Raw genomic sequence first — 57671 nt, forward strand, 5'->3', positions numbered from 1 at the left:
AACAAGTAAGCAAAAACATAACTATTTCGACCTTATCAAATCAATCCTACACGATTCCGATGAATTATGAATAACATCCATTAGGATAATATCCTGTTAAACTACATCTCTCTGGCGATTAGTATCTACCCAATAAGCCCATACTATCAAAATCCATTGTAGTTGTGCTCCCCAAGCAATATCTTCAGCATGTTGTGGGGGTGGTCCAAACACATTACCTATCTGAATTAAGATTAATAATCCAATCAACCCCCATAGCCCCACAATCCCCATCCAATTTTGAGCTGTGGAAGTCTTGATATATTGAAATAACCCTAGTGCCAATAACAGAAACTCTAATGCCATAGTAAGCCAAACGTGATTCCATAAACCTAATCCTACTTTAGGAGAGTTTTTGCTCCAATAAATAGGTAAATCAGGAATATGAACAGTCAAGTCTAATACCCAATGACTCAGCACACATAGCCCCAGAGTCGTAGCAATGATGAGATTTTGATAAAAGACCATTGCAATGCCTCCTAACAAAGCAGACCACACAAGTGCCATTATTAAGCTGTGAGAAATAGGATAATATATAAAGTCCAACGGATTAAAAGCTGTGATTCCAGCTCGAATTTCTACCTTTTCAAGACCCAGCTGTAGTAGCGTTGGCCAAAGCAAATCCAAAAACTGAACCGATAAAAATAAAGCTCCTAGCGATATACGTGGCTGAATGGCCTTTGTACCAAAGCCTACAGCAAAATGACCTATAAACATGTTTGTTGTTATGAGAGGGTGTTGTAATTAACAATTGTGAGCAATTATTTGGAATATAATTCTCTAAAAACGATAGCCTATATGTATCGTTGGAAAAAATAGCCATTTACTATTGTCATATTGGAGATTGGTAAACTTTACTGCTTTCGTATGCACAACATAGCCGTAGCTAAACCAAGGAACAAGGTATAGACCCTTTTGAATGCCTTCTTGCGGTTTATGAAAGAAAAAGCGATATCCCATTTGAGCGCCAATTGTAATATTATTGCCATCCGCAACTGCCAAACTAGTATTATGAGTAGCATCTACAGTAGCATAACCAATATTCAGACCTGTATACAATCCACGAGTAGTGCCTTCCCCAAAATGGTAATTGGCCTTTATACCAAATCCATTCTGTCGAATTTTAAACCCATCATTGCCTGAAAATCCTTCAGGTTCCTCAATACCAAAAATGCCTAAATCAAAACTTATATGAGAAGATGGCTGAATAATGCCATGAAAAGAATACCCCTTAAGTACATACGCAATGGGATCCAACTCAATGCTATAATTTGTATTGAAGGTAGTCTCTTGAGCTAAAAGCTGATAAGACCATAATAAAATAATAAAGCAAAACTTCTTCATGATACTTTTCGTTTGTGTGTGAGATAATGACTCAAAATTATCACCATCATTACACCACAATCGTCCGATTTTCAGTATAAAACGTTCTGATTTAGAAAGTCGAACCTACTTTTTCTTGTATTCTGAAGGAGTCACACCCGTAAATTTCTTAAAAGCTGTATTAAATGAAGATTTAGAATTAAATCCACAATCCATAGCTATACCTAGAATAGACATATGCTTGTATTGATCGTCATTAAGGCGACGTTTGATTTCCTCAATCCGATAACGATTAATTAAATCAAAAAAGGTTTCTTGGTACTGTCGATTAATTACCTCTGACACTTGATAGGCAGGAACACCCAGTTCTAAACTTAACTGACTCAAAGAAAGCTCACTTTGCAGATATATCTGTTGGGATTCAAATAAACTCTTCATGCGTACTGCTAAGTTTTCATTTATCTCAGCTTGAAGATTATATGTGCTGCGTGGCCGTTTCTCAACATTATTGATTCCATTTTCAAAGGCTTCTCTAACGACAAGCTCTTCTGCAATAATTGGGCGATTCCAAGCAGTATAGGCCAATACATAAATCAAGATAGCAAATGCTAGTCCAATTAAATTATTGATAATGACAAAATTAAGTGGCCAGAAATACATTGACACAAATACAATAATAGCCAACATCAACACCAAAATAAAAAGCTTAAGTACAAAATTAGCTTTGTTGAGATTGAGTCGACTTAAGTCTGAATAGTTATCCAGAAGTGTTTGCTGAAATTTTCGCGTCAAGTTTAGACTTGCTACAATGTAAAAAAATATATGAACTGTACGAAGTGATAATATAAATATCACTAACCCTGAAGGTGTATTATTCAGAAATACTTTTTCTCCAAAAGCAATTTTTGCTTCAGCACTTTGCAAGTAAAAAGGAATTAGGGATCCTAGATATAGCCAAAAAGGTATATAATGCCACCATATAGGATTGCCTTTATGTGTAAGAAGGCTAATATAACGATATAAAAACGGTCCATACAATAGCACTAGAGGGTCTCCTATTCGAATCAAATGAGGGAGTTCGCGATAATATCCAGTCATGCCTAACACAGGACCTAATAGGCTCAAAGAAATTACAGTAACTAATAAGGCCAAAGCCTTGTTTTCGGGGGTAGCTCTATTACGCCCTAATAAGACTATACACAAGAAGACTCCCTGAAAAGCTGCTGTAAAATTAACAATGGAAAGAAATTTCATAAAACCTACCTATGAGATTTAGAAAAGTATTATTTATTATCTAAAATAAGCGTTTTTAGATAAAAGAGGCAAGTGTTTTAAAGAGAAGAGCCAAAGTGTTTTAGTTCTAGAATAGGAAATGAGGTAATGTAAATAAAGAACTCATTTATTTACTTACCTCATTTACTACTCTAGAACCTATTTACAAATATTAAGATTGTTTATTTCTAATAATACTATTCTTGCGCCCGTAGGTATAATAAATCACCATACCAATAGCCATCCACACAATCAGTCGAATCCACGTATCTAATGGCAAGAATGCCATCATTCCTACACAAGTCAATATCCCCATAATTGGCACAAACGGCACCCAAGGTGTTTTGAATGAGCGTGGAATATCTGGATTCGTTTTTCTTAAAACCAAAATACCGCCACAAACCACTACAAAGGCCAATAAAGTACCAATACTAGTCATTTCACCAACAACATCGATTGGAACAAAAGCTGCAAACAAACCTACAAATACACAGAATAAAATATTGGACTTCCAAGGCGTACGGAATTTGGGATGTACTTCAGAGAAGATTTTAGGCAGAAGTCCGTCTTTAGACATACTAAAAAATACCCGTGACTGTCCCATCAAATCTACCAGAATTACAGAGGTATAACCCACTAAAATGGCTAAAATTACCAATTGGGATAACCAAGCGTATGGCGTTTGTTGAATAGCCACCGCTACAGGTGCAGCATTGTTTTTGAAAGTAGTATAATGTGAAAGACCTGTCATGACATGTGCAAATAACACAAACAAAACGGTACAAACTAACAAAGAACCAATAATACCAATAGGCATATTACGCTGTGGATTTTTAGTTTCTTGTGCCGCTGTCGAAATAATATCAAATCCTAGGAATACAAAAAATACTACACCTGCTCCACGTAATATTCCTGACCAACCATATTCTCCAAACACACCTGTATTAGCAGGAATATAAGGTTGATAGTTTTGTGGTTGCACATAATTCCATCCCAAAGCAATAAATACCAGTACCACCGCCACTTTGAGCGACACCACAATAGCATTCCATATAGCAGAACCTTTGGTACCACGCATCAAAATAAAGGACATTAACACCACCACTAAGGTCGCAGGCAAGTTAAACAAACCATGAATCTGCTGTCCATCGGCCAGCGTAACCGTTTCAAATGGCGAGTGAACCAATTGAGGAGGAATATAAAGTTGATAGTAAGCTAAAAACTTCACCAAATAATTAGACCAACTAATCGCCACTGTAGCAGCACCCACAGAGAATTCCAGCACCAAATCCCAACCGATAATCCATGCTACTAACTCGCCGAGTGTCGCATACGAATACGTGTAAGCACTACCTGCCACAGGAATCATTGCCGCAAACTCTGCATAACATAAGCCTGCAAAAGCACAGCCAACCGCCGCAACCACAAAAGAAAGCGTCACTGCTGGCCCAGCATTATTGGCTGCCGCCAAACCTGTAAGTGAAAATAAGCCTGCTCCAATAATTACCCCTAAACCGAGCATAATTAATTGAAATGCATTAAGAGAGCGTTTGAGTGTTTTCTCGCCTGACTCCTCCGATTCTTGGATGAGCTGTTCGATGGGTTTGATGTATTTCACTGTTTTTTAGTTTGTTGAATAATATTTTACAAAGTTAGGTCAGGATACGCTTATTTACTAGAGTAATATTATAGATTTTGTATAATTAAGTAAAAGAAGTTAAATAGTTGGGATTTTATCCGCAATAGGCTTTATGCCTAATGCGAAAAATATAAAAGTATCTTTTATAGAATTCGAAATACATTTTTGCCTAATAACTAACACCTATAACCTAAAGCATAACAATGTAAACTGATTCTACTAATAGATATCAAATCATGTCGCGATACACTACCCACCTCATTCCCACACAACTCCGTAAGCGTATCCCTCAAAAAATTCTTATCTTGCATATTCAATCAACCTTTGAAACGCTTAATGAAAATAACGCATTACTTCATCAAAACCTTAGCTATCCTAGGTTTGGCAAGTTCGGGGGCTTTGGCTCAATTAGAGCTTTTTCCCAATGCCAATCAAAAATGGGTAGACTCTGTATTTAAAACGCTGACAGTTGACCAAAAGATTGGGCAATTGATGATGCCTCGTGCTAATTACAACGCAACCTACGATACCACACGCCTCAACCAAATCGTAAGAGATTATCATGTAGGTGGATTGGTATTTTTTGCTGGAAATCCTAGTAAGCAAGCGGTATTAGTCAATAAGCTACAAGCCATGGCCAAAGTGCCCATGTTGATAGGAATGGACTTGGAATGGGGCTTAAGTATGCGTCTCGATAGTACAACGCGTTTCCCTTATCAAATGGCGCTTGGTGCAATGCAAGGCAATACCCCGCTACTCGAAGAAATGGGTTATCAAATAGCCCTTCAGTGTAAGCGTATAGGCGTGCATGTGAATTATGCGCCTGTGGTAGATATCAACAACAATCCCAACAACCCTGTTATCAACTTCCGCTCATTTGGAGAAAATAAGTATCAAGTAACGCAAAAGGCCATTGCTTACATGAAAGGCTTGCAACGTGGTGGCGTTATTACTTCTGCGAAGCACTTTCCTGGGCATGGCGATACAGGTACCGATTCTCATTACGATTTACCTTTGATTAGTCATAATCGTACTCGATTAGATTCTTTGGAGTTGTATCCTTATCGCGAACTTATCAAAAATGGTTTGCAAGGCGTGATGGTAGCTCACTTGAATATCCCATCGTTGGATACTACCAAAAACTTAGCTTCTACGCTTTCTAGAAAAGTAGTTACAGACCTTTTACGTAAAGAATTAAACTTCAAAGGTTTGGTATTTACAGATGCCATGGATATGCAAGGTGCAGTGAAGTTTTTCCCTGAAGGAACTGCCAACGTAAAAGCCATTCTTGCAGGAAATGATATTCTTGAAACATTTGTAGATGTTCCTGCGGCATTTAATGCCATCAAAAAAGCACTTTTGAGTGGAGAAATTTCTCAATCTGATATAGACGAACGTGTAAAAAGAATTCTTTTGGCTAAATCATGGGCTGGGCTAGATAAGTACAAACCGATTGATACCAAAAACTTGATTGATGATTTGAATCCTCGTTTTTCAGATTTACTCAATCGTCAGTTGGCAGTCAATACAGTTACTTTACTTCGTAACAAAAAAGATATTATTCCTTTACAAAACCTAGATACGTTAAAAATTGCCTCTTTGGTTATTGGAACACCAGCTTTTGGCTCGAAACCTGTAACAGATTTTCAGAAAATGTTGGGCAATTACACGGCTGTAGAACATTTTAACTTAGACGAAAACTCGGCTGATAGTACAATTGCTAAAGTTGAGGAGGCTCTCAAATCGTACAATTTGGTAATTATGGGTGTGAACGGGCAAAATATTCGCCCTGCTAAAAATTATAATATCCTCCCTAAAACTCAGGAGTTGGTTAAGAGATTTAGCAATGCCAAAACCATCATTACGCTTTTCTCAAACCCTTACACACTAGGTAAATTCGAAAACTTAGAAAGTGCAGCTGCCTTGGTTCAAACTTTCCAAGAAACTCCGCACACACAAGAAGCGGCAGCACAAGCTATATTTGGCGCTACTCCTATTACAGGCAAGCTCCCTGTGACGGTAAATACTGCTTTCAAATACAATGATGGTATTTCGACAAAAGCCCTTCAACGTTTTGAATATACAGTTCCAGAAGCAGTAGGGATAGATTCAAAATATTTAGGCGCTCGCATCGACTCAATTGTAACCACAGCTATCGACCGTAAAGCAACGCCTGGTGCGGTGGTTTTAGTCGCTAAAAATGGTAAAGTAATTTTCCATAAAGCTTATGGAAAACATACGTATGAAGGTAATCAAAAGGTAGCTTTAACTGATTTGTATGACTTGGCTTCGGTTACCAAAATTAGTACTTCGGTAGCAGCGATGATGCGTATGAGCGATGAAGGAAAGTTCTCATTGAGCAGTACCATGGGCGATATGATTCCTGACTGGAAAAACTCCAATAAAGCTGGATTGATTTATAAAGACATTTTGACGCACCAAGCACGCCTAAGAGCATGGATTCCATTCTGGCAAGATTGTATTGACTCTACCAAAATGCTACTGGCAAGCAAAGTGTATCAAGATAAAATTGCTGCGCACGGGTATCCAGAAGGATATAAAATTACGTTTTGGGAAAAACTTTTCAGTCGTAAAAAAGCTTATGCTCGTATTGAAAAAGCAATACAGTCTGACAAAAAACTTTGGGCGGAATGCGTGAATATCTCCACACAACCAACCATTTGGAAGCACCATACTTTTGCGGCTGAAAAATCTAATGATTATTCTATCCAAGTAGCAGAAAACCTTTGGATTCATAAAGATTACCACAATGTGCTTTACAAAGCAATTGAGGATTCGCCTTTGCGTGAGAAAAAAGAATATGTCTATTCAGATTTGTCGTACTATATGTATCCACAAATCATTCCTCGTCTGACTGGTAAAGATTGGGAATCTTTCTTGAAAGATACTTTCTACCAACCATTGGGTGCTACTACGTTGACTTACAATGCTCGTTTGCATTATGATTTAAACAGAATTGTACCAACAGAATATGACTCTCTTTTCCGTAAAACACTCATCCACGGACGAGTACATGATGAAGGTGCTGCTATGCTCAATGGTATTTCAGGACACGCAGGCTTGTTTGGTAATGCCAACGATTTAGCAAAATTGATGCAGATGTATTTGCAAAAAGGATATTATGGAGGTAAGCGTTTTATCAAAGAAAGTACTTTGAACGAATGGACGAGCTATCCGTTTAGTGTTGCAGAAAATAGTCGTCGTGGCATTGGCTTCGATAAGCCCGACCGCAAAAAGCCAGGCATCAGTGCTGCTCCAAGCGCCCCAGCGTCGAGCTTTGGACACTCTGGTTTTACAGGAACTTATACTTGGGTTGACCCCGACAATCAACTGGTGTATGTATTCTTAGCCAACCGAGTATATCCTACACGCAACAATTCCAAACTGTCAGACCTCAATGTTAGAACCAATATCAATGAGGTAATCTACGATGCTATCAAAAGAGGTATTAAGAAATAAGGTTTGAAATGGAGAGGATTTGAAAATTTGAGAATTTGAAGATTTGAAAATGTCATAAACCTCCATTTTGGTATAGCTGTAAAAGCGACCTAGATACGACAGATAAAATTTGTCATATCTAGGTCGCTTTTTTTATCACTGGTTCAAGTCTGTGACTTTGACCTATTCTTTCAAGAGTTTATAACTTTACAGTGAACTAGACATTAAGAAGAATTCCTTTACTCCAACGTGATTAATTCAATCTCAAAATCTGATTTATTTAGTGCTTGCAAAATCGCATCTACCCCATCAAGTGCTGAACCCATATCAAGTGTGAAGAGATAGACATTTTTCTTTTTCTTTTCATAGCTGAAATTATGGATTAAGCCTAAGTTAGTCATGTCACTTTCATCAGAATCATCTTTTAACAAGCTTTTTTGATTATACGATTCAATAGCATTTCCGATAAATTCAGCTAAAATTTCGATGTTGACAGGGGTCTTTATCTTAATGCCAATATCTGGAAATGAAGAACCAAACCAGCCCATTTCTCGAATCTTAAACCGATAAAGTTTTTTGTCTATCGTAGCTTCTTTAGTAGGACGTTTCCACATATATTCGTTACGCTCAACGACCTGCTGTAATCGTTCTTGTGATGGCATATTTTCAATCCAAAAGCTGATTTCTTTGTCTGTTACATCATCAGAAGCTAATACAATACTTCCATCTGATGAACGCCAGTGAAGTTCTGCTTCGGTAACCTCGGTACTCCAGATACTCAAGGATGCTTTTGCAACCATCACGTCAATAATACCAAAGTACATAAAACCATTTTTATCGATTTTAGGTATAGAAACCCGTACAAATAGAAGTGATTCTTTCACATAGGGCACAACTTCTGATCTGATAATAGGAGCTAAAAATGATTCGACTTTTTCTAAGAAGGATTCCGAATATTTACCTTCATAAATAACTATTTTCATGACTTTAACTTTGGGGTCTTTGCTTTAATTCTCTGTAGACTACATTAACTGGAACAGGTGTCGCCACACTATATTGTTTTCGTATAAAATAATTGGAAAAGATCCTATTCCAACGTGATTAATTCAATCTCAAAATCTGAATTATTTAGTGCTTGCAAAATCGCATCTACCCCATCAAGTGCTGAACCCATGTCAAGTGTGAAGAGATAGACGTTTTTCTTTTTCTTTTCATAGCTGAAATTATGGATTAAGCCTAAGTTAGTCATGTCACTTTCATCAGAATCATCTTTTAACAAACTTTTTTGATTATACGATTCAATGGCATTTCCGATAAATTCAGCTAAAATTTCGATGTTGACAGGGGTCTTTATCCTAATGCCAATATCTGGAAATGAAGAACCAAACCAGCCCATTTCTCGAATCTTAAATCTATAAAGTTTTTTGTCTATCGTAGCTTCTTTAGTAGGACGTTTCCACATATATTCGTTACGTTCAACGACCTGCTGTAATCGTTCTTGTGATGGCATATTTTCAATCCAAAAGCTGATTTCTTTATCTGTTACATCATCAGAAGCTAATACGATACTGCCATCTGATGAACGCCAGTGAAGCTCTACATCCCAGATTCTCAATGCGGCTTTTGCAACTAACACCTTAATCATGCAAAAGTGGTATATTGAATTATTATTATCGCTCTTACGAATAGACAATCCTATCCACAAAAGTGATTCTTTCACATGGGGAACAACTTCTGATTTAATAATAGGAACAATAAATGATTCGACTTTTTCTAAGAAGGATTCTGAACACCTACCTTCTGAAATATTTATTTTCATGACTTTAACTTTGGGGTCTTTGCTTTAATTCTCTGTAGACTGTATTACAACTGGTTCAAGTCTGTGACTTGGACCTATTCTTTCAAAAGTTTATAACTTTATCATTCTATTTGTCACCGGCATAATTATGAAGATAGGGACAAGTAAACAAACTTTAGTTCTTAATAAACTAGCTAACATAAATTTAATTTCTACAACAACATGAAAAAAGTACTTTTAGGCATTGGGCTTCTTATCTCATTTTTTGTCATCAGGCATTTTACCTTACAAAGAGTCTGGGATTTTGATATTTATGAAATGGATGGAGGCATCACATGCTCTAGTGTAAATACGCCATTTCGCGCGAGTTTACATAAAATAACAATTGAAGGATATTTGGAAAATGATGCCTTATTGTCAGTCATTTATTATAATGAACATTCATCGTGGTACGAAAGAAAAGAGAATTGGGGTAAATCATACATCCAACATCCATTTATAGTCCTAAAAAAAGGCAAAATCAGAAAGGAAATTATCACTGATATTCTTTCTGCACCAGTTGACCTTTACAATATTATACTAATCCCGCAAGAAGCTCTTAAAGCTCCTTATAAGAATTCTCAAATAGGGAAATTACATATCCGAGTGGAACTCTATCAATATCGAAGTCCATTATTCTTGTAACTCTTGTTTATTGGAATTCAGGGGTTGAACCATTGTGATTTTTTTCTAAAAGGCGTTCGAAAAACTAATGTTGAACGCCTTTTGATATTATTTACAAAGCATTGCGTCTCTATCCCTAAAACTCATTTTTAAAATAATCACTCATCCACTCAATCACGAATCACTAAATTTAGCAAGTTAGTCTAGTAAAAACACTTAAACTCTTCTTTGCCAGTGCTTAATCTTTTTACTTTTCCTAGAAATTAAAACTTTCTACTAATAACCTGAAAAATAAAGGGTTGCGAGACTAAGGCTAATTGAATAATTGCCTGATAAGCGTAAAAAAATGTTTTCACAATCCATTTTTTAAGAGTATTTTTACTGTGTTAATACAAGAAACGCTTGGTTTTTATCATTATTTAATGATTTGTTAATACAAAACCAACCTCACAATTATTCAATCACAATTTGCGAAATGGCAACAGCAACTTTCACGCTCGAAAGAGATACTGAAATTTTTAACTTGATTAACCAAGAAGCACACCGCCAAGAATTTGGTATCGAATTGATTGCTTCTGAAAACTTCACATCTAAGCAAGTAATGGAAGCACAAGGCTCTGTGCTTACCAACAAATATGCAGAAGGTCTTCCAGGCAAACGTTACTATGGTGGTTGCGAAGTAGTTGACCAAATCGAAAATATCGCTATCGAACGTGCCAAAGCTCTTTTTGGTGCTACTTGGGCTAACGTGCAACCTCACTCTGGTGCACAAGCTAATGCAGCAGTATTTTTGTCTTTCTTGAACCCTGGCGACAAAATCCTAGGTTTCAACCTTGCACACGGAGGTCACCTTTCTCATGGTTCTCCAGTAAACTTTTCAGGTAAATACTTCCAACCATTCTTTTATGGTGTAGAAGAAGAAACAGGTTTGATCGACTGGGACAAAGTAGAAGCTACAGCCTTGAAAGAGCGTCCAAGATTGATTATCTGTGGTGCATCTGCGTATTCTCGTGACTGGGATTATGCTCGTTTGCGTAACATCGCTGACCAAGTAGGTGCTTTGTTGTTGGCAGATATTTCTCACCCTTCTGCTTTGATTGCAAAAGGTTTGTTGAATAACCCAATGCAACATTGCCATATCGTTTCTACGACAACACACAAAACGTTGCGTGGTCCTCGTGGTGGTTTGATTATGATGGGTCAGGATTTTGAAAACCCATTCGGTTTCAAAACATTGAAAGGTGATTTGAAAACAATGTCTGCTTGTTTAGACGGCGCTGTATTCCCAGGAACTCAAGGTGGTCCTTTGGAGCACGTAATCGCTGCTAAAGCTGTTGCTTTTGGCGAGGCTTTGTCAGACGACTTCCAAGTATATGCTGAACAAGTTCAGAAAAATGCTAAAGTTATGGCTCAGGCATTCTTAGACAAAGGTTACAAAATCATTTCGGGTGGTACAGACAACCACTTGATGTTGATTGACCTTCGTCCAAAAGGATTGACTGGTAAATTGGCTGAAAACACTTTGGTAAAAGCTGATATTACTATCAACAAAAACATGGTGCCATTCGATGACAAATCTCCATTTGTAACATCGGGTATGCGTGTAGGTACTGCTGCCATGACAACAAGAGGTATGAAAGAAGCTGAAATGTTGCACATTGTTGACCTTATCGATAGCGTATTGATGAACCATGACAACGAAACTTACATTGCTTCAGTAAAATCAGAAGTAAACAAATGGGTTGAGAACTTCCCACTTTACAGATAATTCTCTGATTTTGTCGATATGAAAAAACCCTGACACCTACAAAGGTTGTCAGGGTTTTTTGCTTTTTTCGTGTAACTTTGCGAATAAGCACTTGATATATTTCGTTGTCAAAAACGAACTTATCTGGCAAGGAGCTTTCAAGATTTAGTTTTGTATAAAAAATACTTTACTCAATTTTTGACTCCATCTTGTTTGTTTTCCTGTAAGTAAAAGACTTTCAGGTATTTGCTCGATACAACATCTCATTTTAATTTTTAAACTGACTAATGGCACTAGACCAAGAATTTGACGAAGAACTAGAAGAAGGTATCGAAGGAAAGGAAATGACCTTCGTAGAGCATTTAGAAGAACTTCGCTGGCATTTATTACGCTCGATTGCGTCTATTTTGATATTTACAATTGTTGCTTGGATTTACAGAGAAGAAATTTTTGGAGGAATCATCATGGGACCTGCCAAATCTGACTTCTGGACCAACCGAATGTTGTGTAAAGTAGCCGATGCTACAGGTATGGAAGGGCTTTGCTTTAAGCAAGCTAGCTTTATTTTGCAAAGTCGTGAGGTGTCAGGTCAATTTATGATGGCACTTACCCAGTCGATTATTGTAGGTTTGATGTTTGCATTCCCTTATTTCTTCTGGGAAATATGGAAATTTATTCGTCCAGGCTTGAAAGACACCGAAAAATCTGCTGCTCGTGGTGCGGTATTTTGGGTATCGCTTTTGTTTTTCATGGGTGTGAGTTTTGGATACTTTGTGGTTTCGCCAATGGCGATTAACTTCTTGGCGAACTTCAAACTTGATGATAGTATTCAAAACCAGTTTGACATCAACGATTATATTTCGTTGTTGTCGATGATGACATTGGCTTGTGGTCTTACGTTCCAACTCCCAATGATTGCTTATGTGCTTTCACGAGTGGGTATTTTGACGCCAACTTTTATGAGAGAGTACCGCCGTCATGCGTTGATTGTAATTTTGATTGTGGCAGCCATTATCACACCATCGCCAGATGTTATTTCTCAGTTGTTGGTAGCAACCCCATTGTTTGGTTTATATGAAATCAGTATTTGGGTTTCGGCAAGTGTCAATAAGAAAAGAGAAGCTGAAATACTCTAATCAAAATCTTCTTTTTAGTAACAGGAAAGATTAAATTAATAACATTGATAGTATTATTCTGATTGTGAATATCTTCAAATAACAGATATACAGTTAACGGATAACATCTTGTTACTTATTAACAAATAAGCCTTAGTACGAGTTGTACTAAGGCTTATTTGTTTTAGTTGGAAAGTGAACGCAACGCTTCCATCAAAAAAACTGTCATGTTTGTATCGTAAGTATTCAGTAAAATACGTAGTTTTCCCTTTCATTTGTAACCAACCGATTGTATGAAAAAAATACTTTTATTGTATTTACTCTTTCTCACGCATCTCACCTTTAGTCAAGAGAAGAGTCTTTACTCTACTTCACAACAAAGCAAACAACAAACTGTATCTCTAGAAATTAGTAAGCAGGAGGAAAATGAATACCAAAAAGCGTTAGAAACTGCAAAGTCTAAAAGCTGGCCCATTAATGGTGTTTATAAAGATGGAAGAGTTTACTCTCTGAAAGGATTGGACGCTACAGGGCAACCTCTTTACTTAATCACACATAGTAATGCCAAAGCCGCTGCTGCGACAAGAACTACCTCTATGTATACAGGTGGGAGTCTTGGGCTGAGCCTCAGTGGTAGTAGTAGTTATATGAGTGGTAAGCTAGGTATCTGGGATGGAGGACGTGTATATTCGAGTCACGTTGAACTTACAGGTCGTGTTACCCAACAAGATAATGCTACGACTTTAGACCAACATGCTACCCATACTTCGGGAACGATGATTGCTACAGGTATTTCGGCACAAGCGAAGGGGATGTCGTTTGGCGCGAACCTTCGTGCATGGGATTACAATAGCGATAATACAGAAATAAGTGCAGCGGCTAGTGGCTTGCTTATCTCTAATCACTCTTATGGTTACTTGGCAGGATGGAATTACGATTCAGACGTAAGCAAATGGCGTTGGATGGGTAACGTTAATATCAACGCTTTTGAAGACTATAAATTTGGATTCTACGATAGCAATACACAAACTTTAGATAAAATTGCCTACAATGCTCCTTATTACCTTATTGTAAAATCAGCAGGAAATAACCGTGGCGAAACAGGACCAGACCCGGGTACGGTTTATTACTTGGGTAGCGGAACAGATACTAGTTCGGTCGCAAGAAGTAAAAATGATAGCTATGATATTTTGCCAACGACGAGTACTGCCAAAAATATTTTGACTGTTGGCGCTGTAAACGCACTTGATGCAGCACCTACAAAATCTTCCGACATTAAAATCTCAGATTTTAGTAGCTGGGGACCTACAGATGATGGTCGTATCAAACCAGATATTGTTGGTGTGGGTGTAAACTTGTTCTCTACTTCTACAGGCTCAACTACAAGTTATGCTACCTTGAGTGGGACATCCATGTCGAGTCCGCAGGTGGCGGGTAGTTTATTTTTGCTCCAAGAATTATATGCCAAGCAGAATGATGGGCAATTCATGCGCTCTGCAACCCTGAGGGGGCTCGCCATTCATACCGCCGAAGATGCTGGAAATGTGGGTCCTGACTATATTTATGGTTGGGGTTTACTCAATATGGAAAAAGCAGGCAAAGTAATTTTGAATACTTCAAAATCAAATTTACTTCAAGAAAAAAGCTTAGCTCAAGGTGCGACTTCAACTCAGACAGTTGTTGCTTCTGGTCAAGAACCTTTAAGAGTAAGTATTGTTTGGACTGACCCTGAAGGTACCATTACTTCGACATCAGCATCAAACTTAAATAATCGCGCGCCTAAATTGGTAAACGATTTAGATGTAAGAGTTTCGGACGGTACTTCTAACTACTTACCTTTTACCCTAAATCCTGAAAAACCTTCAGATTTGGCTACAACTGGTGACAATATTAGAGATAACATTGAACAAATTTTAATCAGTAATCCACTGCCTGGGGCTACTTATACCATTACAGTAAGCCATAAAGGAACTTTGACTAATAGTAAACAAGATTTTTCATTGATTGTAAGTGGTGTCGGAACCGTAGCCTATTGTAATAATGCGGTAAGTTCAGGAAGCGATGTTATTGAGTCTGCAAGTTTAGCTGGTGGAAACAATGTTTCTACCAACCAAGCCGTAACGTTAAATGTTTCTGTAAAAAATACGAGCAATCATATCTTAAAAGCATTCATTGACTGGAATAGCAATGGAAGTTTTGATGATGATGGTGAGTTAGTTGGCACTACCACCGTAAATGGCACAGGAGCTTATGCTCTTAACTTTACAGCACCTCAAACTATCAATTATGGCACAACTTTGCGTATGCGTGTGATTTGCTCGCAAGCGGCTAGTGCAAATGCTGTTACAGCTTGTGGTTCGGTTTCTAATGCTGAGGTAATCGATATTCCTTTGACTGTTACAAGGGCTTTGAGTGATATTGCAGTAACTAGCTTGATAACACCAGAAACAGGGCTATTTTGTAGTAATACAGCTTTGACTCAGCTTAAAGTAAGCCTTACCAATAATGGATTAAACAGCCTTTCTAATATTCCAGTAAGTGTAACAGTAAGTAATACTTCTGGTGCTAGTGGAACATTCACAGGAACTTATACGGGAACTTTGGCTTCTCTAGCAACGGGTGAAGTAACTTTGACAGGAACGATGAATGTTGTCGCTGGACAGAGTTATAGTTTCGCCACACAAGCAACCTTAGCAAGCGACCAAGATTTAAGAAATAACCAAGTTACCTTTACTCGTTCAGTAAGTACCACAGCTGCTCCAACAGCCGAAGCCATTGTATGTGATGGTGCTAGTACTGCCATTATCAAATCGGCAAGCTCTACTTCTGTACAATGGTTTGACCAATCTGCAGGTGGAACACTTATCTACACTGGAGGTACAGGCTCATTTGCCTTACCAACAGGAACAAGCAAGTTGTATGTTTCAACAGGCGAAATTTCGGGAAGTATTGGGGCAAAAACCAAATATGACTATAGTGATGGTTCTTATTATGAATATTTTGGTCCAGCTATCGTAATGACAACCCAAGCTCCTGTTGTACTTAAAACCGCTAGAATTTACGTAGGAACACCGGGTAATATTACTTTTAGTGTAGTAAATGCCGCAGATGGCGCCCCTGTTTCTTCTGTAACAATTCCAGTACAAGCAACTAGAACAACTGCAAATTCGACAAGAAGTAACTCTCAGTTGGTTGACGACAAAACTGACCAAGGGGTCGTAGTTAATCTTAACCTCAAATTACCTGCCGCTGGTACATATTACATCACGCAAGAATGTACAGATGGAGCCTCGATTTACAGAAGTAATAAAAACCTTACTTCAACTGCAACAGATTTAGTAGGATATCCTTTCTCATTAAATAATACCGTGAGTATTACAGGAGCTTATTACAATAGTAGTATTATCAAAACTGGATATTACTATTTGTATGACATTAATATTGGAGCATTAGAATGTCCAAGTACACGTGCTGCTGTAACTATTCAAAGTGTAACTGCTCCTACTGTAAGTGTTACCCCAGCAAGCACTATTAGCTTCTGCCCTGATGGCGCTGGTACATTAACCGCTACTTTGGGCAATGGTTATACTTATCAATGGTATCGTAATGGCGCTACTTTAACTGGTGCTACCAGCAATACGTTGAATGTAAGTATCGCGGGAAGTTACACTGTTAAAGTATCAAATGGTGGAGCTTGTTCTACTACCACTTCGGGTGTGACAGCAACAGCTTACACTCCAATTGCTCCTTCTGTAAACTGGACAAATGGAGTACTTGCAGTACTATCGGGAACAAACCCAACATGGACTCTCAATGGAATTGAGTATACCGCAGCCAAAGGATTAGCAAGCTTTACTCCTATTCAATCAGGTTTTTACAATGCTAAAGTTACTGATGCGAATGGTTGTAGTGCTTACTCTGCGGGCGTAACCGTAACGATTACAGCCATTGAAGAAGATTTGTTGTCAGATGGGCAATCAAAAGTTTATCCTAATCCAACTTCTGGAGTTGTTACGGTAAAAGTTCCTGATAATAATTATAAGGCTGTTACAGCAGAAGTAATTTCTTTAGTAGGAAATACCCTAACTCAAAAATCGATGGAACGTATCGGAAATGATTTCTGGACAAGCCTAGATTTAAGCCAATATACCTCAGGTCAATATTTCATCCGAGTATATACAGATGCAGGTACAAGAGTCTTGAAAGTAGCTTTACAAAAGTAATTTCAATGATTTGAGTTTTTGAATCAGCAAAAAGCCCGATAAGAGTTACTTTCTTATCGGGCTTTTGATTTTATGAAAATAAAGAATTATTCTCCAACTACACCACTAAGAGCAGATACACCATTTTCATTAAATGCTTCTATGGCATAGTAGTATTTCTGTCCCAAATTCAACGCTCTGATTTGTAAAGATGTTGGTTGGTCGGCATATACTTGATAGGTTTGATACAACTTGTCTTTTTCTATTCCCCAACGGATATTATACCCTACGACATTGGGTACTTTTTCCCAAGAAATATCCACATTTCGTTCATCTTTTTGACGTTTGGCTACCAATTTTTGAGGTGTAACAGGTGCTTGTCCCAAGCCATTACCAAATACGCGGATTTCGCCAATGGCAAGGTTTTGTGCTTTTACATATACATGCTCATATTTGATAAAACGACCTTTGTAGGGTTTCTCTAGTTCGATATAAGCACATGGTCTATCTCGTTTAGGCTCTTTGGTAAGGTCACGCAATAGCTCCCATTTTTTCCCATCTTTTGAACCCCAAATTTTGAATAAAGTATAAACACTCGAATCGGAATCGAAAACATTATTCTTATAATCTATATAGTTTACCTGTAGCGCTTTCACTTCCGATTCTCTTCCCAAATCAATGCTTGCCCATTCGCCTGCTTTGTTTTGTTTGGCTACCCAAAAGCTTTGACGTCCTTCGTCTGTTAAGTTTTTAGCCACATGAATCGTATCTTGCTGAGATGAAACAGTCACAGGTTTTTTATAAGAAAGAAGCATCCAACCTGTAAACAAAGCATCACGATTATCCCATTTACCTGTTGGTAAATAATGAGGCCAGTCACCAAAACGGGTATTTGAGTACATTTGTCCCTCTTTGTCAAAACCCGCAGGGAACATTGAAATACGTCGTTCCATTGGCCAGTTCACCGCCAACCACGGCGTACCTGTATTCCAATAATTTCCATACACATCTTGAAAGGTATTGCCATGTCCCGCACCAGTCATATACCCACCAGGACGATAAGAAATGGGATTATAAGGTGCATAGGTAAATGGTCCAAGTGGGTTGTCACCAACATAAGTACCATTACCATAAACATTGTATTCTGTTCCTGGTCCTGCATACTGAAGATAATACTTACCATTATGCTTGGTCATCCAAGCGCCTTCAATAAATGGCTTAATCATATCAGCATGATCCGGACCAAAGCGTTCCCAACCATGTTGGTATTGGTCTAAAAATATCAATGGTTTATAATCGGTTTTGTCTTTGTAAGTCAAATTACGACTTTTATCTAGCTCCGCTCCAAATATTGGGTATACATTGGAAGAGCCCCAATACATATACCATTTATCGGTATCGGGGTCATGAAAAAGCGCTGGATCCCAAGGACCAATATCCTTAGGCAGCTGTGGCAACCAACGATTAAGGAATTTGAGTTTTCCTTTTTCGGGTTCAGTAGAATAAAAAATAGGGCGTTGCTGAAAAGTCGACTGGAACAAATACAAGGTATCTCGCACCGAAACTGCTGCTGGTGCGCACATATCTTCCATAGGCCATTTGTCAGGAACAACATAGTTCCAATTGACTAAATCTTTGGAATGCCACCAGCCTCCCGAAATAGTTACGAACAAATAATATTCGTTTTTGTGGGTCACAATAACGGGGTCGGCTCCTGAGCGGTAAGAGATACCTTCGTTCATTTGCTCGAAGTTGTAGCGATAGCCAATGTCGATAGGATTACAGTACGTAGCCTGCTTATTTTGAGCCAATAAGGCTATTGATAAACAAGACAGTAAGAAGCTTAGAAGGGATTTTTTCATATATTCAATTTGAGTTTATAAAAATTCAAATCAAATGTAGGACTTTTTTAGGTAAAAATATTTTAGCTCAAGATTCGGGGCAGGACAAATGCCTCCAGTGGAATGAATGAACTTAACTATAAAACGAAAAAGCACTCATTCAAGGCATTACCCTTAAACGAGTGCTCTTACTATATTGGCACATTGTCAAATCTTCAAATTAGAAAGACTTAAGTATTAAGGCAAAATAAAGTTGCCTTAATACGCTTTATGCAATAAGCTGTAGGCATTAGGCAAAAAAGTTTCTATTACTTCATGAGAAATACTATTTAGCTTTTAGCCTAGAGCTTAAAGCGGGTAAAATTATTTTAATTTTGCCCACTAACTTGTTATTTCTTTCTGTAGCTTTTACCAATACCTTTAAAGTATGCACTTGAAGTTTTCTTTGATTTAGAATCCTTCACGCTCGATTGAAACTTTTGTTGAGATTCACTGACAATCAAAATTCTTCCATCAAGTTCACTTCCATGAAGCGCAGCGATAGCAGCTTTAGCTTCCTCTTCGTTGGGCATTGTTACAAATCCAAAGCCTTTACTTTGGCGAGTGATTTTGTCGATAATAATTTTTACAGATTCTACCTCTCCGTGAGTTTCAAAAAGGGCTTTTAAACCCGCTTCCTTCAACTTAAAAGGAAGACTGCTTACATATATATCCATTTTTTTTGAATGATTTTACGTTAAAAAATAAGTATTAAGTGGTGTGCTATAAGCTGTAGGCATTAGGCAGAAAACCTTCTTTTTTGCCATGTATCCATAGCTGACTGCCAAAAACCCAATAATTTAATTTTGTCCACCTTAAGCATATTAAAATAATGCCTTAAACTTTCCTGGTAGTGGTGTTTGAAAATTAAAAACCTCTTTTGTTACAGGATGGATAAAATTCAACTCCCAAGCGTGCAATCCCAATCGCTTGATTGGGTTTACTTTTGAGCCGTATTTTGCATCGCCAATCACTGGGTGACCAAGGTCTTGCATGTGAACTCTTACTTGGTTTTTACGACCTGTTTCCAACTTCACTTTTACAAGTGAATAATTGCTATTGGACTTAATGGTTTCGTAATGTGTAATGGCTTTTTGTCCATTATTAGGATTTTGTGACGAATACACAATATAGGCTTTACTTTCTACCAAATACGATTCTATTGTTCCATAAGGGTATTTCAACTGCCCTTCTACTACCGCTGCATAAACACGCTCCTTGGTTTCGTGCCACGATTCTTGCAAAAGTTTTTGAATCTTTTCGCTTTTGGCATAAATCATTACCCCAGAAGTCTCGCGATCGAGGCGGTGAACAATGAATATGCGATTGTTAGGATTCTCTTTTTTGACGTGATTACTCAAAATTGAGTACGCCGTTTGTTCCTTTTCACGATCAGTTGCAATAGACAACAAACCTGCTTCTTTGTTGATAACAATCAAATATTGGTCTTCAAAAATAACATTAAGTCCTTTGTAAGGTTTTTCTTGATGTGATTTCAAAGCCTTAATTTGAACTTCTTGCCCTGCCACCAAAGGGTGGTTAAATTGAGAAGTGGCTTTGCCATCAACTAATACTTGTTTGTCACGAAGAAGACTCTTGATATTGATTCTACTTTTATGTGGCATCTTGGCAATCAGGAACACCATCAATTCGGTATTTTTGGTTACCTGAAATTTTGCCTCCGAAGATTTTGAAGGAGCACCCTCAGGTTTGGGACTCCATTTATTTGGTTTCATGGACATTACTTTTACGCTCAATCTCTCTGACTGTTTTGATGTACAACTCCTCGACTTTTTGTCTAGCCCAAGGCGTTTTACGCAAAAACTTCAAACTCGATTTTACACTTGGTTCAAAATTAAAACAGCGTATTTCAATGAGTTGCCCCAATTGACTCCAGCCATAATAAGCTACCAAATGATTAATGATCATTTCGAGCGTGATGCCATGTAAGGGATTATTTACTTGCTGATTCATAAGTACAAAGGTATGAATATTTTAGCGAATCGCCTTACAACAATACTAATGCGATAGCTGCCAATGTCATAACCAACATCGTCAAAGCACCCATAAAGTTGTCTAATCGCGTATTGGCAAATCGTCCCATAATCGTTTTATTGTTACTGATATGCATAATAATGGCAATCAAAATCGGCGCAATCATTCCATATAAGACAGCAGTATAAATCAATGCTTTGATAGGACTTATGCCAATAATATTTACAAAGAGCCCAACAACCATCGATACAATCAGGGTTATATAAAATCCTTTTGCTTCATGAAATTTTTTATCCAGCCCTTCTTGCCAATCAAAAGCCTCCGCAATCATATAGCTCAGAGCGCCCGAAAGCACAGGCACAGCCAATAAACCTGTACCAATTACACCAACCGCAAATAACAAATAGGCATTATCGCCTGCCAAGGGTTGTAAGGCACGGGCGGCTTCTTCCACGGTATCTACATGAAAAATACCTGCTTGAAACAATACTACACCTGTTGTAAGGATGATAAAGAAAAAAACTACATTGGTCAATAGCATTCCCCAACGAACATCGCTTTGCATGGAATGAATTACCCGTTTGTCTACAATCAAATGGTGTTGTTGGATTTCTTCGACTTCCATGGAGGCTTGCCAAAAGAATAAATAGGGAGAAATTGTAGTCCCCAAAATACCTACCAAGGCCACAAAATAGTCGGATGAATATTCAATTTTTGGAATAAAGGTATCATGCAAAACAGCTAACCAATTGATTTTTAACATAAAAGGAATTGCAATATAACTAAACAGCACTATACAGAGCCATTTGAGAATCATAGCAATACGACGATAAGATAAAAAGACAATGCCAAGTATAAGTAAGGTCGTAAAACTAATCGAGCAAATAAAAACAGGTATTTCAGGAAAAATCAAATGTCCAACCGCTCCCATTCCTGCAATATCTGCCCCAATATTAAGAATGATAGAAGGAATACTGACCAGCAAAATTAGATATAGAATGTACGGAGGATAATACTTTTTGATCGTCCCCATGAGCCCATGTCCTGATACCAAACCAATTCTGGCACACATTTCCTGAATAGATACCATCAGAGGATAGGTTACAATGGCTGTCCACAGCAACTTGGTGCCAAATTGTGCCCCTGCTTGTGAGTACGTTGCAATACCAGAAGGATCATCATCGCTAGCACCTGTAATTAAACCTGGGCCTAGAACTTTCCAAAATGAGATTATTTTTTTCTTAAAGGTCGTCATTGGGTTTTGTATTAAATGTCTCAGACAGTACGGTAATTTATAAAATATCTATGGGAGAAAGCTTCTTTTGTCATGATTTTAAATAAAACAAAAAGGTCGACTGATTTAGTCGACCTTAATATTAGAAGTAAAAATTGTCAAAGGCTTAAAGAATGTTGAATTATGGCAAATTCAACAAGAAACCTATGGTAAAGTTGGCATCCCAATCAAACACAAACTTTTTACATCCCGTTGTTTCGGCAACAGCTTTGTAGATATTCAACCCAGCTTTTGACTTAGCATTATCTAGTTTATAAGCCGAAGGAGCATCCAATACGGTATAACGTTCGGTTCCTTTGCGAACGTCTTTAGCCAATTCGAATGGTACACCACCAATGATAAAACACGTTTCACGGTTTGCAGAAGGAATTTGCTTTGACTTAGCAGAGATTTCTTTTGCTACGGCTTCATCATCAATACTATTTTGAAAATACTTCGCACCATAAGATTCTAAAGAACGAATAGCAGAACCTTCATGCCAAGAAATCTTGGTATTGGCCGAGCCGATATCAACCACGAAAGAGTTATCTGCAAATTCTTTTGGCTGAACCACTTTCAAGCCTAAGACACCTTCTTGTTCTGGAGTTACAGTATTAACATAGTAATTGAGCGATTTGAGTGCTTTAATAATACGTTGAGTAATCTCTGCTTTCAAAGCTCCCGAGCTAACGACAAAATGAATTTCTTTGCCTCCAACACCGTAATCTAGCATATTTCCAATGTACTTTTTCAAACCAGTTCGTACATCTTCATCGGTAGCCATATTCTCAGTTACAAGGCTATTACCAAATTCGGCTTTTTCAAGCTTCCAGTTTTTATCTTTATCGATACGAACAATAAATGAGTTAAAACCACTTGCTCCTAACTCTACCACACCTTTGAGCTTACCAGCAATCGGTACAGGTGCTGTATAGTCAAAAGAGGCTTTGGCAGTTGAAGTAGCCTCATCGTTACTGTTGCTACTTGCTTCGCTCGAACTTTGTTCTTCGGCAGGCAAAGTGCTAGAAGTTGTCGATGCTGTTTGAGTCGAATCTGTTGTTTTAAATTTTTTGAGTAACTCCTGTCCTCCCAACTTAGAGAATCCAAAATAAAAAGCCGCTACTACAAGGGCTGTGATAATCAATCTACCAGCTACTGTAAGACGTTGCATAGGAATAAGGTTTTGATTTTGAAAAATATGAGCTTGTTGCCCAGTATTGTTTTACAATACTACAAGATACATAATCGTTTGGCAAAGCTTTTAGTTTTTTCGGTTAAAAATAAAGATAGTTGGCCAAATGGTAGGCTGAATCCTTTTTTAAACCCACACCTTATTTTACTCTTCCCACTCAAAACTACGGGTAACCGCTTTTTTCCAATAATGATATAATTTTTCACGCTGCTCAGCTGGCATATCTGGCTTCCAAGTGTGAGCTACGCCCCAGTTTTGCTTCAAATCATTCAAATCTTGCCAATATCCAACTGCCAAACCTGCCGCATAGGCAGCACCCAAAGCAGTGGTTTCGATCATAGCAGGACACACAACGGGTACATCTAGCATATCTGACTGAAACTGCATCAACATTTCGTTTACGACCATTCCACCATCAACACGTAATGATGATATTTCGATTTTGGCATCTTTTTCCATGGATTCCAACACCTCCAATGTTTGAAATGCTGTAGCTTCCAATGCAGCACGGGCAATATGTCCTTTGTTGACATAGCGTGTCAAACCTGCGATAATACCACGAGCGTCAGCTTTCCAATAAGGGGCATATAAACCCGAAAACGCTGGAACAAAGTAACATCCGCCGTTATCTTCTACTGATTTAGCGAGGTCTTCTATATCTGAGCTTTTTTCAATAATTCCTAGATTATCTCTTAACCATTGTACCAAAGCTCCCGTAATCGCCACCGAACCTTCCAAGGCATAATGTACAGGTTCTTTGCCAAATTGATAAGCAACTGTCGTCAATAATCCATGAGTTGAAGGCGTAGGCGTAGTTCCTGTATTGAGTAACATAAAACACCCTGTACCATAAGTATTTTTGGCTTCGCCAGCAGCAAAACAGGTTTGTCCAACCAAGGCAGCTTGCTGGTCGCCCAAATCACCTGCTACGGGCACACCCACCAATAAGCCTTTGGCCTCAGCATATACCTCGCTACTTGAGCGAATTTCTGGTAATATTTGCTTGGGAATATCTAAAATCGCTAATATTTCATCATCCCATTGCATAGTATGGAGATTCATCAATTGGGTACGGCTGGCATTGGTTACGTCTGTAACGTGGATACCGCCATCGGTTCCACCTGTCAAATTCCAGATTACATAAGTGTCCATATTACCAAAAATGGCTTCTCCATTTTGTGCTGCTTCACGAAGTCCCTCTACATTATCCAACAACCATTTGATTTTCAGGCCACTAAAATAGGTAGCTAGAGGTAATCCTGTTTTTTCTCTAAAACAGTTTGCTCCTCTCGATGCTTCCAATTCTGCTACAGTATTTCCAACGCGCGTATCCTGCCAAACTAGGGCATTATAATAAGGTTCGCCAGTATGTTTATTCCAAATAACAGTAGTTTCACGTTGGTTTGTAATACCTACAGCAGCTAAATCATGTGGCGACAAATTAACCTTGCCCAATGCCAAACCAATGACTTCTTGTGTATTTTGCCAAATTTCGGTTGCATCGTGCTCTACCCATCCTGCTTGTGGATAAATCTGTGCATGTTCTTTTTGACCAACCGAAATCATATTACCTTGTTTGTCAAAAATAATAAATCGCGTACTTGTTGTACCTTGGTCAATTGATCCTATGTATTGCATAGTTATTGTTAGGATTTAGGGCAACATTGTAACGTAGTCTATTGATACAATTCTCAAAAGCTATTTTTACGAATATCTTTTCACTTTATACCAAAGTCCTCAAAACAATCTTGCATTATTGATTATAATATATGGGAGACAGTTTGCTTATTTTTTCACAAAATAGTCATATTAAATCTTGCACACAATCAATTTCAAGGAATTAAAGCACACAAAAAAGCCTAGCTACTCATTGTAACTAGGCTTTTTTGTGGTGTTTTGTTGATATTATTTAAAAAAGCCCACAGGGTCTTCTTTTTTGGCCATTAATTCTTGCACATAATTCAAATCAACAAAGCTTAAATCTAGCACTCGGCATTTGTGGAGATAATCCCAAGCCTTGTCGTAATGTTCTAACTGAAACTCTGCAATAGAATATTTGAGCCAAGCATTGGCATTAGTCGAATCTAGTTTTACTGATTTTTCTAACAAAGCCAAAGCATCGTCAATATCATTGCAATCTTTCTTTTCTTTGAAACAAGCAACCTGAACCGTTGCCACGTCTACCATCAATACGGTATTATCGGGCGAAAGCGATAAGCCTTTCCTCAAAAATGCAGCTGATTGTTCAAAATTGTTGCGTTGGTAACTAATCGAACCTAAGCCCCAATACACATCCATATTGTTGGGATTGAGCAAATAAGCTAGATTAAATCGATAAGTAGCAGTATCCAATAGTCCTTCACTCAGATACTCCCAACCACGTTCGGCAAAAAACTTACTAGCTTCTTCTTTAGTCGAAAAATTCGTAACACATTGCTCTACAAAGTCTGCATTCTTAACGAGTTGCTTTTGTAAGGTCTCTCTACTTCCAAAAAGGGGTAAATAACGGACATCCTGACTGTCGAGATTTGCAGTTTCTTTCTTAGTAATCTGCCTCGAGCTAGCTAATTGAGCTACTTCTGTTTGGGCAAAAGCCTGAACGGTCGAACTCAAAATGAAAAAATAAAGTAACTTTCTCATAAGTGGTGGTAAACGCACTCTCTATCAAAAAAATAAAATTTCGAGCTTTCTAATTTAGCCTTTTAGATGAAATGTAATTAGGTCTCTGCTGAGATTTTATTCCAAATTACAAAAAAATAAGGAACTACACTAGTGTGTCGCTCCTTATTTTAACGCATAGAATACCAGTTTATTATCTACGCTTTGTATTTCTTCTTGAAGAACTCCCTCCTGCCTTTGCACCAAAGCTACCATTTTTCGGGCCTTTACCTCCTGCTACAATCTTTTTCTTTTGGCGTTCCTGCTTCTCTTTACTTTTTACTTTAATATCTTTTTTCTCATGAAAAGCTCCCTTAAAAGTAGGGTCTTCCTTCTTACGCTGAGCATCTATTTCACGAAGCATTTCTTGATTTTCGATAAATGGTGTTTGCTCAATGGTCAAGCCTTCTGGTAACTCATAGCGAGGAATCTGCATTTTGATGATTTTCTCAATCTTCTTAACGTGATATTCTTCGGCAATGGTCATGAAAGTAATAGCCTCACCTGTTTGGTTGGCACGACCCGTACGACCAATTCGATGCACATAATCTTCATAAATGATAGGAACATCAAAATTAATTACGTGACTCACCATCTGAATATCAATCCCTCTTGCTGCTACGTCGGTGGCTACCAATACCTGAATATTTCCTTCACGGAAATCATCCATTGAATTGATACGGGTATTTTGCCCCTTATTGGCATGTATTACTCGGATTCTATCTTCAGGAACGACTTTTCTAGCCAAGAATTTAAAGATATTATCTGCTACTTCTTTACTTCTACAAAATACAATCACACGGTTGAAACGCTCCGAATCGGTCATCAATAACCCTAAAAGATTGATTTTGGTTTTGAAGTTGGGTAGTTCGTACAATATCTGATTAACCATTTCAGCTGTAGTAGCCTGGGGGCTTACTTCAACTTTTTTGGGAAACTCCAAAAACTCATGCGATAGGTTTTCTACACGTGGTGGGAATGTAGCAGAAAACAATAGATTTTGGCGTTTCTTAGAAGGAATTACCTCCAAAATACTACGAATTTGTGGCATAAAGCCCATATCCATCATTTTGTCGGCTTCGTCAAGTACGAGCGTTTTAAGCTCTTTTACTCCCAACTCTCCCTTAAGGTAAATATCCATAAAGCGCCCTGGTGTGGCCACCAAAATGTCAACGCCTGCTTTGATAGTCTCAATTTGCGTCTTCGGACCTAACCCTCCATAAATTGCCACGTGACGAATATCCGTGTAAGTGGCTAATTGAGTAATAGTCGCGTCTATTTGCATCACCAATTCACGAGTAGGTGCCAATATCAATACGCGTGGGTGCATACCTTGTGCATATTTGATTTTCATCAATATTGGTAACAAATATGCTGCTGTTTTACCCGTACCCGTTTGTGCGATTCCTAATACATCATGCCCTGACATTACCAATGGAATAGCCTGTTCCTGAATCGGACTTGGGGTCTCGTATCCAGCATCGGCAATGGCATTGAGTAATTGTCTATTTAAATCAAATTCTTCGAAAGTCATAACTTGTAACTTACTGATTCGCAAGCTGTTTTTCTTTTGTCGCTCGCCTCAGCCAATTTTTTTGTGAACTGCAAAGTTACGGAAAAGTCTTGCCATCACCCAGTTTTTTCAGAAACTATCTGATTAATCGTCTATTTCTGAGCAACTTCTGGCAAAGCTTTTAGGCGTAAATAACACACTCGCAACACATAGATAAGGGTTATTACAAATGCCCATTGCAGAAGATATTCTAAGGCATAACCCGCATTCGATAATTTTGTAAAACTATCAAAAACTGGATTGTTGTGATATACATATACAAATGGTTCGACAATCAGAAGGAAGTTGAGCAACAACAAAACAAACAAGAATTTACCATCTTTATGTTGCCACAACTCAAATACAATGACGACTAAGTAAATAAACATATAATACGCCATCGCACTTGGCAAAAACAACTGCATCAAACCATAAGTTAGGATAAATAACAATGGAAATGCTTGTACGAAAGACTTATTTCTAACGCTAAAACCAATCCATGTGGCTAGTGGCAAAAATAGCCCAAGCCCCAGCCAGTTCATTTTGGTGATATTGACACTAGCACCAATCAAAGGACGCAAAACAGAAAATAAGTTGGGAGAATATGGGTCTTCGGTATGTTTAATCAACATCAAAAAATCCCAACCAACTAAGTAATAGAGCAAAGCCAAACTTGGAATGCCAACCACAGCCATACTCAGAATAAACTTAAATTTATCTTTAATCAAGAAAAATAGTGGGAATAGGAAAAACGCTACCGTTACTTTTAAGCAAAGTAATGACAACGCAAACATCAAACCCATACGAAAATCGCTATTAGATTTTTTCCAAATCATTAAGGCTCCTAAAGCAAAACCCCACAACCAAATATCTTCTTGACCACCCAACAAACATATAATGATTGGGGCTGGTAACATCAAATAGTGAAGCAGTTTGGCATAAGCCTCTGATGATACAGTTTGATAATGTTTATAAGTCAACCACACACAGATTAACTCTCCCACCATCATCAAGGCGACAATCGAACTAGCATGGTCTACAATCAATAGAGGTAGGGCAATAATATAAGAAAAAATAGGGGCATGAAATGACCAAAAGTCACGATAGACCAAATCGAGATGCACTGCGTGAGAGGCTTTGTAATAAAAAAAGGGAACATCGCCTCGTGGTTCTTCTTTGAGAATCACAAAAACTAAAATAAATGGAATAATACGTGTTAAAACTACCAAAGCACTAACTACTCCTATTTGATTTTGAGTGAGCCATGTTTGAAAGCTTGCATATTTTTTCCATAAAATATATTGGGCAACAAACGCCAAACTCATTGCAATGAGCTTGGCAATAAATACTTCGATAATTGGCATACGATATGATTTGCTCTAAGGACTAGTGACCAAACTTTACCTTTAAAGCTAATAGTTTTTGTTCTAAAAAGTGGAAAGATAAACTTGCTACAGCAACCGTCAAACCGATGGTTAGCCCATACATAACCAAGTTATACACACCCAACGACCATGTATGTTGATAAGGCTGCAAAAGGTTCATGATAGCAACGTTGATAGCAATATGATAGATGTAAAGTCCATAGGAAATCTTACCCAAATAAGATACCACAGATTGCTCAAGATTTATAATCGACTGAGGATTTACGGCAACATTAACGATAAAATAGCAGAAGAAAACACTTAATAATTCAAGATTTATTCCCTTAAACTCGTAGCCAGAAATAATAATTGTTAATAAAATACCATAAACTACAAATTGTACTTTTCTCTGAAATAGAAATGCTAGAATTGAGTGCTTGGTAAATACTAAATAAGCTCCTACTCCACCCATAACCATCATCATAATACGAAATTGGCTGAAGAAGAAAAAGACATACCTAGGCAATTCGGCGATGGTATTATTGGTAAAAAAGAAAAAGTAAATCAAGAAGATAGAGGCTGTCCCTAGTATAAAAATAGCAATAATACCGAATCTTGCCTTCCAAGAATTAGCACGAATCAACCAAGGCCAGAGATAATAAAATTGCTCTTCGACACCAATAGACCATGTTTGTGAACACAGATAGGGTAACTCGTAAAAAATAAAGCTAAGGTTCGGCAAAATCATCATCAATAATGACAAGCGAGGCCAAAATGCTTCTGCATTACTTAATACCTCCGCAGCCGATTGCCAATAAAAGAGCTTGAAATGTGGTAAAACTAAGGTTCCTAAAAGTACAATGATGTAATAAATAGGCCATATACGAAGCACACGACGAACATAGAAGTTCTTGATATTGATAGTATTATTTTTACTTTTTTCACTAAGCAATAAATAAGTAATCAAAAAACCGCTAAGCACAAAAAACAAACCTACTCCCTGCTTTCCTGCATGCTTAACAATATGATTTGAATATAAATTAGGCAAACCAAAAGCAGCTTTTGCTTGCTCGATATGATGTATCAACACACTGAAAGCCGCTATAAACCGTACTCCGTTAAGATTAGGAAAATATACTGATTTGGATTTTTCCGTGTTAGGTACTGATGTCGATGCCGAAACTGTTTCTGATAAGCGATTTTTAGCCATGAAGTTGTAATTTTTGCAACTTTAAAGTCAACTACTTAGCCGACCTTTTGCCTTTGGATAAGGTTTGCAAAATTATAGCTTCTCTAGCTAATCACAAACGAAGGATTGAATTATTTAGGGAAGGGCTTTTTCCATAAAAAAGCGAGAGACAAGTTACTGTCTCTCGCTTGGGTAATTTATTCTAACAAACCTTTATATCCTGAATCCTTCGCAGGAGGAATATGTGGTGTTGAAGAACCAGTGCTTGGTGACGAATCCAGACTGATCAATTTGAACTCACCGCTATTGTAAGCTTCAAGCATGGCTTGACCTTTGTCGGTCAAAATACCATTTTGAATATCTACACCATTGATAAAGTCCATTGACAAATCCATCGCGCGCTTCATTTCTCCTAGTTTCTTACTCATATCGTCTTGGATATATTCCATCGACTCATCGAAGTAGAATTTTTTATCAGGATTTCCTTTAAAAATACTAATAGCGGTTTTCAAGGCATTCGAGCTACTTTTTACGATTTCGTATTCAGCCTCTTTCAATTTTACCTTGATTTCGGTCTCCTTAATAATATAATCTGCCGATGATTGTACCTTCTCCATGAAGCTCAATACAGTCTTCATGTTACGTTGTAAAGGCAACAACTTCTCATTCATTTCTTGCAAACCAGCCCCTTCAATCGTTGCCAACGAGGCAGCTTCTCTCATACCAGGCTTATCAATCATGGTATTTGCCTTATTAGCCTCAGCGAATTTTTGCTTGATTTGGTCATTGTTCTCATTGATTTTCTTATTCAATTTAACCAACTGACCTGCCAAAATATCGATTTGACCAGACATTTTTTGACGCTTTTCTTTCAAATCTTCGATATAGATTTTCATGATTGCGATAGGGTCTAGTTGAATCACCAAACCTGCAATTTTGCGCATCGTAGTTTTGAACAAGAAAAATGCCGCTGTACGAACATCTTTGCTCGTTATCAAAAACACAAACAAACCTAATACCGCCAACAAAGCGCCCAGATAAAGCGTATTTTCAGTTACCTTAATCAAAAACTCAACAATCTTGTTGAAGTAATACAAGCCCACCGCTCCTGCTGCGCCTAAGAACAACAATGAGGTGACACCTTCGGGTTTACTCCAAAATGATTTCTGGGGAGCATCACCTCCTCCTATTTGTGATAAATCTGCCATTAGTTTAATTGGTTTTGGTTAATTTCTATTCGTACACAGTCACACTGAGACACGAGTAATTTAAAAGTTTAGAAGCCTTATTTCAATAAATGTTCTTGTATCTTGAAAATATCAGACTTGATTTGGTCTACAAAGAAATCGTGTGTAACCTGATACCCTGCTTTGTTATTATTGATTTTAGCACTTTGTTCTTCAATATCTCCCGATACTTTCTCTATAGTGCTATTATTTTGTTCTATTTTCTTTTGTAAAGCAATAATCTGCTCGGCCATTTGCTTGTTTTCATCTTGCATTTGTTTTACCTGATTTTGCAGATTGCCCACACGCTCTTTAATAGCTGCGTCGGCATCTTTCAGAAAGGCCGTTTTATCATTTTCAAGTATTTGGACATATTGATTGGCTGTATTGACCAATATATTAATGTCCGAAACTCCTCCCATGGTTCTAAAACTTGCCCAAGCAGCCTGAAACTGTTTTTCCTCTGATAAGCCTAAGCCCGACAAACTTTTCATGGTTTGCATAAACTCAAAATAGTCGGCACCCGGAAGATTGGCTTTTTCGAGTAGTTGCACAAAATGGTCAACAAACTTCTTATCCGTACTAGCATTCGTCTCTGATGGTCGTACTACATTCTGACTAACAGGTGTAGCTTGAGGCTCAGGTGTTACGCTTTGGCTGGGCGTAGCGGGCGATGATTCGGGTACATCTTGAATAAAGAAACTCAGAATTTTCTTCCCGATGCTTTTTTCTTCTGTTGACATAGTTTTGATTTTGAGGATAAAGTATAATGTAGATTTGTAAAGAATGAAATTTACAAAATCTTCTCGAATTACTTGATACAATATTATACAGTCGAGGGCTGTCCTGTAAGAAAGATTGTAAGAATGGTATGCGGACTTTAAGAATGGCTACAGGATTTGATGGATATTGTGTAATTTGAAAATTTGACGATTTGAAAATAGAAAGGACTCATTTCTCTTTGTGCCTTTGCTCCTGCAACCCTCTATTACTTTTGAAAAAAATATTTTTTTTTCAATCTTCATGCAACATCTCTGCTTTTGCCTGCATCTTATGGATAGAATTCGCAAAGAAAAGCTCTGCCTTAACCGTTAATCCATATATCCTACCAGTTTAGTCAATATCTCAACAATTTGTACCGAGATTTTTACCATTCAACCGACTAGACGACCGATTATGGTATTTTGTATTGCAAGGTACTGGTTAAAACACATAACTTTGATTCAAGAATTCAGCACAACAAGTACATAAAAGATTCAAAAACAGTTTTAAAATTAACTCTCAATCAAAACTTTTCTTCTTGACACGTAATCAAGCATTAAGGTTTAACTTTCTAAACATTTATAAAAGTCATGAAAACGTTCGCTCAACTCTTCTCAATCTCTGCATTAACAGTTTTATCTGTAGTTAGTTTCGCAAACAACGACAACAGCAACGCAAATAAGACGAAGACGTTTGAAGTTGGCATGTTCAAAAGCAAAAATTCATTGAATATGAATTTGATGCTTGAAAAAGTAAAGGATAAACAAGTAAAGATTATCTTGAAAGACCCTTCGGGAAAAGTATTACACCAAGAGTATGTTGCGAAAAATACCCCTTCGTATTACGGTAAGTTTGACATGAGCCAGTTGGAAGACGGAGTTTATACTTTCGAAATCACTGACGGAACTGAGAAAATTGTTAAGACTGTAAACCTTCAGTCTCCTGAAACGCAAGAAACAACAAGAAACCTGACAGTTAATAAATAGTCCAGTTCGAGCGCCCGACGAACGCTAGAGAATGGACACTCGGCGGTCGAGTATTGGTAAATACGAATAACCGACCGCCGATCATTCAAAGATTACAAGTCATCAAAACCTCTTTTTTTGAATATATATAAAGGCTAAACCTCTTTTTTGAATATATAAATTGCTGAAAGCCACGAGCCGACAGCGCAGTAAAATTCCTCTTTAATCTAATATGCTGAATGTCTGAAAAGACTGTAGGCCTCATTTAAACTTCTCATTCAATAATATGAAAACGCTCTTTAAACCTGTAGTATTAATTTTAATGGCTTTGACTTCATTTGTCTCATTAGCCGACAATAACGACAATAGCAGTAATTACACTGCCAAAGCCAAAACATTCAGAATTGGCATGTACCAAACCAAAGGTGCCGCCAAAATGAATATCATGCTTGAAAAAATCATTGGAAAATCGGTAACGATTACCTTGAAAAACGAAGATGGCGAAATCCTAAATACCTCCACGGTTCGTAAAAATACAGAGTCGTATCATGGTAAATTTGATATGTCTGAACTTGGTGATGGAAAATATACTTTTGAAATCAGCGATGGACATGAAACGATTCGTAAAACTGTAGTGCTAGATACCTCTAAACCCACTACGTTGACAAGAACAATGGATGTGAATAAGTAAGTGAGTATGAGTGCTGAATTGTGAGTGATGAGTTTTGAATATAAGTTTTTGACTACTAATATTTTACCTCATTCATTAGAATTAATTCTGCACGATTACTTAATTTTTGGAAAAGTGATGAATAAACATGAACCATTCTGAAACTAGGATGATTCTCTCAATTTCATCAAAAAAGCGGTCGAAAATTGTTTTTTCGACCGCTTTTTTGCTACCTAACTCAGCTTAAGATACAAAGCATTACGTCTCTACAGCTAGCATACAAATTTCAACATAAATCACTCATGCACTCAATCACAAATCACTCAATGCTCAAACTCAGCTTAAGACGCAATCATTGCGTCTCTACAGCTAGCTTACAAATTTCAACATAAATCACTCATGCACTCAATCACAAATCACTCAATACTTGCACTGCATTACGTTTCTACAGCTAGCTTACAAATTATTTACTCGTTTTTCTAATCTGCATCATATTCACAAAGAATGAAAATGCCATTGAGAAATAGATATATTGCTTAGGAATATGAAAATCTAATCCTTCGGCAATTAGCGTAACCCCAATCATCATTAGAAAACATAGGGCTAAAATCTTTAAAGAAGGATGCTTACTAATAAAGCTACTGATTGCCCCTGCCACCGCTAGCATAATCGATATAGACACAATTACAGCGGCATACATCACCCACAACTCATCTACCAAACCCACTGCCGTAATAATACTGTCAATCGAAAAGACTAAATCTAGTAACAAAATTTGTCCGATAATTTTGACAAATGATTTGGGTACTGGTGTCGAACTAGCGTGCTCTCCCTCTTCAGTTTTTTCAAAAATCTCTTTGTTACTTTTATACAGTAAGAAAAAGCCCCCTGCAATAAGAATTAAGTCTTTTCCCGAAAAATCTATTCCCGAAACCGTCATTAAGGTTTTATCGAGCTTCATGATCCAGCTAATACCTGCCAATAAGATTAGACGCAAAACTAGCGCAAGACTCAAACCTACCAATCTTGCTTTTTTACGATTTTCAGGAGGGAGTTTATCAGAAAGAATAGAAATAAAAATAATGTTGTCGATACCCAAAACGATTTCAAGTACAATCAGGGTAAGCAGTGAAATAAGAATTTCAGTTGTCATTGTTTATTTGTCTGTTTGAAAGGAGTTAACGTCTCAAAACATTGGACATTTCCTTTGCTATTTGAACATGCAAGTTATACCAAAAGTTAGCGCTTCTGGATTAGATTTCGGTTAGATTTTGGTTTAACAAATCATTAACACATAGGGGCAAAATATGCAGATTCTTACACCCGTTTTATAGTCAAATTCTCAATCAAAAATCAATTAAGTGCTATGAAACGTAACATATTTCTTTCCACTATTGCTATCTTGAGCCTAGGGCTTGTACTGGTTGCAAGCTCTACTTTTGCTCAAGGATATGACCGTCGCGATGACTATAACAGAAATAATCCTTACAATGACAATCGCTATGATGACTATTCGAGAAATACACCTAGCCGTGAGTTTCCATTAGATCCTCGTAACCCTTATGATGAACGTAGTAGAGTTTTTGATACACGAAATCCTTACGACCCTCGTCCAGTATATGACAATCATTCGCATGGTCGTTATAATGATTATGATTACCGTTGCAATTGCGATACCTATAGTTATTGCTCACATCGCCAACAATGGGCTAATCGTTATTTTCCTGTAGATCCACGTAATCCATACGATATTCGCAACAACCCTAGAAGATTTGATTCTTATTCATATAACAATCGCCGCGGACGTGAACGTGTCGTAATTGTTGTGCCAGAAAGAGGTCATCATCATCGCCGTGATTGGTAAGAGTTTTGGAGTGAACAGTAGCAAAGGCACAGAGGCACAAAGTGATTTATTTAGAACACTTTGTGCCTCTGTGCCTTTGTCACTTAACACCTTTTATTGATTTGGCTTCAACACCTGCTTACCTGATTTAACTTTTTCTACGTCTTCTTTTCGAATAAGTTCTCCTCTAAATTTCCCTTCTACATACATACGAGCTTGGTCATCGTAATGTTTACTCATGAAATATCCCGATTGTCCAGTTGGATTAATACTTTGACCTTCAAAAGGTTTTGAGAAATCGATCACACGACGCAAAGCTGGGCCATAACTAACCTTGTAATATCCTGAAGAATCAAGTGGAAAATCAAGATTATTGATTACCTCTTTACCTGCCATAGCTGGTAAAGGTCCTACATTAAAGAGTTTATTCAAAGGCTTTTGTCTACCTACAGGATGTACGTGCTCGAGCGTGTGAACTTTTTGCCAATGCCACGCCTTTTTATCCGTTCCAAGTTGAGCCGCCAAATCTGTATAAGCCTGATTCAAAGCCGATTGAATAATCTGTGTACGAGTTTCTATATTTTTTGTATCCTTATTATCCCACCATTTAGAAGTATCATTAACGATAAAGTTTTGTAAAGAACGCTTCATAGTTTGAGAATTGATAAACGCTTTGAATCCTTCAGCACCAAGTTCGTCTTTGAAAGTAGCCTCGTACATACGATACAAAAATCTGTAATAAATTGTTGGTTCGATGTCTTCCAAATCGTGTGTACCATCCCAAGTCAGGAGTTCTGTATGTCCTGTTGATTTAATAATTGGAGCAATACTTTGAATCACAGTTGGCGCCATAGCGCTTTTATGCTCAGTAATCATCTGGTGCATATCCTCTGTAGTCCAATCATTTTTGGGCGTATTGAGCAACTGTTTGATACGAGTCGCACGATCTGGCGCAACATAGTAACCCGCTACCAAGCCTGTACCCATATCCTCAGGTTGGTTATTGGCAGAGTACACAAAACCGCTAGCAGGATTTACAGCATGTGGATTTTGAGAAAAATCTAACCAGCCCTCTATCTCATCTTTGCCACTAGCACCATCCAGAATCATATAAGGCTTTACATGAGCAGGACGCTTAGGGAGTTTTGCCGACGCCCACCAAGCAATATTGCCTTTGGCATCGCCATACATTACATTCAGACCAGGGAAATGAATCATCGAAGCAGCAGCTTCCGCTTGTTTAACATCGGTAGCATGAGCCAAATCATAAAAGACTTTTAGAGAACGGTCAGGAAATTGTGTTAATACCCACCACAAGGCAACAGGCGATTTTTCATGAACAAACTTTTTATCAAACTCATTAATCAAAACGCCATGTCTCGACGAGCGATATTGCACTGCTACATCGGGTTTTCCTTTTACTTTTATGACTTCTTTTCTAATCGTCAAATCTTCCCAATGGTCTTTAAACCAAACCTGATTGGCATTAGCAGGATTTATTTTTTCTCTATAAAAATCAACATCATCATTTTCAAACATCGTTAAGCCCCAGCCAGCTTTATCATTATGCCCAATCACAGCCATAGGAATACCAGCGATGAAGTTTCCATAAAAGTTTTGATTAGGATAAACCAAATTAGCCTCAAAAAACACCGAAGGTTGAGAAAAAGCAATATGGGTATCATTACTAAAAATCACACCTTTACTTTTTGTTTTACTTCCAGCCACAACCCATGAGTTTGAACCATGAAACGTAGGAAAAGGCGCTGCTTTTTGTAATTCAAGTACTTGGTTGCCCAATGCCAACAGATTTTGTACGGATTCGGCACCTTTGCGAAGCGCTATTTCTTTTTCATTGCCTTTTGTAACAGGGATTTTCTCCGCATTGGTTGCCCAAGTTGTTACTAAATCCTTGGTATATTCTTCGCCAAGACTTTGTTGGATATAGGTCATCAAAGGATCTGTGCGAAAAGCATCCGCAAAAGAAAAGCCCATATATCCTTGAATAATATGTAAATCTAGATTTGAAAAAGGCGTTTTCGGAATTTTCAAAAGTTCAAATTCTACGGGCGTATCTCCATTTTCGATAAAAGCATTGACGCCATTCACATACGCCGAAGCGGCTTTGACATAGCCTTCATTTTTAGGATACTGTGCGATGGTTTGTTCTGCATATTTTCTAAAACCAAGACTTCTGAAAAACTTATCACTTTCCAATGCCATATCGCCAAATACCTCCGAGAGGCGTCCATCTGCCAAGCGACGAAGGGCTTCCATCTGGAAAAGTCTTTCTTGTGCATGCACATAGCCCAACGCGAAATAGGCGTCTTCTTCCGTTTGAGCATAAATATGAGGGATTCCAAAATCATCCCATAGTACCTCCACGGGTTGTGAGAGTCCTTGTAGATTTATTTCTTGGTCATGATTTGCCACTTTAGACTTGAGCCAGACAAATACTCCTAGCCCCAATAGCACGACTACGATAAGTAGCCCCATTAAAATTCGTTTGATAAGACGCATAGTTTTTACAAGGTTTTAGTACAAAACATAAAGCTATAAGCTAGTTGTGTGATTTGCTTTTTTGTACCTTTTCTAAAGTTATTTAAGTGAATTAAAGTTAAAGTGCTTGCATATAGGCACTCATACAAATTTAGTCTTTTCTGTCACAACTCAACTACCCTCGTAGTGTCTAAAAACTATCCTAATTCAACTTTTTTTATTTATATTCAACCACAATTACAGAACAGTATAGAACACAAGTTGTTTTTTGGTTAATTTTGGTATTATTCAAAAACGTATTTATCTATATTGGTTTCTTTCAAACTATCCAATTACAATTTATTATGAAAAAATTAAGGCTCGCCTTAATGGCTCTCTTCTCTTTAGCCATTCTCTCTCTAAAGGCACAGACCTCCAATCCTTTGCAGGGCAAAAAAGTGCTAGTGTTTTCTAAAACTGCTGGCTTTCGACATAGCTCAATTCCTTATGGTATTAAGGGCATGCAAGACCTAGGTCAGAAATACGGCTTTGCCGTAGATACTACCGAAAATGCTACAAAATTCACAGAGGATAACCTCAAGAAATATGCTGTAGTGATATTCATGAGTACTACAGGCGATGTACTCAATCCTGCACAACAAATAGCTTTTGAGCGCTATATCCAAGCGGGAGGCGGTTTTATGGGTGTGCATGCAGCATCAGATACTGAATATGACTGGCCTTGGTACGGCAAGCTAGTTGGAGGCTACTTTAATGGTCACCCTGGCAAAAATGTATCGAATGTTCAGATGGGTAAATTTACAGTAACCGACAAAAACCATATTTCGACAGGTACATTGCCTACAACTTTTGAAAGAAAAGATGAATTCTATGATTTCAAAGAGTTTAACAAAGATGTTAAAGTGTTGATTACTCTTGACGAAAAATCTTACCAAGAAGGTAAAATGGGCGATTTCCACCCTATGTCTTGGTATCACGAATACGATGGCGGTCGTGCATTTTACACTAACTGGGGACATACACATGAGACTTTCTCAGACGAAATTCCGATGAGTCATATTTGGGGAGGCTTGCAATGGGCAGCTTCTGGCTCGGCACTAGATTACTCAAAAGCTCGTAGCGAATATGCGCCAGAAGAAAACCGTTTTACTAAAATTGTATTAGACAAAAACCTTGATGAGCCAACAGAATTGGCTGTTTTGGATAATGGTAAAGTATTATTTACAGAAAGAAAAGGTTTATTAAAGGTATATAACCCCGTTACGAAAAAAACCAAAGTCGCAGCTGATTTGCGTGTATATTCAAAATTTGAGTACGGTTTGATGGGTTTGAATATTGACCCAAAATACAACCAAAACAAATGGATTTACTTATTTTACAGTCCATCGTATGAAGTTGCTGGTGCAGATACCGCCAACAGACTTTCAAGATTTGTTTATGATGATGTAAAAGATACATTGGTATTTTCTTCCGAAAAAACGTTATTGAGAGTTCCTGTAAAACGTACTGACTGTTGTCACACTGGTGGTTCTATCGAATGGGATAGCAAAGGAAACTTGTACCTTTCAGCAGGAGACGACACCAATCCATTTGCCTCAGAAGGCTTTGCTCCGATCGACAATCGTGCGGGTCGTGCGGGTTGGGATGCTCGTGCTACGTCATCAAACACCAATGATTTGAGAGGAAAAATCTTAAGAATTAAACCTACTGACGACGGTTCTTACACGATTCCTGAAGGCAACCTTTTCCCTGTGGGTACTGAAAAAACGCGTCCTGAAATTTATGTAATGGGTAACCGTAACCCTTATCGTATTTCGGTAGATAAACACACTGGTTATTTGTATTGGGGAGAAGTTGGTCCAGATGCAGGTGAAAACTCAGACAAATATGGTCCTCGTGGTCATGATGAAGTAAACCAAGCTCGTAAAGCTGGTTATTTTGGTTGGCCATTGTTTGTTGCTGACAACCGTGCTTATAATCAGCGCAATTTCGAAGACAATTCAGTTGGTAGCAAGTTTGACCCATTGAAGCCTATCAACGATTCTCCACATAATACGGGTTTGAGAGAATTGCCTCCAGCACAAAAAGCCTTTATTTATTACCCTTATGCAGACTCACCAGAGTTTGGTCCTATTGTTGGCAAAGGCGGACGTAATGCTATGGGCGGTCCTGTGTATTATATCAATGACTATCAAAACTCGAATGTCAAGTTTCCTAAATACTTTGACGGAAAATTCTTTGCTTATGACTGGGCACGTGACTTTATCAATATCGTTACGATGAAACCAAATGGTGATTTTGTTTCGATGGAGCGCTTCATGCCAAATACGGTATTTAGCCACCCAATGGATATGCAATTTGCTAAAGATGGAGCTTTATATGTGTTGGAGTATGGGCAAAACTGGTTTGCTCAAAATGAAGATGCACGTTTGTCACGTATCGAGTTTAATGCTGGCAACCGTAAGCCTGTAGTCCAAATTAGTGCTGATAAGATAGCTGGTGCTGTACCACTCAAAGTAAATTTCTCTTCCGTAGGTACAAAAGATTTCGATGGCGATGTGCTTAGTTACGAATGGTCATTCGCAAAAGGCGCACCAAAAAGTAAGCTGAACAATCCTAGTTTTACTTTTACAAAACCAGGTATTTATCAGGCTACGCTCAAAGTAAAAGATGTGGCAGGTAATGTATCAGAAGCTTCTGTAGAAATCAAAGTAGGAAATGATATTCCGAAAGTAGCCTTGACTATTAAAGGCAACAAGTCTTTCTATTGGAATGATGAGAAAGTAGCTTACGAAGTAAAAGTTGCTGATAAGGAAGATGGTTCGTTGGATAACAAAAAAATCAAAGCGGAAGATGTACAAGTAAATATCGACTATCTTGAAGGATTTGATAAAACCATCATTGCTCAGGGTCACCAACAAAATATGAGCGTATTGTCAGGCAAGCGCTTGATTGAATTGTCTGACTGTAAAGCTTGTCACTCGCTAGACAAAAAATCTATCGGACCAGCTTATAAAGAAGTAGCCAAGAAATACAAAGGTGCTTTCCAAATCGAAGGTAAACTTTCTGACAAAATCATCAAAGGTGGTGGTGGCGTTTGGGGCGAACAAGCTATGGCTGCCCACCCACAAGTAAGCAAAGCAGATGCTACTGAAATGGTAAAATACATCTTATCATTGGCAGATGACAGCAAAGCAAGCAAGCCTGTAAAAGGTGAATACTTGACGAAAGATACTGGTAAAGCTGGTACTTATATTTTCTCAGCTAGTTATACCGATAAAGGCGCTGGAAGTTTAGGCTCTCAGAATGCTACTAAAACGGTCACCTTGAGAAGTGCCAAATTTAGAGCAACAAGCTATGACGTTCAAAAAGAAACGATGAAGGTAAAAATTGATGGTTTGGGCGAAATTGTAGCAGCTACTAAAAACCAAGGATATATCGGCTTCGAAAACATTGACCTTACAGGCTTAAAGGCTTTTGATGTGGCAGCTTTTGCTTCTGATGAACGTACAGTAGGAGGTAAAATCGAGTTGCATATTGGCTCGCCAACAGGTAAAGTATTAAGTTCGGTAGAGGTAGGTAAAGGCAATACACAACCTGTAAAATTAGGTTTGGCAGATGCTACAGGTACACAAAACCTATATTTTGTTTTTGTAAATCCTGAAGCAAAAGACAAAGCACTTTTTGCTGTTTCAGATATTACTGCGGTAAGATAAGTAAATGTATTTGGTGATTATTTTCTAAATGTGTTGCACTTGTAGAGACGCAATGCTTTGCGTCTAAATAGGTGTCATTCTGAAATACAGTATCAAAAAAGGCGGTCGAAATGAGTTTTTCGACCGCCTTTTTATATGCTGGAGGATTCTCCTTTTTAGACGCAAAGCATTGCGTTTATACCACTAGAATATAGATTCTTAAAATAATCACTCATCCACTAAATCATCATTCACTAAATTGTTTTACTCTTCTATATTTCAATAAATCTTGTGCTTTCTCTATTTTTGCTTGAGGTTGAATCTCTGTTCTGGTAATTTACCCTAAGTCGTAAAGCATTACGTCCCTACACAAAAATATTCAACCATTTATTCAGCATTCATTCAATTAATCAAAAAGCCAATGTTTAAAATACTCTCTCAGCCTTATCCACATAACGCAACGCCTCGAAAGAGTATAGTTTTATCTATTGCAACAGGTTTGTTTATCGCCTCTTTTTTGAATTATTTCCAACCCTTCGGCTCAGCCAATTGGCACGACCCAAGCAAACCATGGATATTGTCGGGTTTTGGATTGGTGAGTACCTTCATGATGTTGTTCAACTATTTTGTAGTGCCTCGTATCTTTTCGATCAGCTTTGCTAGTGAAAATTGGACGGTAGGAAAAGAAATGCTCTATGTTGCATTTAATCTATTCTCGATCGCTTGTGGCAATATCGCCTACAGTGCCATTACGCATTTGGTAGATGTTCAAGTAGGAGGTTATATTGCGATGTTGACATATACCTTGGTTTTAGGCATATTCCCTGCCACCATGATTATTCTTATCAACTATATCTATCACTTAAAAAAGTATGCCCTAGCTCCTACCAATATCGTTACGCCAACTACTACTCAAACAGAAGAGGAACTACTCTTAAGCTTGGTAGCCGAAAACGAAAAAGATAAAATAGCCATTCCTGCCCCTCATCTTCTTTATATCGAATCGAGTGATAACTATTGCACTGTGCATTTTCTAGAAAACGAAACTTTGTGCAAAACCATACTTCGTAGTAGTCTTACAAGATTGGAAGGGCAAATCCCTGAAAACACCAATATCCTCAGGTGCCACCGTTCCTTTATCGTAAATCTATCTCAGGTAGAAAAAATATCAGGAAATGCGCAAGGCTACCGTTTACATTTATTGAATCAAAACGGACAAGTGCCTGTAGCAAGAAAATATGCGTATCTGGTGGAGCAGATTAGAGGTAGTCTTTAAGAAAATTATAATTCTTTAACCCAACCATTAACAAACAACGTCCTGATACTTATAATCCACAGGATTGGCATAACGAAACTCATATCCAGTCTTGTTGAGCAACTTTGTAGCATCTATCACTTTATAAGGAATCGTTGTTTCGGGCTCTATAAAAATAGGTTCTGTGAAACCTAGCTCGGCACAGTTTTTCAAATACACTTCTTTTCTAACAGGATGCTCTGGAGAGACAACGTTAAAGGTTTCTCCAAATATTCCCTTTTCAAGAATGGTAGTCACCACACCAACCGCATCTTCTTGATGCACATAATTGACAGGGATTGCGCCTGTATTGATTGTTTTTCCAGCAAAATATTTCGCAGGAATACGCTCTGCTCCCATCAAGCCTCCACAACGTAAAATGGTTACATTATCTCCCAAAGCATTTTTCAAGAGGTTTTCGACTTGAATCAAACTATGAGTGGAGATTACTTCGCTATCTTCTGTGGCAACTTGTCCTAAATCAGGATATACGGAGGTCGATGAAATATATACTACTTTTTGAATTGTTGACTTCTGAAGAGTCGGTAAAATCCCTTTCATTTGCTCTACGTGAAAAGAGTCACCATATTTACCTGCTCTTGGAGGAATAGCGATTACTAGCATCTCTGCTTGTAGCAATGTTGTTAGTGCCTGCTCATCAGCCTCTGGATTGAGTTGTAATACCACAGGGCTGATTCCTGCCTCGGACAATAGGATAGTTTTGGCTTCGGAAGTTACCGAACCTATTACCTGATGCCCCTTGGCTACCAGATTCTTTCCTAGTGGAAAACCCAACCAACCACATCCTAAAATTGCTATTTTCATCGTTGTGATATTTATAGATAAAACTTCTTTCTCTGGATATACTCTTCTACTTCTTCGGGCACCATATACCTTATGGGTTGACCATTTTTGATACAATCTCGTATAAATGTTGCCGAAATATCCAATGAGGGAGCTTTTACCAATTGTACATTAGGATGTTTTTCTAATTCACTTGGCTCGGAGTTTGGTCGTGGATAAACATATAGACCAAAATATTCTAAAATCTTATCTGCGTTTTTCCAGTTAGGAAACTGTGCCAAATTATCGCCTCCAATAATTAATTTAAACTCATAATTAGGATGTTTCTCCTGCAAACGAATTAGGGTATCGATGGTATAGGAAGGTTTTGGCATCGAAAATTCAATATTCGAAACACGAAAAAGAGGATTATCCTGAATAGCTTTTTCGACCATATCCAAACGATCGAACTCATGTAAAAGCGATTTATTTTTCTTGAAAGGATTTTGTGGCGAAACGATAAACCATACTTGGTCGAGATCGGTAGTTGTTGCCATCACATTGGCAACAATCAAGTGTCCCACGTGAATGGGATTGAATGAGCCAAAAAACAAGCCTATTTTCATTGCGAATGTATTTCAAAACAAAAGGGTTGTTAGTAAATCAAATTTTTGACCTACCAACAACCCTTTTGTAAGTTATAATTATTTTGTAAAATCGTCGAAAAGCTTTTGTGCTTTTGCTACGGCTTCATCCAAATTGTCGTTCAACAATACTACGTCAAATTGGTCTTGGAAAGACATTTCGAAGTTCATTTTAAAAACTCTTTTCGAGATAGAGTCTTCCGAATCAGTACCGCGCTCACGAAGTCTTTTTTCTAGTTCTTCTACGCTAGGTACTTTTACAAAAATTGATAATGCACGCTCCTTGTAATACTCTTTCAATTTAACGCCACCACGTACATCTACATCAAAAATTACATGCTTGCCTTCTGACCACAATCTTTCGATTTCTGATTTGAGTGTACCATAATAAGCGCCTGGATATACCTCTTCCCATTCTACGAATTCTTGTTGTACAATTTTTTGTTTGAATTCGTCTGGCGTCATAAAGTAATAATCCTTGCCGTTTTCTTCATTACGACCACGTTTGTCGCGCGTACATGCCGAAATAGAAAAACCCAAATTAGAGTTAGTAGCCAAAAGGTGCTTTACGATAGTAGTTTTACCTGAACCAGATGGAGCCGAAAAAATGATAAGTTTGCCGTTTTCCAATGCTTAAAAATTTTAGGGAATAAAAGATTGGTATTGTGATTTTATAAAACGCTTCTTAGAGTATGATTAAATTTTATAAGTCATTAAAAATAAAAAAATTGTATTTATTTTTATGAAATCCTGTTGTTTGAGCCGCAGGCGAGTTTAGGATTTATTGACTTTCTTTTGTTACTTTTCTTGTGTCAAGACAAGAAAAGTAAGGTGTGGCGAAGGGAAATTTTGTTTTTCCGATAAAAGCCAAATAAAATTTTCAAACATACTCTTACTAAAGAGAAAAGTTGTATTTCACGCACCAATTATTTTTCAAAAATACTCATTATTTATTGATATGACAAAGCGAGCCGAGTGCCTCAAAAGCAAAAGGTTATTAAGTCGTATCCAATACAAGGACAACTTAATAACCTTTCAAAAGTTTTTCTTGGCGTTTGTTATTTTACAAGCCGCTTATTTTTTTCTTGATACAATCAAGTAAAGAAGACGGGACACATTTCTTTTCCAATCTTAGTTGCATTGCGTCTTTTATACATTTTTCTAATTCATAGCCCTTTTCGCATGGCAAACACTTATCCATGTTACTTTTAAATTGAGCTATTTGCTCCTCAGTCGCCTGTCCATCTACAATGAGTTGAACAAGTTTCATACATTCGCCCTCATGTTCGCAATGAGTCTTCTTTTGTTGGGGAGTCCCTTGCACCTTCTCAGCCTCGGAAATCATGTCTTTATAGAATTAAGCAGTTAACTTGGTTATTTTCTAATGAATCTATTTGTCAAAGCAAACGATAAACTTTTTGTATTTTGATATAAATCAAGTAGTTATTGAACAGAGTGACCAAAAAAAAAATTCCAGTTTTGTAAAAAAGTTTTTAATTTCTGATTTATGTCACCTATCAGATAGCTAATTTTCTGCCAAAGTGTCAGCATTGACATCATATCCTAAATTTTTGGCATAACTTTTCAGTTTCTCTTTGAGGAGCATACGAGCACGGTGTAAGCGTGAGCGTACTGTACCAATAGGAATATCTAGGATTTTGGCCATCTCTTCATACGTAAATCCTTCGATGTCGCAGAGGATAATCACTGTTCTAAAATCTACAGGAAGCGAATTGAGCGCATTAGCGATTTCGTCTCCAATCAAATCTTGGACAGTTTCGGCACGTAAATCTACCGTTTGAGTAGTTTCAGCATCTTCCTCCGAGTTGTAGGTTGTTTCTACATCTTGGTAATCTACTTTTGAAGGTTCTTTCGATTTCTTTCTGAAATCGTTGATAAAGCTATTCTTCAGGATTCTGAACAACCAAGCTTTGGCATTAGTTCCTTCTTCAAAAGAATTGATAAAGCGAAAGGCTTTTAAGTAGGTATCTTGCACAAGATCATTGGCATCGTCCTCATCGTTGGTAAGGCGAAACGCAAAGTTGTACATAGAATCTATATGGGGCATAAACTCCTTTTCGAAAACTCTATGTTTTTCGGTTTCCGAATAGGTTTGGAGAGTTGGGATTTCTTCTTGCTCTGACATAGCTGATGATGAGTCTCTTTTTTAAAAACACATTATCCAATCGTTCGACAGAGTACAGCTCTACTACTATCACTATCTCGTTGACTCTGTCTCTAAATTCTCAAACGCTTGAATACTATCATGTACAAACAATCTGCCAAGAATGATTTTTGTCAATTTTATGACAAAAAGGCATACTAGACATTCTTCATTGTAAAGCTCTCCAATCAATACAGCAGGAGTAATATTGAAAGTGTTAAGCTCTACCGACGACTCGCGAAATCCAAACAAACAACTGTTTTTCAAGATATTCCTTTATTCTTTTCTGAAAAATTGCAGAATAATAATAACAGTGTTAGTGAAAATAATACTAGCTAAGACTTTGAGTATCACCTGAAAGAACAAGCCCCAATCAGATGCCTCTAACATGAACAAAACAAAGTGGTGAATCAGTGTAAGAATACCTAAGTAAGAAATAAACCAACCAAAGCCCATCGAACGCAAAGTGAGTACTTGACGCTCGTCATATCCCCTTTGTGGCGTTAGCAACGTAATAATTGACGGACGCAAGTACGCAATCAAAGTGGTTGCTGCCGCATTGGCTCCTGCGGTATTATAAAATATATCTACAAATAAACCTGCTACAAAACCTAAAAGCACCAATTGCAAACGACTTGTTTCAAATGGTAACAATAAAACAGCTGCTACATAAGAAAAGCAAAATGCGTAATCAAAGAAAACAAGCTGTCGCACAAAAAACACTTGTAACAACAAGTAGAATATAAAAGTTAAAACTTCTGGGATTATATTTCGAAGAGTCATTTACTTGGTTCTTAATTTTCGATTAGAGTGGATGGCTCCTTTTCTACTTATGGTTTAGTTGTTTGTGGCGCTTTTGAAGTCTGAGGAGTTTTACTCTCAGGTGTTTCCTCTAATTGCTTCACTTCTTTCTCTAATCTGTTTTTGATTACGTAAACATACGAGAGTGTGTTGAAATTAGTTGCCACTTTCAACTGAATATCATGAAAAGTCATATCTTTCTTTACACCAACTTTTGTCACATACCCAATCGCAATATCTGCTGGGAATACGTAATTGTAATCGGAAGTCACAATGGTATCTCGTTGTTTAACTGATTTGTAGCGAGAAACATCTGTCATTTCCAAAAGCTCAGGATTTTTTCCATCCCACTTTACCGAACCAATTTCGTTATTTCGTCTAATCTTGGCAGACATCGTATATTCGGAGTGTAATACCGAAATTACGCGTGACATGTGCTCAGAACAGGATTTGATTTTACCAACTACACCCGTTGAAGAAATTACCCCCATACCAGGTGCCAAGCCATCGGCAGTACCTTTATCGATGGTGATATAGTTATTGAACTGATTGGTTGTCAACTCCGTTACCTTAGCAACGATTGGCTGAAAACGAGCGGCAACGATAGAGTCTGCTTTATAATTTACCTTAGGCTGTACCAACTGTTGAGCTTGTAACTTCAACACCATTTCACGCAATTGCTTGTTTTCCGTCGCCAAATCCTGATTGACATTGCGAAGGTTATAATACACGGCAATAGAATTGGATGTTTCGAGAGCTTTGGCTGCGTAGTAATTAGTTGTATTGAAAAAAACAGCGTTGGGGTAATTATTATATGAATAAAACATCCACAAACTCAGTACTTCCAAAAGTACGAACACAATGAAAGCTCGTTGCTTTGAAATGAACTGAAATAGTCTATACATTTCTTTTTGAAGAGTAAGGGGTTTCGTGAGTTTAGCTTTGAGCTATCAGCTTTGAGCATTCGTCAGTTGAATTCTTTTGATTGCTGATTTCTAAAAGTTCAAAACTATAAATAAACTTATTTACAACAAATGGGTATTTTTCTATCGCTCTATAACAAAAAAGTGAATGAGAAATTGAGCTAAGCTATTTCCCATTCACTTTATCCTAAATCGTTATTATTACGAAATTAGAATCGGCTTGTAGTGGTCGAGGTGTTTCAGCACTTCGCCTGTACCTCTTACAACCGCTCTTAATGGGTCATCTGCAATATGAATAGGAAGCTTAGTCTTATTAGCAATACGTTTGTCCAAACCATGCAACAAGGCACCACCACCTGTCAAATGAATACCGTTATGGTAAATATCTGCCGAAAGCTCAGGAGGAGATACTTCTAGGGCTTTCATTACTGCTTCTTCAATTTTGGAAATAGATTTATCCAAAGAATAAGCAATCTCAGAATACGTTACTTTAATTTCTTTTGGAATACCTGTCATCAAGTCACGACCACGGATTTCGTAATCTGCTGGAGGGTTTTCTAATTCTGGCAATGCCGAACCAACTTCAATTTTGATTAACTCAGCTGAACGCTCACCAATCAATAAGTTGTGCTCACGACGCATGTAATCTACAATATCACGTGTAAATACGTCGCCCGCAATACGAACAGAAGCCTCACAAACGATACCCGAAAGAGCAATAACTGCAATTTCAGTAGTACCACCACCGATATCAACAATCATTGAACCGTTTGGCTGCTCAATATCAATACCGATACCGATTGCCGCTGCGATAGGCTCATGTACCATATACACCTCTTTAGCACCTGCATGCTCACAAGAGTCTTTTACAGCACGTTTTTCTACCTCGGTAATACCCGATGGAATACAAACAACCATACGATGAGAAGGTGTGAAGAAACGACTACCAGTATCAATCATCTTGATCATACCACGAATCATCAATTCGGCAGCCGTAAAGTCTGCAATTACACCATCCTTCAAAGGACGAATTGTTTTAATATTTTCATTGGTTTTTTCGTGCATCTGCATCGCTTTGTTACCAATCGCTAATACTTTGTTGGTAGCTTTGTCTAAAGCGATGATTGAAGGCTCGTCAACCACAATTTTATCTTTATGAATGATAAGGGTATTAGCCGTACCCAAGTCAATAGCAATGTCGGATGTAAGGAAACTAAATAATCCCATTTTATTAGTTCTTCTTGGCTTGTTTTAAAATCTTTAAACTCTACTATACTTTTAAAATCAATTAGTGGTAATACACTTAGGTTTATAGCTTGGTATAATACACCCGATTTGTCTCTATTACAAATTCACTCACGCAATGTCGCTGTATCGAGTAATTACGCCCTCGCTCCTTTCCTAGTGTCTTATAGCTCGATTTTCTTGCCTGTATTGATAACGTACTTGGATTTGTTATCAATACCAGAATGTCATATCGCCACAAAATCCTCAATAACTACTCGTTTTTCTGCAAGTTATCGAAAAGTTTAGACTATCACAAACTCTCTTATACGACCATTTTCTTGTAAAAGTGCAAAATTAGAGAGAAAGTTGGAGATTTTACCCTTCTCTTTCAAAAAAATCTATCGGAAATTTTTTTTTCGAAAAAATAGTATGCACGCATACCTTTTACTATATTTGAATCATTATATATAAGGTATTTAAAATACCAAATACCTATCAATAGCTACACACTTATGTAACAGATTCTCAAGCTATAATAACAAACGATAGGTTGAGTCTTGATTGTATTACCGTTCAATCAATTGATCATCAATTAAACTTTATTTTAAACTATGACAACAGCATTAAATGGACTAAATTTTCAGTTGACAGAAGAACATTTAGCCGTACAACAAGCCGCTAGAGACTTTGCTCAAACAGAGCTCCTATCTGGTGTAATTGAACGTGATGAAAAGGAGTTTTTTCCAGAGGAATTGGTCAGAAAAATGGGCGAAATGGGTTTCCTCGGAATGATGGTTTCGCCAGAGTATGGCGGGGGTGGTATGGATACGGTTTCGTACGTGCTGGCGATGGAAGAATTATCCAAAATTGATGCTTCCGCCTCGGTAATGGTATCGGTCAATAATTCCCTAGTTTGCTATGGGCTGGAAGCTTTTGGCACAGAAGAACAAAAACAAAAATATTTGGTTCCTTTAGCCTCAGGACAGCATATTGGAGCTTTTGCCCTTTCCGAACCCGAAGCTGGTTCGGATGCAACCTCCCAGCATACTACTGCCGAAGACATGGGCGATTATTATTTGCTCAATGGTACAAAAAACTGGATTACTAATGGCGGTCGTGCCAATACCTATCTGGTCATAGCACAAACGCATCCCGAAAAAGGACATAGAGGCATCAACTGCCTCATTGTGGAAAGAGGAATGGAAGGTTTTCAGATTGGAAAGAAAGAAAACAAATTGGGAATCCGTGGGTCAGACACACACTCGTTAATGTTTACCGATGTAAAGGTTCCTAAAGAAAACCGCATTGGACCCGATGGCTTTGGATTTAAGTTTGCGATGTCTACGCTCAATGGAGGTCGTATTGGTATTGCAGCGCAAGCATTAGGGATAGCTTCGGGAGCGTATGAATTGGCTTTACAATATTCTAAGGAGCGTAAAACATTTGGTAAACCTATTGCCGAGCACCAAGCTATTCAATTTAAGCTTGCTGAAATGGCAACCCAAATCGACGCCGCAAGATTTTTATGTTTAAGAGCAGCTTTGGAGAAAGACAATCACCAAGACTATGTTAAGTCGGCGGCGATGGCCAAACTGTTTGCTTCACAAGTGGCAATGGACACAACCGTAGAGGCGGTACAGATACATGGAGGTTACGGATTTGTGAAGGAGTTTCATGTTGAGCGACTCATGCGTGATGCCAAAATCACACAGATTTATGAAGGTACTTCCGAAATTCAGAAAATTGTGATTGCCAGAGAATTATTAAAGTAACATATTACAGGTTTATTAAAGTTGTTAAAAAAATTTGAGTCAAATTTTAAAGCCGTTGGGTCACTTCGTCAGAACCCGGCGGCTTTTTTTGTACTTTTTTTATAAAGATTACATTAATCTCATGCCTCAAATTGCTTTTAGCGTAAATACACCTCTTTTTGGTATTTTTTGGCTCAAAATCTTTACTTTTCTTGCCGATTATCTTGAAAAAACACAAAAACTATGAAATATTCAAATATTTCCAACACTCATTTAGCCTATCAAAAAAGCATCTTCTTAGGATATTACAATAATAATCAGCCTAGTATGGAGAATTTATACAAAAAAAATCCTGATACTTTTTTTATTTATATTTTGGAATTTTAATGCGATTTATTAGTTTTGTCCTAAATTTATCTATCATTGTTTTCAATTTATAGAAAATAAGCCGCAGAAATGGAAGATTATAATAAAATCATAGAGTCCCTTGGTGTTAAGTTCATCAAGTCTCGTAACATTAGAATATTACAACCAATCAGAATCAAGAACTTTTACGACGTAGAAAACACACTCTTGATTTTGTACAACGGTGAGGTATCATTTGGTGAGGAAGCTGTTCATGCAGAGGTTGGCGATATGCTCTTTATCCCAGGTGGAAAGATGCTATCATTAACTTATGGTAACGCAGACAAACCTAAGATTGTATCTAACGAAGAGTTCATGACTCATCGTGAGTTGTACTTTGAGCCAAATCTTGAACCAGCTAGAATTGGTCAAGTTGAAAACTCTTTTGGCTTAGTAGCTTTCGAAGCAAAAGTATTTGATTCGGTAAACTTCTTTACTTCATTAGACATTCCTCCTTTCTTGATCAAGAGAGACGATAAGTTGGCTCACATGATCAACGAAATCTTGAAAGAAGATATGTGTGATGTATTGGGTAAAGGACGTGTAATCAAGATAAAGACTGAAGAAATCGTTATCGAGATTATTCGTTATATCATCAAAAACCGTTTGTTTGTTGAGCAATTAGCCACTAACAGTACTTACTTCAAAGATCCACGTTTGATAGACATCTTTGCTTATATCAAAGACAATATCGGTGGCGACTTGTCAAACAAAGTATTGGCAAACGTAGCGAACGTATCAGAAGATTACGTAGGACAGTATTTCAAAATGTTGACGGGTATCAACCCTCAAGATTATATCGAATACCAACGTATGGAAGCCGCTGTAGGTTTGTTGCGTACCTCTAAAAAGTCGATTCGTGCTATTGGCGCTGAGGTAGGTTATAAAGATACTGCTTACTTCTGTCGTCGTTTCAAGATGATGTTTGGTATTCCAGCAGGAAAGATGCGTCGTCGCGAATCATTAATGAACTTGTAATTTCAAGTTTTGTCGGCTTATACGGTACAAGATTTCACTTTCAAAATTATATAAGAGCCTCTGATTTTATCAGGGGCTTTTTCTTTGCGATAAATATGCCTTTAAGGTATTAAAAGTAAAAAGGCGGTATCGAAGTAAATCGATACCGCCTTTTCAATAGATATAATCTCAAACGAACCTACACAAAATATTTCAACTTGATTACTTCTTGTTCTGTCAAGAATCTCCAAGTACCTCTTGGCAAGTCTTTTTTGCTTAAGGTTGCAAAGGTGGTACGGTCAAGTTTCAATACTTCATAACCCAATGATTCGAAAATTCTTCTTACAATACGGTTACGACCTGAGTGAATTTGAATACCTACTACCATGTTATCTGGTGTTACAATTGCTAATTCATCAGCTTTGATTTCACCATCTTCCAAAGTAACACCTTTCAAAATCGCATCAAAATGTTCGGTAGTAAGTGGCTTATCCAACTCAACTTGATACACTTTTGTAATTTCATTTGATGGGTGAGTCAATTTGTCAGCCAATTCACCATCGTTTGTCAACAACAACAAACCTGTAGTGTTTCTATCCAAACGACCTACTGGGTAAATACGCTCTTGGCAAGCATTAGACACCAAATCCATCACTGTTTTACGTTCATTTGGGTCTTCGGTAGTTGTGATAAAGTCTTTCGGTTTATTCAACAACAGATATACCATTTTCTCACGGCTCAACTTACGGTTACCATATTTTACAATATCACCATGTTTTACCTGATAACCCATTTCTGTTACAACCTTTCCGTTGATTTTGATTTCGCCAGCTTTGATCAAATCATCAGCTTCACGTCTTGAGCATACACCTGCGTTAGCAATATAACGGTTCAAACGAACTAAAGATGAAGAGCTTTCACTTTTCTCAATTTGCTTTTGAACTTTCTTTGGTGCCGTTTCTTTGTATTTATCTAAACGGTAGGTTGGCGTCCATTTATCTGATTCTTCTTGCGGGCGGTGTGCTTTGAAGAGGTTTTTTTTTCCTCCAAAGTTTGCTTTTGCCGAACCATAAGTTTTTTCAGATCTCTCCGTTCTTGGTTTTCTTTCCGAACCTTCTTCTCTGCGCTCGTTACGTGGAGCATCTTTGTCAAATCTTGGACGGAATTCACGTTTCTCACCATCAAATCCTCCTTCACGACGTGGACCACGTGAGTCTTCGCGGTTGAAGTCACGTTTTTCAAAGCCACGACCTTTATCTTCAAATTTTGGACGGAATTCACGTTTCTCTCCATCGAATCCTCCTTCACGACGTGGACGTGAGTCTTCGCGATTGAAGTCACGTTTTTCAAAGCCACGACCTTTATCTTCAAATCTTGGACGGAATTCACGTTTCTCACCATCAAATCCTCCTTCACGACGTGGACGTGAGTCTTCGCGGTTGAAGTCACGTTTTTCAAAGCCACGACCTTTATCTTCAAATTTTGGACGGAATTCACGCTTTTCACCATTGAAACCGCCTTCACGACGTGGACCACGTGAGTCGTCACGGTTGAAGTCACGTTTTTCAAAGCCACGACCTTTATCTTCAAATTTTGGACGGAATTCACGCTTTTCGCCATTAAAACCGCCTTCACGACGTGGACCACGTGAGTCGTCACGGTTGAAGTCACGTTTTTCAAAGCCACGACCTTTATCTTCAAATTTTGGACGGAATTCACGCTTTTCGCCATTGAAACCGCCTTCACGACGTGGACGTGAGTCGTCACGGTTGAAGTCACGCTTTTCAAAGCCACGACCTTTATCTTCAAATTTTGGACGGAATTCACGCTTTTCGCCATTGAAGCCACCTTCACGACGTGGACGTGAGTCGTCACGATTAAAATCTTTTTTCTCGAAATTTGGTTTGAAATCTTTGCGGGCAGGACGCGACTCGTTTGAGTCAAATGATTTTTTATCTGAGTAGCGCTCGTTTTTAGCAGGAGCTTCACCTCTTAATTCACGTTTTAATTCTTCTCTTCTCGTACGTGACTGTTCTCTTCTTTCAGGACTAAATTCTTCTTTTTGAATTCTCTTTCTCATCTTTTTGATTTGTTAAAAAATTGCAACATCACTGCTGTAATCAAATTATTAAACTTCGTTTTGTTTAATAATAAAAACAAAAGGCCATAGCCTTGTAACCTACTGACTATTAGAACACTTATCATTCTAACTATTAAACTCGGGGTGCAAAGGTACAATATTTTTTATGATAAATCCCAACTTTTGAAAGTACAATTTTTTATATTTTTCAAAAACCCCTATTTTACTCATTCTGAAAGGTTTAACAATACTTATATCATATAAGTACAATCATTTTCAGCTAAAATTCGTTTAATAAACGGTCAAAGTACCTAAATTCGTAAATAGTTAGGATTGTCTTGTTATGATATTGTTGAAAAACAATATCATGGGCATCTAGCTCCTTACTTATTAAATGAAAATCACGGTCTTAGCGTAAATGTTGTTTCTTGTCCAAGAGGAATATAGTTGTATCGTAAAAACTTTTCCTTTTTCTACATAAGCTGTCAACGATTTTTGCTTGGATTGTGTCTTTACCAAAAATAAGTCTGTAAGAAATAAACAAAAAGTTTAAAATTCTTTTCTAATTTAAGTGGCCTAAAGCCTATCGCCGTTACAAAAAATCTATTTCTATATGCAAAAACTTCGTACCTCAATATACTTATTGTCCACAGTATTGATGCTCGGGAGCTGTAACTCGGCTTTACAGTCGTTTAAGAAAGGACAGAAAAAGTTTGAAAACGGAGAATATGAATTGGCAATCAAGGAGTTTCAAAAATCGAGCTCTGCCAATTACGAAACTGCCAAATCCGCATTTTTGATTGCTGAGTCATATCGTCTTTCTAACCGCATGCTTCAGGCAGGCGAATATTATGAGAAAGCCTTGACGGCCGGTAGTCGTGAAAACGATATTCGTTTCCATTTAGCCTATGCACAAAAAGCCCAAGGCAAATATGAGGATGCCGCCAAAAACCTTGAGAAATATCTTTCGGGCGTACCTAGCAAGGAGTTCAAAAACAAAGCTATTGCTGAGTTAGATATGCTTCCTGAAGTTTTGGCACTTGCCAACAAAAAGACTTTTATCGAGATTCAACCTGTAAGTATCAACTCATCTGGCTCAGAATTTTCTCCAATTTTGATTGATAAAGATTTGATTTTTACGGCTTCTCGCAAAGAGTTAACCTATAAAAACAATGGCTTACCTTATCTTGGTCTTTATCGTGCTCCACTCAATAGCCCAACTGAAGTAGGAACTCCTCGCTTGTTTAGTACCAATATCTTTAAGGATAATGCCAATGAAGGCACTCCAGCCTTTACACGTGATGGCAAAACAATGGTGTTTGCTCGTGGTAATACAGGAAAGCGTTCAGACCAATCTCCAGATGTAGACTTGTATATTTCTAAGTTAAATGATGGTGTTTGGAGTGAGCCAGAATTGATTTCTGTCTCTGACTCATTGGCTTGGGATGGTAGCCCGTCGTTTTCTAATGATGGTCGTACCTTGTATTTTAGCTCAAACCGTGCTGGAGGTAAGGGTGGCTTGGATTTGTACAGAGCCAATATTGACAATGCAGGTCGTTTTGGGCGTGCGATCAATATGGGGGCCGACATCAATACGGCTGGCGATGAAATGTTCCCTTATGTATCTGCCGATGGAAAGTTATATTTTGCTTCTGACGGACACCCAGGCTTAGGTGGTTTGGATTTATATATAGCTACTCGTAAAAATGGAGAAATTCAGGTAGAGCATTTAGGCTTGCCTCTCAACTCTCGATTTGATGATTTTGGACTTGTAGCGATAGATTCTACAAAAGGCTATTTTGCCTCAAATCGTGACAGTGGTAAAGGTGACGACGATATCTACTATTATGAAAATACTCAGCCAGGCAAAAAATACCAAGAAACCCCTCCTGTTGTAGCACAAAAAGATCCCGCTAAGAAAACCATTCGTTACCTTTTGGCAGGCGTCGTGAGCGACGTTAAAAATGAAGGGTTAGATTCGGTACGTGTAGCTATTTTGGACAACGAAAGCCAACAAGCATTGGAAGAAGTCTTTACTAAAGCTGATGGCAGTTTTGGTAAAATCAGAGTTGAGGCAGGAAAGTCATATACGCTTGTAACAGATAAAAAAGGTTACTTTATCAAGCGTGAGCCTTTTACCATGATTGGAAAAGAAGTTCCTTTAGAAAAATTGACTAAAGCCGAAAACGATACGACTTACTACGTCAATATCTCTCTCGATAAGCCAGAAGTTGGTAAAGAAATCACGAAACTTTTCCATATTGCCCCCATTTATTACGATCTAGACAAATCAAATATTCGCAATGATGCGAGTGTGGAGTTGGACAAAATCGTTCAGATATTACAAGATAACCCAACTATTAAATTGGAGTTAGGTTCGCATACGGATTCACGTGCTTCGACGGATTACAACCAAAAATTAAGTCAACGCCGTGCTGATTCTGCGGTTGAATATATTATTTCGAAAGGTATCTCACGCGCTCGTATCGTAGCCAAAGGATATGGCGAATCACAGTTGGTTAACAAATGTGCCGACGGCGTAGAGTGTACCGAAGAAGAACACCAAATGAACCGTCGTACAGAGTTTAAGGTATTGGAAGTAAAATAGAGCCGTAGAAATCT

The 57671-nt window shown here is 37.9% G+C and carries 43 protein-coding genes (1 of these 43 only partly in view); 14 read left to right on the plus strand and 29 right to left on the minus strand.

The features are described 5' to 3' along the window. Window positions 1–74, plus strand: partial view of a hypothetical protein gene (locus QM481_RS19690; RefSeq protein WP_283383007.1) — the final stretch only. The gene continues 361 nt to the left of window position 1, outside the view; the window shows 74 of its 435 coding nt (coding positions 362–435); the start codon falls outside the window, past its left edge; it ends in the stop codon at window positions 72–74. A gap of 22 nt (window positions 75–96) precedes the next feature. On the opposite strand, the gene QM481_RS19695 is transcribed toward QM481_RS19690, so the two are convergent. The 4 genes from QM481_RS19695 to QM481_RS19710 form a co-directional block, all read right to left on the minus strand. Then, a complete protein-coding gene (locus QM481_RS19695) occupies window positions 97–756 on the minus strand; it encodes a metal-dependent hydrolase (RefSeq protein WP_283383008.1) in 660 nt (219 codons plus the stop codon). 63 nt (window positions 757–819) lie between these two features. Continuing rightward, entirely contained in the window at window positions 820–1383 is a 564-nt protein-coding gene (locus tag QM481_RS19700; protein ID WP_166553196.1) for a hypothetical protein, read from the minus strand. A 105-nt stretch (window positions 1384–1488) separates the two neighbouring features. Further along, on the minus strand, window positions 1489–2616 hold the full coding sequence (locus tag QM481_RS19705) for a helix-turn-helix domain-containing protein (RefSeq protein WP_283383009.1): 1128 nt from the start codon (window positions 2614–2616) through the stop codon (window positions 1489–1491). A 190-nt stretch (window positions 2617–2806) separates the two neighbouring features. Then, window positions 2807–4252, minus strand: coding sequence for an amino acid permease (locus QM481_RS19710; RefSeq protein WP_283383010.1), 1446 nt, complete (start codon window positions 4250–4252; stop codon window positions 2807–2809). 357 nt (window positions 4253–4609) lie between these two features. Between QM481_RS19710 and QM481_RS19715 the strand changes: the two genes are divergently transcribed. Beyond that, complete coding sequence (locus QM481_RS19715) at window positions 4610–7753, plus strand: serine hydrolase domain-containing protein (RefSeq protein ID WP_283383011.1); 3144 nt, start codon at window positions 4610–4612, stop codon at window positions 7751–7753. A 218-nt stretch (window positions 7754–7971) separates the two neighbouring features. Here QM481_RS19715 and QM481_RS19720 read toward each other — a convergent pair whose 3' ends face one another. Both QM481_RS19720 and QM481_RS19725 read right to left on the minus strand, forming a co-directional pair. Next, window positions 7972–8715, minus strand: coding sequence for a hypothetical protein (locus QM481_RS19720; protein WP_283383012.1), 744 nt, complete (start codon window positions 8713–8715; stop codon window positions 7972–7974). Between the two features lie 104 nt (window positions 8716–8819). Next, window positions 8820–9551: a hypothetical protein gene (locus QM481_RS19725; RefSeq protein ID WP_283383013.1), complete on the minus strand. Its 732-nt coding sequence runs from the start codon at window positions 9549–9551 to the stop codon at window positions 8820–8822. A 201-nt stretch (window positions 9552–9752) separates the two neighbouring features. Between QM481_RS19725 and QM481_RS19730 the strand changes: the two genes are divergently transcribed. The 4 genes from QM481_RS19730 to QM481_RS19745 all read left to right on the plus strand — a co-directional run bounded on the left by QM481_RS19730 (window position 9753) and on the right by QM481_RS19745 (window position 17278). After that, a complete protein-coding gene (locus QM481_RS19730; protein WP_283383014.1) occupies window positions 9753–10214 on the plus strand; it encodes a hypothetical protein in 462 nt (153 codons plus the stop codon). Between the two features lie 454 nt (window positions 10215–10668). After that, window positions 10669–11961 (plus strand): serine hydroxymethyltransferase, encoded by a 1293-nt coding sequence (gene glyA / locus QM481_RS19735; protein WP_166553262.1) that lies wholly within the window; start codon window positions 10669–10671, stop codon window positions 11959–11961. Between the two features lie 266 nt (window positions 11962–12227). Next, entirely contained in the window at window positions 12228–13076 is an 849-nt protein-coding gene (gene tatC / locus QM481_RS19740) for a twin-arginine translocase subunit TatC (RefSeq protein ID WP_166553261.1), read from the plus strand. A 272-nt stretch (window positions 13077–13348) separates the two neighbouring features. Then, on the plus strand, window positions 13349–17278 hold the full coding sequence (locus tag QM481_RS19745; protein WP_283383015.1) for a S8 family serine peptidase: 3930 nt from the start codon (window positions 13349–13351) through the stop codon (window positions 17276–17278). Between the two features lie 86 nt (window positions 17279–17364). On the opposite strand, the gene QM481_RS19750 is transcribed toward QM481_RS19745, so the two are convergent. The 13 genes from QM481_RS19750 to QM481_RS19810 all read right to left on the minus strand — a co-directional run bounded on the left by QM481_RS19750 (window position 17365) and on the right by QM481_RS19810 (window position 32329). Then, window positions 17365–19119, minus strand: a complete 1755-nt coding sequence (locus tag QM481_RS19750) for a family 43 glycosylhydrolase (protein WP_283383016.1) — start codon at window positions 19117–19119, stop codon at window positions 17365–17367. A 368-nt stretch (window positions 19120–19487) separates the two neighbouring features. Further along, window positions 19488–19814, minus strand: coding sequence for an RNA recognition motif domain-containing protein (locus QM481_RS19755; protein ID WP_166553258.1), 327 nt, complete (start codon window positions 19812–19814; stop codon window positions 19488–19490). A 147-nt stretch (window positions 19815–19961) separates the two neighbouring features. Next, window positions 19962–20873: an RluA family pseudouridine synthase gene (locus QM481_RS19760; RefSeq protein WP_283383017.1), complete on the minus strand. Its 912-nt coding sequence runs from the start codon at window positions 20871–20873 to the stop codon at window positions 19962–19964. Then, on the minus strand, window positions 20860–21111 hold the full coding sequence (locus tag QM481_RS19765; RefSeq protein WP_095166280.1) for a VF530 family protein: 252 nt from the start codon (window positions 21109–21111) through the stop codon (window positions 20860–20862). Before QM481_RS19765 ends, QM481_RS19760 begins: the two co-directional genes overlap by 14 nt. Window positions 21112–21145: 34 nt before the next feature. Continuing rightward, a complete protein-coding gene (locus QM481_RS19770) occupies window positions 21146–22387 on the minus strand; it encodes an NRAMP family divalent metal transporter (RefSeq protein WP_166553256.1) in 1242 nt (413 codons plus the stop codon). A gap of 160 nt (window positions 22388–22547) precedes the next feature. Beyond that, complete coding sequence (locus QM481_RS19775; protein WP_283383018.1) at window positions 22548–23576, minus strand: hypothetical protein; 1029 nt, start codon at window positions 23574–23576, stop codon at window positions 22548–22550. A gap of 165 nt (window positions 23577–23741) precedes the next feature. After that, on the minus strand, window positions 23742–25235 hold the full coding sequence (gene glpK / locus QM481_RS19780; protein ID WP_283383019.1) for a glycerol kinase GlpK: 1494 nt from the start codon (window positions 25233–25235) through the stop codon (window positions 23742–23744). Between the two features lie 267 nt (window positions 25236–25502). Further along, a complete protein-coding gene (locus QM481_RS19785; protein WP_283383020.1) occupies window positions 25503–26237 on the minus strand; it encodes a tetratricopeptide repeat protein in 735 nt (244 codons plus the stop codon). Window positions 26238–26409: 172 nt separating this feature from the next. Further along, window positions 26410–27789 (minus strand): DEAD/DEAH box helicase, encoded by a 1380-nt coding sequence (locus QM481_RS19790; protein WP_166553252.1) that lies wholly within the window; start codon window positions 27787–27789, stop codon window positions 26410–26412. A gap of 131 nt (window positions 27790–27920) precedes the next feature. After that, window positions 27921–29171, minus strand: coding sequence for a hypothetical protein (locus QM481_RS19795; protein ID WP_283383021.1), 1251 nt, complete (start codon window positions 29169–29171; stop codon window positions 27921–27923). Window positions 29172–29193: 22 nt separating this feature from the next. Next, a complete protein-coding gene (locus tag QM481_RS19800) occupies window positions 29194–30381 on the minus strand; it encodes an acyltransferase family protein (protein WP_283383022.1) in 1188 nt (395 codons plus the stop codon). 176 nt (window positions 30382–30557) lie between these two features. After that, window positions 30558–31568, minus strand: coding sequence for a hypothetical protein (locus QM481_RS19805; RefSeq protein WP_095166266.1), 1011 nt, complete (start codon window positions 31566–31568; stop codon window positions 30558–30560). A 77-nt stretch (window positions 31569–31645) separates the two neighbouring features. After that, entirely contained in the window at window positions 31646–32329 is a 684-nt protein-coding gene (locus QM481_RS19810) for a tropomyosin (RefSeq protein WP_283383023.1), read from the minus strand. 609 nt (window positions 32330–32938) lie between these two features. Between QM481_RS19810 and QM481_RS19815 the strand changes: the two genes are divergently transcribed. Together QM481_RS19815 and QM481_RS19820 are read left to right on the plus strand one after the other, a co-directional pair. Beyond that, window positions 32939–33334: a T9SS type A sorting domain-containing protein gene (locus QM481_RS19815; RefSeq protein ID WP_283329234.1), complete on the plus strand. Its 396-nt coding sequence runs from the start codon at window positions 32939–32941 to the stop codon at window positions 33332–33334. 265 nt (window positions 33335–33599) lie between these two features. Beyond that, window positions 33600–34004 (plus strand): T9SS type A sorting domain-containing protein, encoded by a 405-nt coding sequence (locus QM481_RS19820; RefSeq protein WP_166553247.1) that lies wholly within the window; start codon window positions 33600–33602, stop codon window positions 34002–34004. Between the two features lie 442 nt (window positions 34005–34446). Here QM481_RS19820 and QM481_RS19825 read toward each other — a convergent pair whose 3' ends face one another. Continuing rightward, complete coding sequence (locus QM481_RS19825; RefSeq protein WP_283345137.1) at window positions 34447–35136, minus strand: TerC family protein; 690 nt, start codon at window positions 35134–35136, stop codon at window positions 34447–34449. A 213-nt stretch (window positions 35137–35349) separates the two neighbouring features. On the opposite strand from QM481_RS19825, the gene QM481_RS19830 reads away from it, so the two are divergent. Continuing rightward, window positions 35350–35847, plus strand: coding sequence for a hypothetical protein (locus tag QM481_RS19830; RefSeq protein WP_283383024.1), 498 nt, complete (start codon window positions 35350–35352; stop codon window positions 35845–35847). A 93-nt stretch (window positions 35848–35940) separates the two neighbouring features. On the opposite strand, the gene QM481_RS19835 is transcribed toward QM481_RS19830, so the two are convergent. After that, window positions 35941–38346 (minus strand): penicillin acylase family protein, encoded by a 2406-nt coding sequence (locus tag QM481_RS19835; protein ID WP_283383025.1) that lies wholly within the window; start codon window positions 38344–38346, stop codon window positions 35941–35943. A gap of 323 nt (window positions 38347–38669) precedes the next feature. Between QM481_RS19835 and QM481_RS19840 the strand changes: the two genes are divergently transcribed. Both QM481_RS19840 and QM481_RS19845 read left to right on the plus strand, forming a co-directional pair. Beyond that, window positions 38670–42041, plus strand: coding sequence for a ThuA domain-containing protein (locus QM481_RS19840; RefSeq protein ID WP_283383026.1), 3372 nt, complete (start codon window positions 38670–38672; stop codon window positions 42039–42041). A gap of 400 nt (window positions 42042–42441) precedes the next feature. Continuing rightward, window positions 42442–43296: a LytTR family DNA-binding domain-containing protein gene (locus QM481_RS19845; RefSeq protein ID WP_283383027.1), complete on the plus strand. Its 855-nt coding sequence runs from the start codon at window positions 42442–42444 to the stop codon at window positions 43294–43296. 27 nt (window positions 43297–43323) lie between these two features. Here QM481_RS19845 and QM481_RS19850 read toward each other — a convergent pair whose 3' ends face one another. The 7 genes from QM481_RS19850 to QM481_RS19880 all read right to left on the minus strand — a co-directional run bounded on the left by QM481_RS19850 (window position 43324) and on the right by QM481_RS19880 (window position 49856). Then, on the minus strand, window positions 43324–44139 hold the full coding sequence (locus QM481_RS19850) for an NAD(P)-binding domain-containing protein (protein WP_283383028.1): 816 nt from the start codon (window positions 44137–44139) through the stop codon (window positions 43324–43326). Between the two features lie 11 nt (window positions 44140–44150). Further along, a complete protein-coding gene (gene nadD / locus QM481_RS19855) occupies window positions 44151–44723 on the minus strand; it encodes a nicotinate (nicotinamide) nucleotide adenylyltransferase (RefSeq protein ID WP_166553239.1) in 573 nt (190 codons plus the stop codon). 78 nt (window positions 44724–44801) lie between these two features. Beyond that, the gene (gene gmk / locus QM481_RS19860) at window positions 44802–45371 is read right to left on the minus strand and encodes a guanylate kinase (protein ID WP_166553238.1); all 570 of its coding nucleotides are present in this window, start codon (window positions 45369–45371) and stop codon (window positions 44802–44804) included. Window positions 45372–46266: 895 nt separating this feature from the next. Next, window positions 46267–46887, minus strand: a complete 621-nt coding sequence (locus tag QM481_RS19865; protein ID WP_095166239.1) for a sigma-70 family RNA polymerase sigma factor — start codon at window positions 46885–46887, stop codon at window positions 46267–46269. A gap of 294 nt (window positions 46888–47181) precedes the next feature. Next, complete coding sequence (locus tag QM481_RS19870) at window positions 47182–47619, minus strand: hypothetical protein (RefSeq protein WP_205691006.1); 438 nt, start codon at window positions 47617–47619, stop codon at window positions 47182–47184. A 116-nt stretch (window positions 47620–47735) separates the two neighbouring features. Next, complete coding sequence (mreC, locus tag QM481_RS19875; protein ID WP_283383029.1) at window positions 47736–48611, minus strand: rod shape-determining protein MreC; 876 nt, start codon at window positions 48609–48611, stop codon at window positions 47736–47738. A gap of 219 nt (window positions 48612–48830) precedes the next feature. Further along, the gene (locus tag QM481_RS19880; RefSeq protein WP_095166233.1) at window positions 48831–49856 is read right to left on the minus strand and encodes a rod shape-determining protein; all 1026 of its coding nucleotides are present in this window, start codon (window positions 49854–49856) and stop codon (window positions 48831–48833) included. A 611-nt stretch (window positions 49857–50467) separates the two neighbouring features. Between QM481_RS19880 and QM481_RS19885 the strand changes: the two genes are divergently transcribed. After that, a complete protein-coding gene (locus QM481_RS19885; protein ID WP_283383030.1) occupies window positions 50468–51628 on the plus strand; it encodes an acyl-CoA dehydrogenase in 1161 nt (386 codons plus the stop codon). Window positions 51629–52063: 435 nt separating this feature from the next. Next, window positions 52064–52990 (plus strand): helix-turn-helix domain-containing protein, encoded by a 927-nt coding sequence (locus tag QM481_RS19890; RefSeq protein WP_095166228.1) that lies wholly within the window; start codon window positions 52064–52066, stop codon window positions 52988–52990. 178 nt (window positions 52991–53168) lie between these two features. Here QM481_RS19890 and QM481_RS19895 read toward each other — a convergent pair whose 3' ends face one another. Beyond that, window positions 53169–55049: a pseudouridine synthase gene (locus QM481_RS19895; protein ID WP_283383031.1), complete on the minus strand. Its 1881-nt coding sequence runs from the start codon at window positions 55047–55049 to the stop codon at window positions 53169–53171. A gap of 613 nt (window positions 55050–55662) precedes the next feature. Between QM481_RS19895 and QM481_RS19900 the strand changes: the two genes are divergently transcribed. Then, window positions 55663–57657, plus strand: coding sequence for a CHU_0125 family OmpA-like outer membrane integrity protein (locus QM481_RS19900; RefSeq protein ID WP_283383032.1), 1995 nt, complete (start codon window positions 55663–55665; stop codon window positions 57655–57657). Window positions 57658–57671: the final 14 nt, after the last annotated feature.

The organism is Flectobacillus rivi (assembly GCF_030056655.1).
GTDB classification, from domain to species: Bacteria; Bacteroidota; Bacteroidia; order Cytophagales; family Spirosomataceae; genus Flectobacillus; species Flectobacillus rivi.

Excerpts from the sequence above, each read along its gene's own strand:
- QM481_RS19695 (WP_283383008.1), bottom strand. The coding sequence starts at position 756 with ATGTTTATAGGTCATTTTGCTGTAGGCTTTGGTACAAAGGCCATTCAG.
- QM481_RS19700 (WP_166553196.1), bottom strand. The coding sequence starts at position 1,383 with ATGAAGAAGTTTTGCTTTATTATTTTATTATGGTCTTATCAGCTTTTA.
- QM481_RS19705 (WP_283383009.1), bottom strand. The coding sequence starts at position 2,616 with ATGAAATTTCTTTCCATTGTTAATTTTACAGCAGCTTTTCAGGGAGTC.
- QM481_RS19715 (WP_283383011.1), top strand. The coding sequence starts at position 4,610 with ATGAAAATAACGCATTACTTCATCAAAACCTTAGCTATCCTAGGTTTG.
- QM481_RS19720 (WP_283383012.1), bottom strand. The coding sequence starts at position 8,715 with ATGAAAATAGTTATTTATGAAGGTAAATATTCGGAATCCTTCTTAGAA.
- QM481_RS19725 (WP_283383013.1), bottom strand. The coding sequence starts at position 9,551 with ATGAAAATAAATATTTCAGAAGGTAGGTGTTCAGAATCCTTCTTAGAA.
- QM481_RS19730 (WP_283383014.1), top strand. The coding sequence starts at position 9,753 with ATGAAAAAAGTACTTTTAGGCATTGGGCTTCTTATCTCATTTTTTGTC.
- glyA (WP_166553262.1), top strand. The coding sequence starts at position 10,669 with ATGGCAACAGCAACTTTCACGCTCGAAAGAGATACTGAAATTTTTAAC.
- tatC (WP_166553261.1), top strand. The coding sequence starts at position 12,228 with ATGGCACTAGACCAAGAATTTGACGAAGAACTAGAAGAAGGTATCGAA.
- QM481_RS19745 (WP_283383015.1), top strand. The coding sequence starts at position 13,349 with ATGAAAAAAATACTTTTATTGTATTTACTCTTTCTCACGCATCTCACC.
- QM481_RS19750 (WP_283383016.1), bottom strand. The coding sequence starts at position 19,119 with ATGAAAAAATCCCTTCTAAGCTTCTTACTGTCTTGTTTATCAATAGCC.
- QM481_RS19755 (WP_166553258.1), bottom strand. The coding sequence starts at position 19,814 with ATGGATATATATGTAAGCAGTCTTCCTTTTAAGTTGAAGGAAGCGGGT.
- QM481_RS19760 (WP_283383017.1), bottom strand. The coding sequence starts at position 20,873 with ATGAAACCAAATAAATGGAGTCCCAAACCTGAGGGTGCTCCTTCAAAA.
- QM481_RS19765 (WP_095166280.1), bottom strand. The coding sequence starts at position 21,111 with ATGAATCAGCAAGTAAATAATCCCTTACATGGCATCACGCTCGAAATG.
- QM481_RS19770 (WP_166553256.1), bottom strand. The coding sequence starts at position 22,387 with ATGACGACCTTTAAGAAAAAAATAATCTCATTTTGGAAAGTTCTAGGC.
- QM481_RS19775 (WP_283383018.1), bottom strand. The coding sequence starts at position 23,576 with ATGCAACGTCTTACAGTAGCTGGTAGATTGATTATCACAGCCCTTGTA.
- glpK (WP_283383019.1), bottom strand. The coding sequence starts at position 25,235 with ATGCAATACATAGGATCAATTGACCAAGGTACAACAAGTACGCGATTT.
- QM481_RS19785 (WP_283383020.1), bottom strand. The coding sequence starts at position 26,237 with ATGAGAAAGTTACTTTATTTTTTCATTTTGAGTTCGACCGTTCAGGCT.
- QM481_RS19790 (WP_166553252.1), bottom strand. The coding sequence starts at position 27,789 with ATGACTTTCGAAGAATTTGATTTAAATAGACAATTACTCAATGCCATT.
- QM481_RS19795 (WP_283383021.1), bottom strand. The coding sequence starts at position 29,171 with ATGCCAATTATCGAAGTATTTATTGCCAAGCTCATTGCAATGAGTTTG.
- QM481_RS19800 (WP_283383022.1), bottom strand. The coding sequence starts at position 30,381 with ATGGCTAAAAATCGCTTATCAGAAACAGTTTCGGCATCGACATCAGTA.
- QM481_RS19805 (WP_095166266.1), bottom strand. The coding sequence starts at position 31,568 with ATGGCAGATTTATCACAAATAGGAGGAGGTGATGCTCCCCAGAAATCA.
- QM481_RS19810 (WP_283383023.1), bottom strand. The coding sequence starts at position 32,329 with ATGTCAACAGAAGAAAAAAGCATCGGGAAGAAAATTCTGAGTTTCTTT.
- QM481_RS19815 (WP_283329234.1), top strand. The coding sequence starts at position 32,939 with ATGAAAACGTTCGCTCAACTCTTCTCAATCTCTGCATTAACAGTTTTA.
- QM481_RS19820 (WP_166553247.1), top strand. The coding sequence starts at position 33,600 with ATGAAAACGCTCTTTAAACCTGTAGTATTAATTTTAATGGCTTTGACT.
- QM481_RS19825 (WP_283345137.1), bottom strand. The coding sequence starts at position 35,136 with ATGACAACTGAAATTCTTATTTCACTGCTTACCCTGATTGTACTTGAA.
- QM481_RS19830 (WP_283383024.1), top strand. The coding sequence starts at position 35,350 with ATGAAACGTAACATATTTCTTTCCACTATTGCTATCTTGAGCCTAGGG.
- QM481_RS19835 (WP_283383025.1), bottom strand. The coding sequence starts at position 38,346 with ATGCGTCTTATCAAACGAATTTTAATGGGGCTACTTATCGTAGTCGTG.
- QM481_RS19840 (WP_283383026.1), top strand. The coding sequence starts at position 38,670 with ATGAAAAAATTAAGGCTCGCCTTAATGGCTCTCTTCTCTTTAGCCATT.
- QM481_RS19845 (WP_283383027.1), top strand. The coding sequence starts at position 42,442 with ATGTTTAAAATACTCTCTCAGCCTTATCCACATAACGCAACGCCTCGA.
- QM481_RS19850 (WP_283383028.1), bottom strand. The coding sequence starts at position 44,139 with ATGAAAATAGCAATTTTAGGATGTGGTTGGTTGGGTTTTCCACTAGGA.
- nadD (WP_166553239.1), bottom strand. The coding sequence starts at position 44,723 with ATGAAAATAGGCTTGTTTTTTGGCTCATTCAATCCCATTCACGTGGGA.
- QM481_RS19865 (WP_095166239.1), bottom strand. The coding sequence starts at position 46,887 with ATGTCAGAGCAAGAAGAAATCCCAACTCTCCAAACCTATTCGGAAACC.
- mreC (WP_283383029.1), bottom strand. The coding sequence starts at position 48,611 with ATGTATAGACTATTTCAGTTCATTTCAAAGCAACGAGCTTTCATTGTG.
- QM481_RS19880 (WP_095166233.1), bottom strand. The coding sequence starts at position 49,856 with ATGGGATTATTTAGTTTCCTTACATCCGACATTGCTATTGACTTGGGT.
- QM481_RS19885 (WP_283383030.1), top strand. The coding sequence starts at position 50,468 with ATGACAACAGCATTAAATGGACTAAATTTTCAGTTGACAGAAGAACAT.
- QM481_RS19890 (WP_095166228.1), top strand. The coding sequence starts at position 52,064 with ATGGAAGATTATAATAAAATCATAGAGTCCCTTGGTGTTAAGTTCATC.
- QM481_RS19895 (WP_283383031.1), bottom strand. The coding sequence starts at position 55,049 with ATGAGAAAGAGAATTCAAAAAGAAGAATTTAGTCCTGAAAGAAGAGAA.
- QM481_RS19900 (WP_283383032.1), top strand. The coding sequence starts at position 55,663 with ATGCAAAAACTTCGTACCTCAATATACTTATTGTCCACAGTATTGATG.